Genomic DNA, 57,671 nt, shown 5'->3' on the forward strand with positions numbered 1-57,671 from the left:
TCTACTCCAATACTACTTGTTTCACTGGTCACTGTAGCCTGAATACGTTTCTGATTCGCACCATAACCCAACTGACAAAGCGAATATTTATTAAGACGAATCCAAGGAATACCGCGCGCTTCGGCTTCTTCAACAATAGAACCTGTACTTGGCCCTAAACGATCGGCTTCACGCAATTCTCTCATCTCCTGAATATCATCAGTCAAGTCGTAATCCTCTCCAGCAATTAAAGCTTCACAAATTCTAACGGCAGCTTTTGCAGCAAAGCGTCCAACGGATTCTTCCATATATGAAAACACCACACTATACACCCCTTTTTCTCCGTAACCACGTGTACGTCCAAAACCAGTATCCATTCCCGCAAGGGTTTGAATCTCTAAGGCAATATGCTCTATAATATGCCCCATCCAAGTCCCTTCATCAACACGCATAAAAAAACCACCTGCACAACCTTCGGAACAACGATGCGAATACATACTCGGAAACATGGCTTTTAAGCGCTCCGGAAAGCCTTCAATCTTGTTAGAGGGTAATTCTTCCATCTCTTCAAGATCGAGGACCATTACAATTAATTTATGTCGCCTTACTGACCAGTAATTAGGTCCTCTCATCGCATTAATTTCGCGTATTTTCATGTTAGTTGGTTTGTTTTAGTTATTGAAAGATTCTAAATATAGTATTTTTCACTAAAAAAATTGGCTTATTTTTGCGCAATATTCTTAGATGAAAATTATGCAGAAGATTAAAGGAACCTTAATACCAATTGGCGGAAACGAAGATAAAGGCATTGAGGAAAGTGAAATTTACACTTTAGAATTTATTGATGATGGTATTTTGTTCCATGTGGTAGAAGCCGCTGGTGGTGTTGAGGCTAACATTGTAGTAATTCCCACAGCATCAAGTATTCCGGTTGAAGTTGGTGAAAATTACTTAACTGCATTTTCTACTTTAGGTTGTAAACATGTTGAAGTCTTAGACATTCGTTCTAAAGAAGATGCTGAAACCGAACACGCTATTGAGCTAATCAAAAATGCGGATTGCGTGATGCTTTCTGGTGGTGACCAATCTAAAATTACAGACAAAATTGGAGGCACAACGATTCATTCCATTTTAATGGAACGTTATAAAAACGACGAAGGTTTTGTTATCGCAGGTACCAGTGCTGGCGCTATGGTGATGGCTAATGAAATGATTGCAGGCGGAAGCGCTTCGGAATCCTTTATTAAAGGTGCCGTAAATATGTATAAAGGTTTAGGATTAATTCCTGAATTGATTATAGACACCCATTTTGTTCGTCGTGGTCGTTTTGGAAGACAATCTGAAGCCGTTGCTAAATTCCCTAATTTAATTGGATTTGGACTCGCTGAAGATACAGGTATGATTATTAAAAACGGAAATGATTGTACCGTAATTGGATCAGGAATGGTCATTGTTTTTGACGGAAGTACATTAACACATAACAACGAAACAATATTAGAAGAAGGCACACCAATGACTATTGCTAATCTTACGATTCATGTCCTTTCTAATGGTGATGAATACAATATTAAAACTCGAAAAGTGAAGGTGTTACCTATTGAAGCTCCTTTTATCTAAATTCCTGCGAAGGCAGGAATCTCATTACTTTTTACTGGATTTTTCTGTTTTAGATAAACCTTGACACAGCGATGCCTAGAGTTTTCGCGGTAATGCTCAGAGAAAAAACAGACAACTCTTTTACATGTTTTCAACGATTTCTTCTAAAACTAATACATTACTCATCTTTGCAACTTACCACCTTTGTGCGAAAATTACACTGAAACTCATACAGGTTGCACAGAGAGAAAAATCTAAACAAGAAACAATTTATCGACTTCTCATTACCCATAAATAGATACTTCATCAATCCCATTCGAAGATTTCTGACCACGATACATCCCTTCGGTATTAAAAGGCATCGCTATATTTCCTTTTGCATCTACTGCAATTAATCCACCATCGCCTCCAATCTCTAAGATTCTTTTATTGATGACTTCTTCTGAAGCTTCTTTTACAGACATGCCTTTGTGCTCCATTAAACACGCCACATCGTATGCCACAACACCTCTAATAAAAAACTCACCACTACCTGTACAACTAATCGCACAAGTTTTATTGTTGGCGTAATTTCCTGCTCCAATCATTGGTGAATCTCCTACGCGTCCCCATTTTTTATTGGTCATACCACCTGTTGATGTTGCTGCTGCAATGTTTCCATCTTTATCGCAAGCAACCGCTCCAACAGTTCCGAATTTTGAATCTTTCTTCTTAGCATGATCTAACTGAAAACGGTCAGTATCCTTGATTTCTAACCATTGGTTGTGTCTAAACTCATCATAAAAATAAGACGCACCTTCCAACTTATAATCGCGTTCTTTAGCAAATTGCATCGCTCCATCACCTGCTAAAAACACATGTTCGCTTTTTTCCATGACATCACGAGCCAAAGACACCGGATTTTTAATTCCTGTAATTAAACTCACCGCTCCTGCATTCAAGGTTTTACCATCCATAATACTCGCATCCATTTCATGAGATTCGGTGGCTGTAAATACCGAGCCTTTACCAGCATTAAACAAAGGAGAATCTTCTAAAACTTTTACCGACGCTTCAACAGCATCTAAGGCTGTTCCTCCATTTTCGAGTAAATAATATCCAGCATCAAGCGCATCCTTCAATGCGGCTTTATATTGTGCTTCTAATTCTGGTGTCATCATGCCTTTGACTAAAGTTCCGGCACCTCCGTGAATGGCTATTGAGAATGTTTTCATGCGTATCATTTAAGTTTGGAAAATTACGAATTGCTTTTTAAATAAACGCTTTAGTTTTTGTAATTTGCAGGCTATTGGTTTACTTAAGCCAAACCATTATATTCCACTGTCATTTCGAGCGCAGTCGAGAACTTAAAACCTAGTGTTTTAATGAGCTTTCGGCAACATTCAAAGTGACATTAATTTTCAAATTGAAAAACATGTCAGATCAAAAACGCCTTTTCCTCGTTGATGCCTACGCCCTTATTTTTCGTGGCTACTACGCTTTTATAAAAAACCCAAGAATTAATTCTAAAGGAGAAGATACCTCAGCCATTATGGGCTTTATGAATTCCCTTTTAGATGTCATTAAACGCGAACGACCAGATCATTTAGCCGTTTGTTTTGATAAAGGAGGTAGTGCAGATCGTGTAGAACTATTCGAAGCTTACAAAGCCAACAGAGACGAAACTCCCGAAGGCATCAAAACCGCTGTGCCATATATTATGGAAATTCTTAAAGCCATGCATATTCCAATCATGGTCAAAGAAGGTTTTGAAGCGGATGATGTCATTGGAACACTGGCTAAAAAAGCTGAAAAAGAAGGCTATAAAACCTTTATGGTGACTCCAGATAAGGATTTTGCACAACTCGTTTCTGAAAACATTTTTATGTACCGCCCAGTTTTTGGAGGTGGTTACGAAACTTGGGGCATCCCAGAAGTACAAAAGAAATTTGAAGTTACCGATCCTTTACAAGTCATTGACTTTTTAGGAATGATGGGAGATGCTTCCGATAATATTCCTGGACTACCTGGTGTTGGTGAAAAAACAGCCAAGAAATTCTTAAAAGCCTATGGCAGCATGGAAAACCTGTTTGCGAATACGCACGAGCTTAAAGGTAAAATGAAAGAAAAGATTGAAGCCAATCAAGAACTCGGCTTATTATCAAAACAATTGGCTACCATTATGCTCGATGTGCCTGTGGAGTTTAATGAAAAAGATTTTGAAATGTCAGAACCTGATATTCCTAAGGTCACCGAAATTTTTCAAGAATTAGAATTTAGACGTCTCATTGATAATTTTAATAAAACTTTTGCTCCCAAAACAGAAGACACAACAAATTCAAGTTCGAGTTCAACTTCAACTTCAAATTCGAGTTTAACTTCGAGTTCAAGTTCAACTTCTGGCGCGGGCGAAGGTCAGTTTTCATTATTTGGCGCTTCACCATCCAATGAAACAGATACTGAAACAAGTTCAGCATCTTTGAGAAAAACATCAGCAACCTATTCGCACTTCTACCAAAGTGTCGCATCTGGAATGGCCACCAAATTGTTTGTTAAGAACTTAATGAGTCAAACGTCGGTGTGTTTTGATACCGAAACTACAGGCTTAAATGCATTAACCGCAGAATTAGTCGGGATTGCATTTTCGTGGGAAGTGGGCAAAGGCTTTTATCTGCCTTTTCCAGAAGAAAGAACGGAAGCCCAAGAACTTATTGAAATACTAAGACCCTTTTTTGAAAGCGAAACCATCGAAAAAATCGGTCAGAATTTAAAATACGACATCAAAGTATTAGCCAAATATAACATTACCGTTAAAGGCAAACTCTTCGATACCATGTTAGCGCATTATTTAATCAATGCCGATATGCGCCATAATATGGACGTCTTAGCAGAAACCTATTTAAACTATACACCAATTTCTATTACAGACCTTATTGGTAAAAAAGGAAAGAATCAATTGTCTATGCGCGATGTGCCTTTAGAAAAATTAACCGAATATGCCGTAGAAGATGCAGATATTACCTTACAGTTAAAAGAACATTTCACCACGGAATTAGGTGAAGCTAATACCCAAAAATTATTCGATGAGATTGAAATTCCGCTACTACGTGTCTTAGCAGCTATGGAATTAGAAGGAATTAACCTCGATAAAGACTTTCTAGATTCCTTATCCGAAGACCTGAATAACGACATCGCAACACTCGAACAAGAAATTTATGCCGCTGCTGGCGAAGAATTCAACATTGCCTCACCGAAGCAGCTAGGGATTGTGTTGTTCGAAAAAATGAAATTGGTCGATAAACCTAAGAAAACCAAAACAGGGCAATATGCGACTGGCGAAGATATCTTATCCTATTTAGCAAAAGACCACGATATCATTCAGAAAATATTAGATTTTAGAGGCCTTTCAAAATTAAAGAGCACCTATGTCGATGCCTTACCTTTACAAGTAGAATCCTCTACAGGTCGTGTGCATACCGATTATATGCAGACCGTTGCAGCAACTGGGCGTTTAAGTAGTAACAATCCGAATTTACAGAATATTCCAATTCGTACCGAACGTGGTCGTCAAGTTAGAAAAGCCTTTATTCCAAGAAATGAAGAGTACATCTTACTCGCTGCCGATTATTCGCAAATAGAATTACGAATTATTGCCGCTTTAAGTGAAGAAGAAACCATGATTGAAGCCTTTAAGAATGGAGAAGATATTCATGCTTCAACCGCATCCAAAGTCTTTAATGTCCCATTGGCTGAAGTCACCAGAGAACAACGTAGCAATGCTAAAACGGTTAATTTCGGAATCATCTATGGTGTGTCTGCCTTCGGCTTAAGTAACCAAACCGATTTATCGCGTGGTGAGGCCAAAGAACTCATTGACACCTATTACGAAACCTATCCAAAACTAAAAGTCTACATGAGCAAGCAAGTCGATTTGGCTAGAGATCACGGCTACGTATCAACTGTTTTGGGTCGTCGTCGTTATTTAAAAGACATCAACTCACGTAACGCTGTGGTGAGAGGTGCTGCAGAACGAAATGCCGTAAACGCACCCATACAAGGAAGTGCTGCTGATATCATTAAAATCGCGATGATTAATATTTATAACAAGCTTGAAGCTGGCAATTATAAATCGAAGATGCTCTTACAAGTGCATGATGAATTGGTCTTTGACATCTACAAACCAGAATTAGAAGAATTAACCACCTTAATTAAAACCGAAATGGAAGGGGCTTTTAAATTGGATGTGCCTTTAGATGTTGAGGTGGATACTGGTGTTAATTGGTTGGAGGCGCATTAGTAATTTTGAATTTATCAAAAATGAACGAATACAAAACGATACAAACAGAATACCTAAGAGCATCAAGAACTATTGAAACAGTCTTAGTTTCAAATAATCACTTAAGTGACCTTTTCTTTATTTATAATTATGAAGGAATTTCATTTAGGGTGTTTAAAACTCATCTCGATTTGATAAACTTTTTTTTTAATAAATCAGAAAGTGATTATCATTTTGACACAGAGGATGCAGTTGATGATTTCTTAGCTGAAGTTAAATTAGCTGTATAGAATATGAAAACAATTCCTGTTACTTGTGCCATTATTCAATTTGGCAATAAAGTTTTAGCTGTTCAACGAAGTCAAACAATGAAACTTCCTTTGAAGTGGGAATTTGCTGGAGGTAAAATAGAAGCAGGAGAATCAGAAATTGAGTGTGTTAAAAGAGAAATATTTGAGGAATTGAATATTCATATTGAAGTCAAAGAAAGGTTGACTCCTGTTATTCATCAATATCCAGATTTCAAAATTGAATTAATCCCTTTTACTGCTAAATATGTTTCAGGAGAGTTGAAGCTTAAAGAACATTCTGATTTTGTTTTAGCAAATAAACAAGAATTGATTAATTTAGATTGGGCTGAAGCTGATTTATCAATTTTAAATGAATATTTAAAAGTTTAAAATAATTCTTCAATTCCTATTTCCTTCAAATAACTGTAAGTTCCTTCATAAAATTTATTCGGTCTTGTATGGTCTATATCTGAACCTTTGGGAATAAAAATAATCATACCTTGTCTTGCTCTAGTTAACAAAACTCGATAAGTATTTTTTAAATAGTTTCTACTTACTTCCTGATTTATATTTTGCCATTTACTTCCTTTAAAGTTCTGATATTTCCATTCGTTATCATTTAAATAAAAATTTGCTCCCCAAAGTAAACAGGTTCTATCTATTTCTAAACCCTGAATATCAAACTCAGTTGCGATATCTTCCATAAAGTATGAAGACCTAATATCTTCACTTGAGTTTAAAAACCAATAAGGTGCGGATATCTCATTCTTCACATCATAACCTAATGCTTTCAACCTTCTAGCACCTGAAGAGGCAATTAGACCTGTTCTTTCTGTTCCTTTACTTTCGTTTCTTAACCAGTTTTTTGCTACTTCTATATCTCTAGTTAAAAATATTGGAAATGATTTCTTAATCTCCGAATATAACTTTTTAGTATTATCTAAATTCAATTCTAATAGCTCATGCACAAAAGCAGATACCTGTTCTGACCTAAACGAGCGTACTGAAACTGATAAATGTAAATCTGTTTCAGAAATTCCATTTTCAATTAGCCATTTTCTTTGAGTTACACTTTTAATATAATTAGAACTATTAACTATTGTATTTGAAAAATGAATATCCCAATCTTTATAGTTCACTTCAAATGCATTAATCCACTCTTCTAAACCTGCTTCACCTGTATTTATCTCTTGTCCTCCTCCAACTAAACAAACTATTGTACACCAATCTTCATGACGATTCATTACATCAATTAAAAATTCTGGTTCAGACATAGCAAAATTTTCTATGCCTTTTTTTCTTTTCATAAAAGAGCTAACCTGTTTTTTAGTCCATGCTCTTTGAGCTTCATCAAAAACAACCACTTTTTCTGTTGGTTTAACATTATATTTTAAATATTCATCTCTAAAATGATGAATGTTTTGAATAAATGTACTCGTTCTTCTTTTTGCATTTTCCTTTGTTACTTTTTCTCCATTTTCTAAAGATGTTAAAACAAAATCTCTTGCTAAAGCCTCTCTTAATACCTCTACCAACGGACCATTTCCTGAAAGAAAAACAGCATGTTCATCTTCATCTGCAAGCATTCTTTCATTTGCAATACTTAAACCCGCTAAAGTTTTTCCAGCACCAGGCACTCCTGTTATAAAACAAATTGATTTTTTGTGGTTTCGTTTAGAATTTTCAATAACTCCATTTATATAATTAGAAGTTTTATTAAGATTTATTTTACCTGAATCATGTCTAGATATTTCTTCAACTTTATGTCCTTTATACAAAGCTTGCGCAGCCTCAACGATTGTCGGAGTAGGTTTATAAATTGAATTTTGCCATTCATTTATATTGATTCTCTCTTTAGAGTGCAAAAGAAATTTTTCCATACTATCTTTTATACCTAATTTATTACATTTTGCAACTTGCCGATGCTCTAAGACCTCATTTATACTTATAGAACTATCATCAGCATTAGTAGCTACCAATAACGGTATCAATTTCACAAAATGACTTCCCTCGTGAAAATTTTGCAAATCTAAACAATAGTCAATTACTTGTAATTCAGCATGTTTTCCATAAGTATCATCACCAACCTTGAATTCAACAACAAAAACACAATCCTCAACAATAATAATATTATCTACTCGCTTTCCCATTCTTGGAATTTGAAATTCAAAATAAATTGAACCATCTATTCCTTTCAATTCTTCTTTAAGAATTTCAATTTGCTTTATCCAAGCGTTCCTTTGTAATTCTTCTAAAGAACGATTTGTATGATTTAAACTTAATTGACCTAATATCGAATTTGAATCTTCTGTTAAAAAACCTAAGATTGTGTTATTATAGTAAGCTCTCTTCATTTAACTATCTGTCTTAAATTTATAATCTTGATAGCTAAGTTTTGTATTCTGATTTTTGAAGTCTAATAAATCAGAAATATCCATTTCAAAAGCTTTTGAAAACACAGCAATATTAGTAAGAGATATATTCCTCTCACCTCTTTCTATCATTCCAATATAGGTGCGATGAAATCCCGTTTTAAAAGAAAGCTGTTCTTGACTCAAATTTTGTTGAGTTCTTAAATTTCGAATTCGTGTACCAAATTCTTTTAATAGAAACTTGTTTACCATACACCGAATCTATACTTATTGTATGCAGTAATCAACATACAATATGTATCATTTTATTATATTTGATGTAAATAAATTACTCAGAATGAAAAGATCTAGAAAAACTTTATTTGCCATTTACAAGCATGGAAAACATTTAGGAAATGAAAGAGGAAAAGATGAAAACGATGCCATTAAAAAATATTTAATAGCAGCATTATTTAATGAATTATCAACTGATTTAGAGTTTGTATCCCTTTATCGGGCGACAATTGCATTAAAAAACATTCATTATTAACTTACCTATATTATAGAAAGTATTATCACTACTATAATGACTGTTATCTTTTCTAATATAAATATGAATTTCCTTCCACACCCCTAAAGTCCCCTCAAGGGGACATTTGATAAAGGAAAATAGGATATTCATAGGGTTTATCGATTGGGTATTGCTAAAATAAATTTAATTCTTTATACTTATGTTTGTTGGTCTAGATTGTCCCCTTGAGGATTATTGAAATGAAAATATATTTTCATTGAAGATACCGAGCGTAGCTCATTAGGGGTGTTTTCCTAATAATTCCCCAACCTTCTCTTCAATAACCAACAACACACTAAACATATTCTTTTTAACCTCTTCATTAGAAAACCTTAAAAAGGTAACGCCATAAGCCTCTAACTCACTTTGTCGTTTGGTATCATATTGAAAACTGTACTCATGACTATCACCATCAATTTCAATCACCAATCGTAATTCATGACAATAAAAATCCGCTATATAACTTAACATCGGCACCTGCCTATGAAATTGCACACCATAAGCACGCTGTTTTATATGTTGCCAAAGTAAGACTTCAGGCAAAGTACTATGTTTTCTTAGTTGTCTGGCGAGTTGCTTTAGTTCTGGATTGTATGGAATGATTTTGTTTTTCATTTTACTAATTTATCACTCATCTTTTTACACCCCTAAAGTCCCCTCTAGGGGACAATCTAGACCAAGAAACTTTTGTGTAAAAATTAGTTTTTATTGATCCCATTCATAATATACAATTTTATGAATAACATGTTTTCCTTAAACAAATTTCCCTTTGAGGATTATTAAGGTGAAAGAATTCTTTTATCAAAAATACCGAGCGTAACTCTTTAAGGGTGTTATCCAACCAATCCCTAACATTCTCTTCAAGATTAAACAACACACCAATTTATCAAAAACATCAAACAAAAAAAAAGCCCCAATTATAAAATAATCAAGGCCATTTAAATAAGATTTACGTAACGCTACTTCTTCAAAAGCTTTTCTGTATGCGTTTTACCATCATTGGTAACCACGTTTAAGATATAAACTCCAGAAACAAGACGACTAACATCTAATACATCTACAGAAGTACGTTCCATTAATTGCTGTCCATTTAAATTATAAACAGACACCTGTGCAATATCTTCGCTCTGAATACCTGTAATTTGTAATTCATCAGCAACCGGATTTGGATAAATACGCAATGCTGAGGCATCCGTAACATCATCAACACTTAAGGTACCGCTTTCATAACTAAAATTATCGTAATAAGCATCACCACCATAATTGTTATGCAGCATATTAAAACCTAAAATAGCAACAGACGTAAAATTGCTACGTGTATGTATTAATACATCATTTAAATAATACTTTAATTCTGTGGCAGTCACTTCAATTTTAATGTTTAACCAAGTGTTTGGAGTCCATTCGGCACCTTCAATATAAAACGCGCTGTAATAAATATTATCAATGGTATAAATCTTCCCTTGATTTTCCATAGCAATACCTGCTATTGGAACAAAGTCGTCATTAGTATCAATACCAAATAAAGTCACTTCAAAATCGGCTCCGAAATCTTCTGTAACCATAACATCATAGGAGAATGTAAAATCCTCAAATGATTTTGGAGTGTCAAAGTTTTTTGCAGCACCAAAAATTGGAGCAAATTGAGCACCAAAACTTGGCTCATAGGAATTTTTAAAGGCATAAACACCGTCTGAAGCTTCCTCATCAGATACGATTTGATTCTGAAGAAAAGCGCCATCGCCACTTTCTGTAACTTCCCATCCATTTTGATTATTTAGTGTTCCTAAAGTGTAAGATTCACTGGTTTCAAAGGAAATTGTTTCCTGACTAAAGACTCCTCCTGTAAGTAATAACATGAAGGCAATTGTGTAGTTTTTTATCATTTTTTTTTATTGTTTAGAGGTATAAAATTAATCTAAATACAATGGAAAAACCAAAACAATTAACACTTCAAAAAGGTCCGAAATCAGTAGTTAATTGAGGTTCTGACACCTATCATAATTACGTATTTAACAACGTCATTAACCTACCCCATCAAAATACAGTTTCCTCTCCTCATAAAAGTTAATCTAATTCGTATCAAAAAAGAATTTACCCGTACTTACTTCGGGTTATTCTCGGGTATATGCCAACATATCCTAAGCCAAAAGGCCTAGAACAAATATTATAAAAACATCAATTAGATTAAAGCAAACACCCTAGAACTAACGGCGCTTCTTCTTGTTACGTTTCTTGCCCTTAAACCGCACCTTATCCTCTGGCTTTCGCTGATTAAAAGGCACCGCATCATTAAAGGTGTTTTTTGCCTCTCCTTTAGGTTTGTTTTTACGCCACTTTTCAGTTTTCTCAGGCAGTAAAACACTTAATAAATCTTCACGACCTAATTTATTTAAGGTCTTTTTAATCCACGCTTTATTTTCATCCTTATACCAGAAGAAAAAACGGTGTTGTTCGTCTTTCTCTTTTCTAGTAATAGGAGTGTTCACTTTTTTAAGGGTGTACGGATGGTAACCACTATAATAAATAACAGTCGCAACCGTCATTGGTGTTGGTGTAAACCCTTGTACTTGCTCTAACTGAAAGCCCATATCTTTAGTTTCAGCCGCCAAATTAGCCATATCCTCTACCTCACAAGCCGGATGATTCGATATAAAATAAGGAATCAACTGAAGCTTTAAGCCTTTCTTAATATTAATCTTATCAAAACGTTCTTTAAACTTATGGAAGTATTTAAACGACGGCTTACGCATCAATTTCAATACAGGATCACTGGTATGTTCTGGTGCTACCTTTAGTCGACCAGAAACATGTTTCGTCATTACCTCTTCCGTATAAGCATCTAACTCTTTAGGGTCGGCATTTTTATTAAATTCGGGCACCAACATATCATGTCTAATCCCCGAACCAATAAAAGATTTCTTCACCTTTGGATGCTTATCTACCGCTTGGTATAATTCCGTTAAAGGTTTATGAGACGTATCTAAATTGCTACAAATTACAGGCGAAATACAACTCGGTGCCACACACTTGTCGCAAATAGATTGCACTTTCCCTTTCATCTGATACATATTAGCACTTGGTCCACCAATATCACTTAAATACCCTTTAAAATCGGGCATATTAGCCACAGTATCGACTTCTTTTAAAATAGATTCCTGACTACGAGAGGCAATAAATTTTCCTTGGTGCGCCGAAATGGTACAAAAGCTACAACCACCAAAACACCCACGGTGAATGTTGATAGAAAACTTAATCATTTCAAACGCAGGAATTGGTCCACGCTTATTATATTTTGGATGTGGTAATCGGGTATAAGGTAAATCAAAAGAGGCATCAATTTCAGCTTCTGTCATCGTAGGATACGGCGGATTAATCATCAAGGTCTTATTCCCTATTTTCTGAAAAATACGGCGTGCTGCTAGCTTATTCGACTCTTGCTCTATCGTTTTAAAGTTAGAAGCAAATTTCTTTTTATCACGCAAACAAACCTCATGCGACTGTATTTCAACATCTTCCCAATTGCTATTCTTAGGAATCTTAGCATCAGCATCTAATAAAACGGCTGTTTGTTTTACTGTCGTAATACTACTAAACGGCACCCCTTTTTGCAACAAACGCACCACTTCACGCAAAGGCTGTTCACCCATACCGTAAACCAACATATCGGCTTTAGAGGTTTCTAAAATACTTGGCATTAATTTATCACTCCAATAATCGTAATGCGTAACTCGTCGTAGTGACGCTTCAATCCCTCCTATTAAAACCGGAGTATCGGGCCATTTCTCTTTTAGAATATTAGTATATACAGTAGTCGCATAATCCGGACGAAACCCTATATCTCCATTAGGAGTATACGCATCCTTATCACGACGTTTTTTATTCGCGTTATAATTGCTAATCATAGGGTCCATACAGCCACCTGTAACCCCAAAAAACAACTTTGGCTGTCCTAATTTTACAAAATCCTGAAGATTATCATTCACATTAGGCTGTGGTACTATAGCCACACGCAACCCAAAACTTTCTAACATACGTCCTATAACCGCAGGACCAAATGTTGGATGATCTACATAAGCATCTCCGCTAAACAGAATAACATCGAGTGCTTCCCATCCGCGAATCTTCACCTCTTTGTTTGTGGTAGGTAACCAATCTGAAAGTTGTAATTCGTTCTTCACGTTGCAAAAGTAGTTAAAATATTGCCGCTTAGGCAGTACAAAAAGTTAAGTTAGTTGGTGATTCGTGATTCGTGATTCGTGATTCGTGATTCGTGATTCGTGATTAAATTAATAAATTCCATTTTAGATTAATTAAAAACAATTAAATTCTAACATTATATCAACAATATCACAACTAATTAAGCAAAAAACAAACTCACAGACCTTTAGGTTAACTGGTTATTTCTACAAGTTAAGGGCTTTTATACTTTCAATCTTATTACGTTCTAAATACGCATCAATCGTTTCAAAATGTTCAATCACACGTTGGTCTTTAAACTCAAACACTTTTTTAGATAAACCTTGTAGAAAATCACGATCGTGAGACACCAATATTAAAGTCCCATCAAAATTCTGAAGCGCTTCTTTCAATACATCTTTCGACTTTAAATCTAAGTGATTGGTAGGCTCATCGAGAATCAATAAGTTCACCGGTTCTAGCAATAGTTTAACCATGGCTAATCTGGTTTTTTCACCACCAGAAAGTACACTTACTTTTTTATCAATATCGTCTCCTCTAAACATAAAACCACCCAAAATACTTTTAATTTGAGTTCTTACATCTCCTTGAGCGACTTCATCAACGGTTTGAAAAATGGTTAAACTTTCATCCAACAAAGCCGCTTGGTTCTGCGCAAAATAACCAACCTTCACATTATGACCTAAACTACAAGTCCCTTCGACATCAATCTCACCTAAAATCGCTTTTATCATGGTAGACTTCCCTTCTCCATTTCGACCTACAAAACAAACCTTCTCACCTCTAGCAATAGACATATTAGCGTTATGAAACACCACATGATCATCATAAGATTTAGAAACATCTTTAACCGTCACTGGATAATCACCAGAACGTTGTGTTGCAGGAAAACGCAATTTTAAAGCCGATGTATCAATTTCATCAATTTCAATAATATCTAATTTTTCAAGCATACGCTCACGAGACGTCACCTGATTCGTTTTAGAATACGTGCCTTTAAAACGTTCTATAAATTGCATATTATCAGCAATAAATTTCTGTTGTTCTTGATACGCTTTTACCTGATGCAAACGTCTATCTTCACGTAATTGTAAGTAGTGGGTATAATTCGCTTTATAATCATAAATACGTCCCATTGTCACTTCAATAGTTCTATTGGTAATATTATCAACAAAAGCACGATCGTGAGAAATAACCACAACAGCATCGGCTTTATTCAATAAAAAATCTTCTAACCAAATTACCGATTCTATATCAATATGGTTAGTAGGCTCATCCAATAAAATTAAATCTGGTTTTTGTAATAAAATTTTAGCCAGCTCAATTCGCATACGGAAACCACCAGAAAACTCACTAGTAAGTCTTGTAAAATCTTCCTGTTTAAATCCTAAACCCTTTAAGGCTTTCTCCACTTCAGCATCATAATTCACGTCTTCTAAAGCGTAATACTTCTCCCCTAAATCAGAAACACGCTCAATGATTTTCATGTACTCATCAGATTCGTAATCCGTTCTAGTTTCTAACTGTTTGTTAAGCGCTTCCATTTCATCACGCATTTCATACACGTGCTTAAAGGCTTTAGACGCTTCCTCAAAAACGGTCGTATTATCTTCCGTCAATAAATGTTGCGGTAAATAAGCAATAACAGCATCTTTAGGACATCTTACATTACCACGTGTTGCACTTTGTACACCTGCAATAATTTTCATCATGGTCGATTTTCCTGCACCATTTTTACCCATTAAAGCAATCTTATCATTGGCATTAATAGTAAACGACACATCACTAAACAGGGTGTGACCACTAAATTCTACGGCTAAATTATCTACTGAAATCATAATCAAAATTTTGAAGCTGCAAAACTACTAAATGGTAAGGCATTATTTTTAATTGTGCATAAAATTATATAACGTTTTATTTCAGTCAATTCTATTCCTATTTCAGTCAAGCCTTGCAACACTTTTAAATTAATTTTAGAATCAATTTATAAGTAACCTTTAATTCCATAATTATAATTATTACAAAAGTATTAGGCTTAACAAGTACATTAACAAGAAGCAAAAAAGCCAAAATCGCTATTTTAGATTTAGAAATGGTAGTATTAGCTTATGCCCTCTATCAACAAAACCAAGAAAAGAAAAATAAGCGACTTAAATCTTAGTGGTATAAGATTTTGAAGTAATTTTGCAGTCGTATTTTAAGATTATGAGTATTATTTCAAAAGACATATCAAAAGCGGTTCAACTTTTAACGGCTGAAGAACTTGTTGCTATTCCAACAGAAACAGTCTATGGATTAGCAGGAAATATTTACAGCGAAAAAGCAATAAAAGCTATTTTTGAAACCAAGAAGCGACCATTTTTTAATCCACTTATCGTTCATATATCATCCATTGACCAACTCACTAGCATTGTAGAATACATCCCTAAAAAAGCACAATTATTAGCAGAAGCGTTTTGGCCAGGACCAATGACTTTAGTCTTAAAAAAGAAAAACACCATACCCGATTTAATTACAGGAGGCAAAGCTACGGTTGCCGTTAGAGTACCCAATCACCCAACGATATTAAAATTATTAAATCAATTAGACTTCCCATTAGCCGCACCATCTGCCAATCCATTTAGTAGCATTAGTCCAACCACAGCCAAACACGTGGAAACCTATTTTAAAGACCAAATCCCCATGGTTTTAGACGGAGGACCTTGTACTAGTGGTATTGAATCTACCATAATAGGTTTTGAAAATGACGAACCTATTATATACCGTTTGGGATCAACAGCCATTGAAGCTATTGAAGCCGTGGTTGGCAAGGTTGAAATTAAAAACACAAAAGAAGTGAGTCCGGATGCTCCTGGCATGTTAGCCCGCCATTATGCCCCAAAAACCACAACAATATTAACGAATAATATGATAGACGCTGTAAAACTTGAAGCCGACAAACGTATCGGTGTTCTTGCTTTTAAAGCTAAAATTGAAAATCCTAATATCGTATCTCAAATTATATTATCTGAAACCGGAAACATGTTAGAAGCCGCATCAAAACTTTACGATGCTCTACATCAATTAGACAAACAAAACCTCGATATTATTATAGCCGAAGAATTCCCAGATTATGGTTTAGGAAAATCCATAAACGACAGGCTAACTAGAGCTACAAAACACTAAACTGAAAACCCCTTTTTTAAACCTACTGATTTTCAGGACAAAAATAAGTTCATCAAGGTTTGGTAAATCAATAGTTTATCGTAAATTTGCAAACTCTTTTTTAAAGAGGAATGTTTAATCTATTGTGTCATTTAAGGCACAATTATAAATCAAATTAGTGTGGATACATTAAGCTACAAAACAGTTTCAGCTAACAAAGCTACCGTTAATAAGGAGTGGGTTTTAGTTGATGCTGAAGGACAAACTTTAGGTCGCTTAGCTTCGAGAGTAGCAATACTTTTAAGAGGTAAGCACAAACCTAATTTTACGCCACACGTTGATTGCGGTGACAACGTAATTGTTGTTAATGCAGAAAAAATCAACTTAACTGGTAACAAATGGACGGAAAAAAGTTACATCCGTCACACAGGTTATCCAGGTGGACAAAAAAGCCTGACAGCTACTGAAATGTTTGAGAAAGACCCAACCAGATTAGTAGAAAAGTCAGTGAAAGGAATGTTGCCTAAAAACAAATTAGGAGCAGCTCTTTTTAGAAATTTAACTGTTGTTTCAGGTACTGAGCACGCTCACGCAGCTCAAAAACCTAAAGCAATGAAATTAAACGAAATTAACTAAATGGAAGTAATTCACAAAATTGGCCGTAGAAAGACGGCTGTTGCTCGTGTGTACGTTGCCGAAGGTAGTGGCAAAATCACAGTGAACAAAAAAGACATGGCGGATTATTTTACTACTGCGACATTGCAGTATAAAGTAAACCAACCTTTAGCCTTGACTAACAATGATGGCAACTTTGATATTACTGTTAACGTATATGGAGGTGGTATCACCGGCCAGGCAGAAGCAATACGTTTAGGCCTTTCTCGTGCAATGTGCGAGTTAGATCCTGAAAACAGATTAGTATTAAAGCCAGAAGGTCTATTAACTAGAGATCCAAGAATGGTAGAAAGAAAGAAATTCGGACAGAAAAAAGCTCGAAAGAAATTCCAATTCTCGAAACGTTAATATCCAAACAACACTTAATTCAGAACTTGTATTTTCAGGTTCTGAATTATTTTATTTTATTGAAATTAAAATTCACTTGAAGTTATTCAGGTAATTTAAATAGCGCTCAAAAGACATTTGAGACAAAGTTTAGCATCTAAATGAAGCCAACAGTAAATAGTGAAAACTATAAGCCAAATGGAACATTGCTAATTTAACAGAACGTAAACTATTACAAAATGGAAAAAGTAGAAGTAAAAGAATTACTTGAAGCAGGTGTACACTTCGGTCACCTTACACGTAAATGGAACCCAAACATGGCTCCTTACATTTATATGGAACGTAACGGTATCCATATTATCAACCTTTACAAAACAGCAGCAAAAATTGAAGAAACTTCTGAAGCCTTAGCTAAAATAGCAGCATCAGGAAAGAAAATCTTATTCGTTGCTACTAAAAAACAAGCTAAAGACATCGTTGCTGAAAAAGCAGGTGCAGTAAACCAACCTTACATTACTGAGCGTTGGCCTGGTGGAATGTTAACTAACTTCGTTACAATCAGAAAAGCCGTTAAAAAAATGGCAGCTATTGATAGAATGAAGAAAGATGGTACATTCAACTCTTTATCTAAAAAAGAGCGTTTACAAGTAGATCGTTTACGTGCAAAATTAGAAAAGAATTTAGGTTCTATTTCTGACATGACTCGTTTACCAGGTGCTATATTTGTTGTAGATATTATGCGTGAGCATATTGCAATTAAAGAAGCTCAAAAATTGAACATTCCAATTTTTGCAATGGTAGATACAAACTCGAGATCCACGTGAAGTTGATTATTTAATCCCTTCAAATGATGATGCTTCTAAATCTATAGACAAAATTTTATCTATCGTAACTTCTGCTATAGCAGACGGTTTAAACGAAAGAAAAGCTGAACGTTCAGAGAAAGAAGGTAAAGCTCAAAAAGGAGAAGCAAAAGCTAAGCCTGCTCAAAAAGCAGATAAAGCTGTTGCATCTGAAGAAGAAGAATAAATAACATTTATACAATACTAAAAGTCATTTGGTTCTTTTCATTTTGAAAATTAATTAAATGACTTTTTAAATTTAAAAACTATGGAAAATACTGTAAAAATTACAGCAGCAGAAGTCAACAAGCTAAGACAAGCAACTGGTGCTGGGATGATGGATTGTAAAAAAGCTTTAGTTGAAGCTGGTGGTGATTTTGATAAAGCCATTGAAGTTTTACGTAAAAAAGGACAAAAAGTTGCAGAAAAAAGAGCCGATAGAGACTCTTCTGAAGGTGCTGCAATCGCAAAAATTAATGCAGACAACACTTCTGGTGTTGCTATTGTATTAGGTTGTGAAACTGATTTTGTTGGTAAAAACGAAAACTTCGTAGCATTAGCTAATGATTTAGCTGATATCGCATTAAACCATGACACAAAAGAAGCATTTTTAGCTGCTGATTTTGGTGGTATGACTGTTGCAGAAAAATTAGTAGAACAAACTGGAGTTATCGGTGAGAAATTAGACATCACTGCTTTCGAAAAATTAGAAGCTCCTTATGTTGGACAATATGTACACATCAACAAAATTGCTGCTTTAGTAGGTTTATCAGCTAAAGTTGATAACGTTGAAACTTTAGTTAAAGATGTTGCAATGCAAGTCGCTTCTATGGGAGCATCAACATTATCTTATAAAGATTTTGATCCAGCTTTTATTGCCTCTGAAACTGAAGCGCGTATCGCTGTTATTGAAAAAGATAATATTGAATTAGGACGTTTAGGTAAGACTTTAAAGAATGTACCAAGTTACATCTCTATGGCACAATTAACTCCTGAAGTTCTTGCTGAAGCTGAAGAAGCTGCTAAAGCAGAATTAAAAGCTGAAGGTAAACCAGAACAAATCTGGGATAGAATTTTACCAGGTAAAATGGAACGTTTCATTTCTGACAATACAACTTTAGATCAAGAACAATGTTTGTTAGATCAAAAGTTTATTAAAGACGAAAAGCAAACTGTTGCTGATTACGTTAAAACTTATGGTGACGTTTCTGTTACTGGTTTCAAACGTGCTACAGTAGGATAATAAAGAGGCTTTTATAGCAACTTCTTAATCATAAAAAACCACTATTATTTATTTAATAGTGGTTTTTTCCATTTCTACTAATAGTCTTTACTAAGGTTTTACCCTTGTACCTCTTGTTTTAATAAAATATGTTTTTGCTTTTTTTTTCACTTTTACAGATGCTAATAATTACGTAGCTTTGCTCAACTTTTAAATCAGCTCTTGAAATGAGCCCTGAAAATCCTAATTTTAAAATAGATTTGACTCGGCCTATTTCAAACAGACTCTAAAACAGCAACACAACCAATCTAATGAAATATAAAAGAATACTACTAAAACTATCTGGAGAAGCCTTAATGGGGAACCGACAATATGGGATTGATCCAGAACGCCTTTCAGAATATGCGAAGGACATTAAAGAAATTACAGAATTAGGTGTAGAAGTTGCTATAGTTATTGGTGGTGGAAACATTTTTAGAGGTGTTGCAGGTGCCATGCAGGGTATGGATCGTGTTCAAGGAGATCATATGGGAATGCTAGCTACTGTAATTAATGGTTTAGCCTTACAAAATGCATTAGAAGATGCCCATGTAAAGACCCGTTTACAAACAGCGATTAAAATTAATGAAGTTGCCGAGCCCTTTATAAGACGAAAAGCAATGAGCCACCTTAATAAAGGTCGTGTTGTAATTTTTGGTGGTGGAACTGGAAATCCTTATTTCACAACAGATTCTGCAGCTGTATTACGTGCCATAGAAATTGAAGCTGATGTTATTTTAAAAGGAACTCGTGTTGACGGAATTTATTCAGCCGATCCAGAAAAAGACAGCAAAGCAGTTAAATTTGATCAGATATCATTTAAAGATGTTTTACTCAAAGGTTTAAAAGTTATGGATACAACGGCATTCACTTTAAGTCAAGAAAATGAATTGCCAATTATTGTTTTTGATATGAACAAGAAAGGAAACTTACTAAAAGTAGTTTCTGGAGAAAATATAGGAACGGAGGTAAATGTTTAAACTTTGGCTTAAACTTTGATATCCCTCATTTAAAAAGTTAATACTATGAACGAAGACATTAAATTTATAATTGACTCTGCTAAAGAATCTATGGATTCTGCCATACGGCATTTAGAAAAACAGTTTGTAAATATTAGAGCTGGTAAGGCTAGTCCTGCAATGCTAGGTAGCGTTATGGTTAATTATTACGGCTCACAAACACCATTAAGCCAAGTTGCCAATGTAAATACCCCAGACGGTAGAACAATTACTGTTCAACCATGGGAAAAATCGATGCTTCAAGAAATAGAACGCAGTATTATGATTGCTAATCTCGGTTTTAACCCAATGAACAATGGTGATACCATTATTATTAATGTCCCACCATTAACGGAAGAACGCAGACGCGATTTAGCAAAGCAAGCGAAAGCAGAAGCTGAAGATGCCAAAATTGGTATTAGAAGTGCTCGAAAGGAAGCTAATCATGATATTAAAGATTCAGATGTCTCTGAAGATTTACAAAAAAATGCTGAAGCAGATATACAAAAACTAACTGATATCTACGTTAAGAAAATAGACGACATCTTAGAAATTAAGGAAAAAGAGATTATGACAGTGTAATCTCGACACTCAAAAATATAACATCCCAATACATTTGGGATGTTTTTTTTAAAATCACAATTTAAATATTCAAAATGCGAAAGCATCTGTTTGTCGTTTTACTTTTAACGCTTGCATCTTACAGCTATGCACAGCAACCACTTGTAAAAAAAACAGATTCTATAAGAACCGCACAAGATTCCATTAAGAAAACCGAATTCTTAAAACATATTGGTAATGGATTTCTGCCCTTCAATTATTTCAATTTAGATTTAAAATACCTTATCAAATTTAATCAATACGAAGGTATACGAAGTGGATTAGGCGGAATTACAAATGATCACTTTTCAGAACGCTACCGGGTTAATGGTTACTTAGTTTATGGTTTTAAAGATCAAGCGCTTAAATATAAAGTTGGTGGTGGCTTTAGAGTTAACAAAGCTTCAAACACGTGGATCAATCTAGCATATATTGACGACCTACAAGAAACAGGAAGTTCAAAATTTCTTACTGATAAACGCTTTTTTACGTTTTTTGAACCGCGATTATTAAACATTGATTTATTCCATAGACACATAACAAAATCAGTTTCAATACAACATAAATTATCCAATCATTTACTAACCGAAACGCAATTAGCCACTTCTAAAATAGACCCAACATACTATTATAATTTTTTAATAAATAACAAAACCTACTCTACTTACGATTTGAGTACGGCTAAAATCAGTTTACAATGGAGTCCGTTTAGTACCTTCTCTAACATCAATGATAAATTAATAGAAACTAAGGACGGTTATCCAAAATTTACCCTTCAAGCCACTCAAGCATTTAAATCCGTCTTAGGAAGTGATTTCAATTTTTCAAAACTAGATTTTAGAACCATTCAAAAATTTCAACATAAAGGGGATGCCACAACGAGTATTACATTAGTAGCAGGTATTGCTGGTGGAGACACGCCATTAACCCATCTTTATCATGCCTACCCTAATAATATTACAAAAGAAACCATTTTACAACGGTTTTCTGTAGCAGGCTTAAATAGTTTTGAAACGATGTATTTTAATGAGTTTTTTAGTGATAAATTCTCAACTCTTCAGATAAAGCATGCTTTTAAATCCTTTAAAATTACAAATCGCTTTAAGCCCCAATTAGTTTTAATCTCTCGGTATGCCGTAGGAAACATGCACAGCATTAGTAGACACCAAGGCTTGCAGTTTGGCACTCTTGATAAACTCTATTCCGAATCTGGTTTTGAAATCAATAAATTACTCTTCGGTTTTGGACTTAGTTTTGCCTATAGATATGGTGGATATCACTTACCTAAATTAGAAGATAACATCGCCTTTAAGTTCACCTTTAATATTTCATTATAGAACAAATTATATTACTGTTAATTACCCCACAAATCCTTAGGTTTTTTCTACCTTTGCCGCTCATTTTTGTTACTAAATAAGGTTAAAAATGAAGGAATGATTATTTCAAAAAATTAATATCCATTTTCAATTAATACCTTACGAGCTCGCTCTAAGGAAGTTACTAAAGCATGTTTAAACTTTTTACCACAGGTTTTTGGGAAGTTATTGCGAGACTTATTCTACGTAATAAAATTTTTATACTCATTGCGATTATTTTGGCAACTGTATTTTTCAGCACTCAATGGAAACACATGCGTTTTTCATCTACTGAAGCAAACCTACTGCCAGACGATCATGAAGTCAACCTTATCTATAATAACTTTTTAGAGATTTTTGGAGAAGAAGGTAATCTAGTTGTTCTCGGTGTTAAGGATTCAACCCTGTTTACGGTTAAACAACTCAATGCGTGGAACAAACTTGCAGATTCTTTTAAAGGATATGATGAAGTCGATGCCGTTTTATCTATAAAAGATCTCAAAAAATTAGTTAAAAATAATAAAGATGTAAAATTTGATTTAGAACCTTTTATTAAGGATTCTATCTCGAGTATGGCAGAAATTAATGCGTTAGAAACTGAGCTTTTTGAGCAATACCCTTTTTACGACAATTTCTTATTTAATGCAGAAACGAAAACTGTTAGAACAGCACTTTATTTAAAAAAAGATATCATTAATACTCCGGCTCGTAAAGCATTTATTCTAGATGTATTACAAGAAAAGGTCGATGCATTTGAAGCCCAAACAGGACTTGATGTTAGAGTCTCAGGGATGCCATATATTAGAACTTTAAGTTCTCAGAGTATTATAGATGAAATTCCTATATTTATTGGAGGTGCATTATTTGTTACGTCATTAATCTTTTTCTTATTCTTTAGGTCCTTTAGGGCCACGTTTATTTCGTTAATCGTAGTTTGTATTGGTGTGATGTGGACCTTTGGAATTTTAGGTTTACTCGGTTATGAAATTACAGTACTGACCGCTTTAATTCCACCTTTAATCATTGTCATTGGTATTCCAAATTGTATTTTCTTAATCAATAAATTTCAACACGAAGTAAAGTCTCATGGTAATAAAGTGAAGTCGTTACAACGAGTTGTCACCAAAGTTGGTAATGCCACATTAATGACTAATGTAACTACCGCATCTGGTTTTGCTACATTTATTCTTACCGAAAGTACATTACTTAAAGAATTTGGTATTGTTGCCTCATTGAGCATCCTTGCTATTTTTACATTGTGTTTGCTCATTATTCCAATAACCTATACGTTCTTACCTTATCCTAAACAACGCCACTTAGAACATTTAAATAAGCGTTGGATTGGTGCCTTTGTCAATTGGATGGTTTCTATGGTGAAGAATAAAAAAATCTCTATATATATTACTACTCTTATCCTAATTGTGGCTAGTATAATTGGTATTCATCAAATTAATATTTCTGGAAGTCTTATAGAAGACATGCCTCAAGACACCGATTTTTTTAATGATATTCGCTTTTTTGAATCTGAATTTAATGGTATTATGCCATTAGAAATTATGATAGATACCAAACGTAAAAAAGGAGTTATGAAATTAGCGACTTTAAAACGAATGGATGAACTTGAAGAATTAATTACTGATATCCCAGAATTATCTCGACCAATATCTGTCGTAAGCTTAGTAAAATATAGTAAACAAGCTTATTACAACGGTAATCCTAAATATTACCAATTACCAACAAGTCAAGAAAATAGTTTTATTTTATCGTATGCTAAAAACTCAACATCCAATGTTGACATGCTTAATAATTTTGTAGATAGCACAGGACAATACGCACGTATCACTACCTTTATGAAAGATATTGGTACCGATAAAATGGAGCGTATTCAAGAAGATCTTCAAAATGAAATCGATAAATTATTTCCTAAAGAACGTTATAATGTTATCATAACAGGAAAAGCATTAGTTTTTCAAAAAGGAACCAAATATTTGGTCAAAAACTTAGTGATATCACTGACCCTAGCTATTGTACTTATCGCCTTATTTATGGCCTATTTGTTTCGTTCATTTAAAATGATTATTGTATCACTAATCCCTAATCTATTACCACTATTAATTACCGCGGGAATAATGGGCTATTTAGGTGTACCGATTAAACCTTCAACTATTTTAGTGTTTAGTATAGCCTTTGGTATTTCCGTAGATGATACTATTCACTTTTTGGCCAAATACAGGCAAGAATTGCAAGCCAATAATTGGAAAATTAGAAAGTCCGTCTATGCCGCTTTACGAGAAGCCGGAGTTAGTATGATATATACTTCAATTGTATTATTCTTTGGATTCTCTGTATTTACAATTTCGAGTTTTGGTGGCACAGTCGCTTTAGGAGCCTTAGTATCTATAACGTTATTATTTGCTATGCTGTCTAACTTACTGTTATTACCTTCGTTATTATTATCTTTAGAACGAAATATTGCAAATAAAACCGTATTGAGAGAACCTTCAATAAATATTATTCCGTCTGAAGATGATGATGAGGCAGAAGACAATAAAGAAAATAAAGAATAACAACATATTTTAGCATTCAAAATTATTAAAAAAATGACTTCAAAAACTGTAGCAGAATTATTATCACAAGATGTCACCTTACAAGATGTTACCATAAAAGGTTGGGTTAGAACCTTTAGAGCAAACCGATTTATTGCTTTAAATGATGGTTCTACCATAAATAATATTCAATGTGTTGTTGATTTTAAAAATTTTGACGAAGCCCTTTTAAAGCGTGTTACTACAGGTGCTGCGATTCATGTCACAGGAGAATTAGTAGAAAGCCAAGGAAAAGGCCAATCGGTTGAAATTGTTGTAAAAACCTTAGAGATTTTAGGTGATTCAGATCCTGAAACCTACCCTATTCAACCTAAAAAGCATTCGTTTGAATTTTTAAGAGAAAATGCTCATTTACGTACAAGAACCAATACGTTTAGTGCTGTAATGCGTTTAAGATCCTCGCTGTCTTTTGCTGTTCATAAGTACTTTAACGAAAATGGTTTTAACTATATGCACACTCCAATTATTACAGGAAGTGATGCTGAAGGTGCAGGCGAAATGTTTAAAGTAACCAACTTAGACGTAAAAAATCCACCGTTAAATGACGATGGGTCTATAAATTATAAAGAAGATTTCTTCGGAAAAGAAACCAATTTAACAGTTTCTGGTCAGCTTGAAGCAGAAACTTACGCCATGGCTTTAGGTAAAGTGTATACGTTTGGGCCAACATTTAGAGCTGAAAATTCTAATACTTCGCGTCACTTAGCAGAATTCTGGATGATTGAACCAGAAGTTGCATTTATGGATTTAGCTGGTAATATGGACTTAGCTGAAGACTTTATGAAATCAGTACTAAGCTATGTTCTTGAACATAACAAAGAAGATTTAGAATTTTTAGATAAACGTTTATTAGACGAAGAAAAAACAAAACCACAAGCCGAACGTAGTGAGATGAGCCTAATTGAAAAAATTAAGTTTGTCGTAGATAACAATTTTAAGCGTGTTAGCTATACAGAGGCTATCGATATCTTAAAAAATTCTAAGCCAAATAAAAAGAAGAAATTCAACTATATCATCGAAGAATGGGGAGCAGATTTACAATCTGAGCACGAGCGCTTCTTAGTAGAAAAGCATTTTAAATGTCCTGTAATACTATTTGATTACCCAGCAAACATTAAAGCATTTTACATGCGTTTAAATGAAGATGGTAAAACTGTAAGAGCTATGGATATTCTATTCCCAGGTATTGGTGAAATGGTTGGAGGATCGCAACGTGAAGAGCGCTTAGATGTCTTAAAAGAAAAGATGAAGGCTTTAGATATTTCCGAAGAAGAATTATGGTGGTATTTAGATCTTCGTAAATACGGAACAGCCGTTCACTCTGGCTTTGGATTAGGTTTTGAGCGCTTAGTTATGTTTGCCACAGGTATGGGGAATATCAGAGATGTGATTCCTTATCCTAGAACACCTCAAAATGCAGAGTTTTAATCACTATATTTAAGCCTGTCTGATTTTAAAATCAGATAGGTTTTTTTATTATTTTTATAATCAACTAAAAATCTATGTCTTTAAAGCAGTTTTTACAATTTAAACTCTCTCAAAAGTTGTCTCCACAGCAGATTCAGCTTATGAAATTGATTCAATTACCTACACAAGCCTTTGAACAACGTTTAAAGCAAGAATTAGAGGAGAATCCTGCATTAGATACTGGAAAAGAATCTGAAACATCTGATGATAATTTAGATGAGTTTGACAATTCAGACGATAATTTTGATGACAACGAGACTATTGAAGCTGAGGATATCAATATAGACGAATATCTAAGTGACGATGAGATTCCTGAATATCGTACCCAAGCCAATAATTACAGTGCAGATGATGAAGATAAAACCATGCCGTATGCGGCAGGAACCTCATTTACACAACATTTAATAAATCAGTTAAATACGTTTAGACTAACCGAACAAGAAGAGGAAATTGCTTATTTCCTCGTTGGTAGTGTTGATGAAAGTGGTTATATCCGTCGTTCTTTGGCTGATATTACTGACGACTTAGCCTTTACTCAAAATGTTTATACAACTGAAGAAGAGGTTGAAAAAGTGTTGCATATTGTGCATCAATTGGATCCTGCAGGTGTTGGTGCCCGTAATCTTCAAGAATGTTTAAGCATTCAATTGCACAGAAAGGAACAACATCCTGATGTTGAATTAGCTACAACGATTATAGATAAAGGCTTTGAACAGTTTACAAAAAAGCATTATAAAAAATTAATGCAAAAGTTCAACATTGATGAAGAACAATTAAAAGACGCCATTGAAGAAATTGAAAGATTAAATCCTAAACCAGGTGGATCTTACGCTGGTAACAATAAAATTGTAGAGCATATTGTACCTGATTTTGCTATTAAAATAGTCGATGGAGAATTAGAGTTGACTCTTAATGGTAGAAATGCACCAGAATTACATGTATCACGAGAATACAACAACATGCTAAAAGGCTATAAAGAGACTAAAGAAAAGTCTAAATCTCAAAAGGATGCAATAATGTTTATTAAACAAAAGTTAGATGCTGCTAAATGGTTTATTGAAGCAGTAAGGCAACGTCAGCAAACATTATTTGTAACCATGAGCTCTATAATGCATTACCAAAAAGAGTATTTCTTAACTGGTGATGAGCGTAATTTACGCCCTATGATTTTAAAGGATATTGCAGACGAAATTGAAATGGATGTTTCAACCATATCTCGTGTTGCAAATAGTAAGTATGTTGATACACCTTATGGTACCAAATTAATTAAGGAATTCTTTTCGGAATCTATGACTAACGATCAAGGTGAAGAAGTTTCAACTCGAGAAATTAAAAAAATTCTAGAAACCGTTATAGAAGAAGAAAGCAAAAAGAAACCGTTAACTGATGAAGCGCTTTCTAAAATTTTAAAAGAAAAAGGTTATCCCATCGCTAGACGTACTGTTGCAAAATACAGAGAGCAATTAGACATTCCGGTTGCACGTTTAAGAAAGGAACTTTAAGTTGTTACACGTTGACATCAATACTCATTTGCTAAACGCTGAAATGTTAGTCTACCGTTTTGAAACACCTCAAATCGTTTTAAATAGCTAGACACACGTTCTTCATATAGTATTTTAAAAATTGAATTCCATATCAGTGCTGCTTCATCTAGTCTAGCTTCTTTTATAGCCGCATTAAGAAGTGCTACAAGCGCAATTACTGATTTTACGACGTCCATATCCTGACGTTATAATTCACTCGGTATAACTGCTTTTCTATGATTATTAGGATAGGGCTCAATTTCTCAACAAAAGAAATCCAGGATTTTCGATTTTAACTCACTTTGTGTTAAATGCTTTAAAAGCTAGTGCTTGTAAATTGAATGTCATTTATCCCTACCTTTTTTGAATTTAAAAGGTATAACACGACTATTACATTAGCACATGATATCTTTTTAAAGATAAAACTTTACATTTGCTATACTGATGAAAGAATTTATTTTAAAAGGTATATCGTTTGTTTTTCACCCATTAATTATGCCATTATTGGGTGTGCTATTTTATTTTTCTAAAACACCACGTTTTATACCTCAACCTATCATATATGCCAAAATCTTTTCGATTTGTATTCTAACAATCGTCCTCCCTATTCTTTTATTCTTTCTATTAAAAACGATCAACAAAGTCAATTCTATTTACCTAAAAAGTACAAAGGAGCGCCTAATTCCGCTCTTTATAAACAGCATTATAATTGCATTAATCCTCATACGCGTATTAAGATCGGACGAAATTATAGAGTTGTATTACTTCTTTTTAGGCATACTTATCTCTACACTAACTTGTTTTATTTTAGCCATCTTTAAAATAAAGGCTAGTATCCATATGATTGGATCTTGTGGTTTTTTTATGTTTGCAATAGCCTTAAGTATGCACTATCACATTAATATTAACGGCACAATAGCTCTAATGGCGATTATTATAGGCGCAATTGCTACCTCTCGTTTACATTTAAAAGCACATACCTCTCAAGAACTCCTCGTAGGCATGTTTATTGGATTATTACCCCAAATAATCCTTCTTAACTATTGGTTATAAAATATAAAACATCAAACCAATTTTTAAGGACTTCATATCCATACTTTCCCCTTCAAATTGAATATTATTGTCGAAAATAGAATTTAAACCATAATACACATGAAAATTCCATGTACCATAACCAGCACTAAGCGTTAAGCCGTATTGCACTTTATTAAAACTATCTATATTCGACAATTTTTCATCAGTAACATCACTCTTAAAGTTAGTGGTATTATACACTAAATACCCAATTTTAAATCCGGTATAAATACGCCAAAAATTATAATCTATGGCATTAGAAGTCCGCCATCTAAGCTCAAAAGGCACCTCAACGAGATAGGTTGTAAACTTATTTTTTGAAACGTTATAATCATTTTCATCAATTTCAGTGAAGGTAATCGTATTGTCAACATCTTCAATCAATATATTTTTTTGATTGTATGAGTTTGTAGAAAGCCCAAGACCAAGACCAATAGCTACATTTCGTTTCGTATTAATTGGCATATCCCTAATAAAACCAAAATGGAAACCAGAGGAAAAACCAGTTTGAGAAATCCCAGAAGGCTTTTCATTAAGAAGATTATAAGTTATAGAGGCATAAAATTGGTCCTCTCTATAAGTATTATAAAGTTCAGACGTATCTGTATTATCCGTTTGCGAAAACCCCAAAAAACCAATGGATACAAGTAAAATAAAACTATAAATTTTCATATGTATAAAACTACAAAATCTTTGATAGCTATTAAATAAAAAAGCGTCCTGAGATTGCTCCCAGAACGCTTTTATTATAAAATTAAGATGTAATTATAACTTTTCAGTTTTTGTATTCGCTATATACATTACTTTTAATGCATTAGCCTTACGTAATTCTTGCTTAATATCTGATACTAAACCGGCATTGGTTCTTTTATCAACTTTAAGACCTACAACTACTTTACTTTGAAGTTCTTCATTCATTTCACTAATACCTTGATATACCGAAGACTGAACATCTTCTACTGTAATAAAAGCATCATTGTATTGAATTCTTGGTTCTTCACCAAATTGTTTATATTGAGCACTCGGTTTACCAGCATAGATAAAAATAGTTCTATCCTTTTTAAGTTTTTCTACTTGATCTGCGCTTGGTAATTGGTTTTCAATCATTAAAGAACTATCTCTCATAACCGTTGCAACCATAAAAAAGAAAAGCAACATAAATACAATATCTGGTAGCGATGCCGTCGAAATCGCTGGCAATCCACCCTTATCTTTTTTTCTAAACTTAGACATATTTGTTACTTTTTATTTTTTATCAGGTTCTGCTTCAGACAATTTCATTGGGAATAATTTCTTAATGGTCTCTATACGCTCATTAAGCACTTCATCCTTACTAAATTGGTTCTTCTCTTTCTCTTCAAGCATAGCGGTAAAGACTTTTTCAGCATTTGGATAATACTTTCTATATAGTCGTTCTGCTTCGCGCTCTCTTAAGAAATTATAGGCTGCAACCAACTCATTTTGTACATCCATGTACTTCTCATAAGTTGTTTCTCTATCGTGCTTCATTGAGATAATTGCTTTATCAGGATGATCAGAGGAATCCTCTAAACGCTTTCCTTTACAATAATCACAAGACTCACCTTCTGGGTTCGTTCCACCACCATTATCTAAAAAGTCGATAGCCGCTTGTCTTAATTGACTAATTGGAATCTCCTCTTCTTCAACTAAGAGTTGATTATTACGGTTAATATTAACAGTAAAAAGATTCTTTTGTTTAATAACAGGGGGTTCAACTTCAGTCTCATCAATAGGTGGCAAACTTCTTAAAAGTCCTTTGTCTTTTTCAATCGTTGTTGTTACTAAGAAAAAGATAAGTAATAAGAAGGCAATGTCAGCCATTGATCCTGCATTCACTTCGGGTGCTGCTCTTTTTGCCATGTTATATTATTTACTGATTACTTTTTTAACTCCTGAGAAAATCATTGTTATTGCAGCAACAGCTAATAGTATATAAAATGCTACTAAACCGGCTCCTACCATATGTGATTCTCCTTCTGTAGCCATACTATCACCGTTCTTATAAGCGGTTAGATCACCACCAGAAACTACATAAGCAATAATTAATACAGCTGCAAATGCACCAACACCAATTAATGTACTTTTTAAGGACGCTGTGTTTGTAAATAGATTTTGTAAAACAAAAACAAGTACAAATAGCACAACTAATCCTAATATAATGTAAGCGGTCCAAGCCATAGGCTCAAATAAACCTGCTTTTTCACCACTTTCCATAGCTTCATCACCGGCAGCAATAATTCTCACAAGAGAAATGATACCAAACAAACTAAGCAGTGCGGCTATAATTTTAAATATTTTGTGCATAATTAATTTTTATTTTTTGTGTCTTACTAATAAATCCATCAATGTAATTGACGCATCTTCCATATCATTTACAATACTATCTATTTTAGCAATGATATAATTATAAAAGATTTGAAGTATAATCGCTACAATAAGTCCAAATACTGTTGTTAAAAGTGCGACTTTAATACCACCTGCCACTAAAGAAGGTTGCATATCACCAGCAGCTTCAATTTTATCGAAGGCTTGAATCATACCAATTACCGTTCCCATGAAACCAAGCATTGGTGCCAAAGCGATAAATAATGAAATCCAAGACACATTCTTTTCTAATTGTCCCATTTGTACACCACCGTAAGCTACAACCGCTTTTTCAGCAGCATCGATATCCTCATCAGCTCTATCTAAACCTTGATAGAATATAGAGGCAACAGGTCCTTTTGTATTTCTACAAACTTCTTTAGCCGCTTCAATACCACCAGAATTTAGGGCATCTTCTACATTTTGAGTTAATTTTTTAGTGTTTGTAGTCGAAAGATTTAAAAAGATAATTCTCTCAATAGCAATCGCTAATCCAAGAATTAAACATAGTAGTACAATCCCCATAAAGCCTGGACCACCTTCGATAAAACGCTTTTTTAATTCTTGATGGAAACTCAAATCTTCGGAAGCTGGTTCTTCTGCTTGAGTTACACTTGTTACAGTTGCTGTTGCACTTGCAAAGGCTGTTGTTGCATTGGCATTAACAGTTCCGATAGCCATTAAACATGTTATGGCAAGGATAGAAAATAATCTTTTCATTGTTCTGAATCTTAATTTTATTAGTTAAAGTGTTAAAGATAAAAAAAAATATGCAATTCTAACATAAAATATCAGCAGAGAGGAAGGGATTCGAACCCTCGATACCCTTTTGAGGTATACACACTTTCCAGGCGTGCGCCTTCGACCACTCGGCCACCTCTCTCTAAATTTATTTCAAATTACAATGTGCCAAATAACGAAAAAAACTTCAAACACTAAAATTTATAGTGTTATTTTCTGTTATTTTTAGGACATTTCACCTCTTAAAGACGTTTCAAAAATAGTTTTGAATTCTTTTCCTTCAATTTGCTCTCCTAAAAGGTACATTAATTTAGCAATTGCGGCTTCTGTAGTCATATCTTTTCCAGAAATAACTCCAATTAATTTTAACTGAGAACTGGTTTCATATTGTCCCATATTTACGCTTCCTCCTGCACATTGCGTCACATTAACGATATGCAGTCCTCTTGCGATTGCGTCTTTTATTAACTGTAAAAACCAAGCTTCGTTCGTTGCATTTCCAGAACCATAAGTCTCTAGAATAAGGCCTTTAATTAATTTACTTGTTAAAATGGCTTCACACATTGGTCTAGAAATCCCTGGAAACAATTTAAGTATACCAACATGCGTATCCATAGCCGTTCGTAAAATCAATTTTGCCTTTGGAATTGGTTTCCATAAGTGTGCGTAATTGACATTTAAATGCACTCCAGACTCCGCTAAATACGGATAATTGAGCGATTCAAAGGCTTCAAAGTGCTCAGCATTAATTTTTGTAGTTCTATTGCCTCTATATAATTTATATTCAAAATAAAGTCCGACCTCTCTTATAACCGGCACACCATCAATTTGCAACGATGCCATTTGTATCGATGTAATTAAATTTTCTTTAGCATCAGTTCGTAAATCACCTATTGGCAATTGCGAGCCCGTAAATATGACGGGTTTTGCTAAATTCTCTAGCATAAAACTCAATGCTGACGCTGAATAACTCATTGTATCACTACCATGTAAAACTACAAAACCATCATAATCTAAGTAGTTATTCCCTATTATGGTTGCTATGTCACCCCAATATTTGGGATTCATGTTTGATGAATCTATAGGTTCTTCAAAAGAAATCGTTTCAATGGTGCAATCTAATAAGCGTAATTCTGGGATTTTAACAAGTAAACTATCAAAATCAAATGCTTTTAGTGCTCCACTTTCAACATCTTTAACCATACCAATAGTACCTCCGGTATATATTAATAAAATATGTGGTTGCTTTGTCATTTAAATTCCGAATATAGCTTTTGAGTTATCTGTTGTAATAGTCGCAATTTCATCATGGCTTTTGCCATAAAGTTCCGACAATTTTTCTAACACCTTACAAACATAAGCACTTTCATTTCGTTTGCCTCTAAAGGGTTTTGGTGCTAAGTAAGGAGAATCCGTTTCTAAAACAATATGCTTCAAATCTATCTGATTTATAAACTGATCTATTTTACCATTCTTAAAGGTAACGACTCCTCCTATTCCTAATTTCATGTTGTAGGAAATCGCTTTGTGTGCTTGTTCTAAAGTCCCAGTAAAGCAATGAAAAATACCATATAAATCATCTGACTTCTCTTCTTCCAACACCTGAAAAATTTCATCAAAAGCCTCTCTACAATGAATAACTATAGGTAATTGATATTGTTTTGCCAAATGTATTTGATGCTTAAAAGCTTCAATTTGAATTGCTAAAGTAGATGTATCCCAATATAAATCAATCCCTATTTCTCCAACAGCATAAAATTTTCGTTTTGCCAATTGTGCTTCAACATGTGCTAATTCGTCTTTATAATTTTCTTTTACAGAGGTAGGATGTAAGCCCATCATTAAATACATATACTCTGGAAACTCTTTTTCAAGTTGAAACATGGATTCCGTATAAGATGAATCTATTGCTGGAATAAAAAATCTTGTAACCTTAGCGTCTATTGCTCGCTGTATCATTTCCGCTCTATCGTTATCAAAAGCGTCACTGTACAGATGGGTATGTGTGTCGGTAATAATCATTTTGTAAAAGTAAAAAAGTCATCTTGGATTTGATGACTTTCATTTTAGAATTTATTAAAACTTAAACACGATGCTCTTATAGCAACGGAAATAAAACAAACTCGTTAATTTAACTTATTCAATAATTTTTGAGCAGTCTTATAATCTTCAGCATCTTCGGGTATCGTTTGAAGAATTTCTATACAACCCGCAGTCTTTTCTTGTTTCAAATAACTTAAAGCTAATAGCCATTTTGCTTTATTTTTATATGCTGAATGCCCTTTTGATAGTTTATTGAGAAGATGATCAGCTTCTTCAAACTGATTGGTTTCAATCAAAGCCATACTCTTATACAATTGAACTTCTAAATTAGCGAAATCCGTTTCTAAAATGGCATTAAACGCATTGATGGCGTCGTTATAGTTCTTTGTATTAAAGCTTTGTTCTGCTTTACTAAGGTTAGCATCATCAGCACTTCTAACCGTTAAACTAATGGGGTCAAAATTATTAAAATCTTCATATGAAGGCTCTCCAAACTGGTTGAAAATAAAAAAGCCTAATAAAATAACAACAGACGCAGCTATAGCATACTTATAAAAATTGGGTTGGCGGATTGTGTTATCTGTATTTTCAAGGTCGTCTAATGTATTGAAATGCATATTTGAAATAACATCTAAATTGGCTTTGAAATCGGATGTTTCTTGCTCGTTTGCGATTTCATGTTTTAAATGAGAAGACATGTCTTTATAAACCTCAAAGGTTTTATTAAACAAAGCATCTGACTCTAAGCGTTTGTTAAAGGCTAATAGATCCTCATTTGATAAATTTCCTGCGAGATAATCTTCAAACTGTATATAATCTTGTTCTTCCATAACTTTAATAATTCAGTTGGTTAAATTTTGGCGAGGCCTGCACTAATTTGGTCAATTGTCCGATACATAACGACTTTTTCTTTCGAGCATAAGCGTAAGTTATGTTTAGGCTTTTAGCAACTTCTTCCATTGAATTAATTTTAAAAGTCGCTTTAAGCAAATCTTTACAAGCATCACCTAATTGCTGAAACATCTCATTAAATAGAGCCTGTTTGTTTTCAAAAATCGAAGTTTCAAAAGACAATACTTGTGCGTCATCATCCTTAGATAACACTTCTTCATTGATTGTTACCTCTTTTCTACCACTTTTCTTTAATTGATTTAACCACTTGCGTTTACAGAGCAAGAAAAAATAAGCATCAAAGGGACATGTTAATTGCAGGTGCTTTTGCTTCGCTTGATTATATATTGTGATGATGGTTTCTTGTATAACATCCTGAGCATCATAAGCATCTCCACTATTCTGCTTAATATAATTAATCACTTTGGGCGCAAATTTATCATAGATAGTTTGAATAATAAAGGTATTGTTTGCCGCTAATCCATCAATATACTTTTGGTCTTCGTGTGTTTTTTTATTGCTCATGAACCCTTTATTTTCAACGAATTTAAAAAAAACTTTGAAACATTGAGGTAACAAATTTCAAAAGCTTTTGATGTATTGGCAGATGGGTAGAGAACCCATTGACTAATCACTAATCTTTTTATTATGAAAAATTCTATTCAAAAAATCATTATGCTATTGCTATTGTCCTGTTATGGCGTTGCACATGCACAAGGAGAATTAACTCCAGGAGTACAAACGAGCGCTTTAACCGCATCAATAAGTAGTTGAATTCTACCTCCGACAAAAACAAAGCATTTTATGCTTCTGCTTATTGGGTAAGTGGTGCCGATTGTGGTAATTATTTAAAAATCTATAATGGTACGACTTTTGCCGCTACATCTCCGCAAATCCTTATTTCTAGTTATCACGGATTTACTAGAGTTAGATTAGATCACAATAATAATGTTTATGTCTTATATGTAGACCGCACGGCTCCTGGTAGTACAACATTTAGAACCTATTTAAAAAAGTACAATACTACTGGTACGTTAATTGGATCTCGAATTGAAGTAACTAATAACACCAATGCAACAGATATTGAAGTTGCTCCTAACGGAGATGTCCTTATTGGATGTGTTGAAGGCAATCTCGCTAAGGTTAAGATTTTTAGAAATATGGTCTACAAAGGGTTTTTACCCATAAGTAATGTTCCTACAATTACTAACACTAGCCCATTTTCTATACAAATGGATATGAAAGACTCTAAATTTGTAGTAGGCTATTCTATGGGGAGCATTACCTCTTCACAACTACACCTTAAACGTTTTACCTATAATCCAAATTTTAACGCATTAATTCACGTTAATTTATCGTCTTTATATTCTCACTATTCAGAAACTGGTAGTCGATTTGAATATACCAATAATCAAATAGCATTACGATCGAATTGGGAAGTGTTTTACAACACTAACACCTCTACATCATATCCATTTACAGAATTTAGAGTTAAACATTTACATGCTGGAGGTAGTAATATTTTTCAATATTCAAATGGTTTTGTCGATGTAGATATAAATAACCGATTACTAATTAGTAAAAACCACGGAAGTATTAATTATCCGGATTATAAGGTAGAGCTCTTTGACACAAGTAATAGTTTAATACATGAATTTGCTATCAGTAATAAAATTAAAAATCATTTAGAAAGTATCGCAATATATGACTGTGAATTTGTGATTACAGGAATTGATAGAAAACTAGGAGCTAATCCATTACTCCACACTTACCAAAGCTACCATCAATTATTTAATTGCCAAGACTGTAGACCTAATATGGGAGCAACTGCAGTAGCCAAATTTAGATACCCCAATACCGTCAATCAATACCCATCAAAATATGGACCTTTAGATGTTACTGAATTATGTTTAGTAGACAATTTGTTAGTGGATGGATCACTGAGCAGTTGTGAAGATCGCTATTTTGTAGAATTAAGTGAGTTTAACCCTGTAAGTTGGAGCAACACATTAGTATTACACTCAGCATGGGTAACACCTTTAACGCAAGCACCTAACAACATTAATATTGTCGATTTCTTACCGTCAGGTTATCATCTAAGACCGGGTAAAATTTATAAATTCAAATTAGCTGTAGGTTTACCATGGGATTCTACAGAAATCTTTTTTGAAGTCTCTTGTTGTAAACGGGATATCGTTGTAATTGCTAATCCTTCAGAGGTTAAGGAAGCCTACAAATACAGCTTAACTTTTGGAGATGATCAGACCGCGATTAAAGACGACGAGATTATGAACTTTTCAACATTCCCTAATCCTGCAAAAGAAAAATTGACTCTAGATTTTAGCAACTTTAATCCAAATACAACAAAAGTTGTAAGTATAAAAAACACACAAGGCGTAGAGGTTTTTTCTAAAAACACAACCTTAAAAACAGAAACCCTTTCTGTAAAACAATGGCCCACTGGCATATATATTACGACAGTTAGCGTTGATGGAAAAACATATCAAAAGAAAATAATTAAAAAATAAGTATCTCAAATAAACTACTAATAAACAAGCTACTTAAACATCAAAGTAGCTTGTTATTAAAAATTTTGTAAAAAAGAGGGGTAACAAAAACAGGATGCAGTTTATATAACAACAGATAACGATAAATTTATATATTATGAAAACAATTAAAAACATTAACATCAGGACAAGTACTAAACGTATTTTAACTAAAAAATTATTCAGCCTTTTTGCCCTATTTTTATCAACCTCAATGCTTATTACCAGTTGCAATCCTAATGATGATTCTGATGATGCATCTCAAAATCTAGAAACACCTACAGCTCAAGATTTTAGTGACATTAGAACCCTTGCATTAGACAATCACACACAAATATTTAATTTCAATGCAGACGATGGTTATATTTCTTTAACCTCAGAAAACGGTGTTCAAATAAACATTAATGCTAACTGTCTTACAGACAATGGAAATCCGGTTTCTGGAAACGTAACCTTAGAGTTTGTGGAAATTTTTGACAAAGGCAGCATGTTAACCACCAATAAACCTACTATGGGAACATTACCTAATGGAGATAAAGCTTTAATAATTACAGGTGGAGAATTCTTTGTAGAAGCTACTCAAAATGGTAATATATTAGACACAAACTGTGGCTTTCAACTCATTATTCCTACAAGTTTAACAGGAGGTGCAGACTCAGACATGACACTTTGGACTGGTGCCATAGATGCAGATGGTAACTTAGTTTGGGATGAGGTTAACGATCCTGATGGAAATGGTGGTCTATTTTTAGAAGGTGACAACTATTACGGAATTATTGACGGATTTGGTTGGACAAATGTAGACAAATTTCATAATGACCCAAGACCTAAAACAACGATTCAGGTACAGCCACCAGCTGGTTTCAATTACCAAAATAGTGCCGTGTATTTATCTTACGACGGAGAATTACCTGCACTAGCACAATTAGACACTTATAATGATGCTTTAAACATTTTTAGTGAACACTACGGGCAAATTCCAATCGGTTTAGAATGTCATGTAATTTTTGTGACGGAATCTGATGGAATTTGGAGATACGCTATTAAACCCGTAACAATAGTTGCCAATGATATTATAACGTTTTATTTAGGGGAGACTACAGTAGGAACGGAAGCTTCATTAACAGCTTTGATAAATGATTTACCATAAATCAAGATGACCTACTTAGTTAGTAAAAGTCAGAAATTAATTTTTCTGACTTTTTATGCTATCTATAAATGAGCTTTCTCTATTTATTTTTAAAATTGAAACAGTATTAGTTTTTAATTCTTAATTTTAATCACCATAAATCCAATGCTATAAAACGAGCAAGTTCACAATGTTATCTTCCATAGGAAGCACTAATAGCAAACAGCATGTGACCATTGAAAAACAACACATATAAACACATGAAACCAACCACCTTATTTTATATCGCTTTTAGCTTTTCAATTTTCAGTTTTGCACAGCAAGACATTGCAACAGATACAATACGTAGAGTTGCTCATATTGAACACAAAATATTGGGAGATCAAATTGAGTTTAAAGCAAACGCACCACAACTGAATCAAATTGCAGGCGCACCTAAAGCTTTCTATACTAATTTTTGGGAATTTGGAGATGGGACGTTCAGCAAAGAAAAAGAACCTAAAAAAACGTATAAAAAAAACGGCGACTATACCGTTAGATTATGGGCAACTAATAATTACGACACAGGTAAACCACCTTTAACACGACCTAAAAAAATAACCGTTAATAACTCCAATGCCGATTATAAAGACGAGGCTTCAATGGAAGGCCCCTTAAATCTTCAACGCAATAGAGAACCAATGCCAAATGAAGATATTGTTATTGTGTTTAGTTACAAAAACACAAAATCGTACACAACCAATGGGAAGTTTTTTTTATTCTACAACGAAACAAAATACAAAGCAGATAATTTCAACCTTATTGAAACTAGACCTTATCACAATGAAAAAGAAATAAATGATGCTATTGTATATGCATCACAATTTGATTCGGATGTCTATTATGCTTCAGCAACAGACGAATTAAGGCCTTTAGACCTAAAACCTCAAGATTCCACAGTTCGTAGAAATTTACCAAGAACATTAGAGGAAGCTAAGTTTGCTTATAGAAACTCAAGCCAATTACGTTTTGATAATATGCAACCTAATGAAGAGCGCCACGTATTTTTCAGCCTAAAAACCACAAAAGAAATGCTAAAAGACACTTCAGCCATAATCTCAGTTAGAGGTGTTTATGTCCCAGATAATAATTATGACAACCATCATGTAAAAGATATGGAAATGGAAATTGTAACATCTCATGATCCAAATAAAATGTCATCAAATGCTACTTTTCTTAATTATAGATTAGTAAGATATAAACGTCCAAAATTTAAAATTAGGTTTCAGAACAATGGAGAAGGACCAGCATCAACGATCCGTCTAGAAACCGATATTCCAGAAATGTTTGATAAATCTACGATTGAAATTTTAGACATGTACCCAAAGGTTAAAATTTGTCCTAAATACCCCGTAGCCTATAGTTGCCTTGACACCACATATACTGCAAAGCAAGCCATCTTCACTTTTAAAAACATCTATTTACCCGGAAGTGAGCAGAAAAATGTAAAAGTGTACGATTCTACCAAAGGCTTTGTACAATACCGTGTGAAATTTTCTGACGACTTTCATAAACAAAAAACAAAATCTAGAACGGCCATTATCTTTGATAAAAACGAACCGATAATTACCAACTATTCTACCACGCGCTTTTTACCAGGAATATCGATTGGTGCTAAAGCAGGTTATAATTCATTTGCCGATCTTAAAAATTCTGAAAGTTACTTTATAGGTGCTACGGTTTCACCATACAAATCCTATCGTTGGTATTGGCAAGTTGAACTCTTAAACAGTTTTCATAAGTTTGAAAGCAACACTGAAATTAAAGAAGAAATTGTGGATGATGGAACGATTGGCATTCCATATACCGAACGGACTACCACCAACAGAAGTTACACTAATATAGATTGGGAAATCCCAGTATTAGTTCGGTATAACCTCAATAATTATATCGGATTAGGCGCAGGAATCATTGGTACTGTTTCGGTAAATGAAAAACAAGATCAATCCGTTTTAATTGAACAGTTTGAAGGACAAGGTGCCGATTTATTTCTTTTTGATAGTCGTAACAGCAATACAGAGGTCACAGAATCTTTTACCAATTTTAGAAAAGGTTTCTTAGTAGAAGCCACTGCTGGTTTTGCTCGTATTGGTCCAAGTCTTGGCGCACGTTATGTATTTAATTTAGAAGACGATTATAATTATTTACAGCTTTACGCCATTTGGAAATTCTAATGTAATACCGTGATAAAAAAAGGGCTTGTTATATTTTTTGTGTTTGTTTTCGGGACTTGCTTTGCTCAAGATTTGGAAGAAGCAATTTATGTCGCTACAGAAACTTTTAACCAGAACCAAACGAATGAAGGTTTAATTGCATTAGACCAACAAATCACTTTATTTGAAGCACAATTATCTACCCAAGATCAATATTATGCTTTTATTAATCTGTTAGTTAATAAAGCCTATTACTTTGATAAAACAAATCGACAGAAAGAAGCGATTAACGTTTATGAAAAAGTCCATCAACTTTATAATGACCATAATATTACTTCTTATGACATTGTAGAATATTGTCTTATTCCATTGGGCATTCTTTATCATAAAACGAATGCCTACATAAAAGCAGAGCAGCTTACGACTTATTATCTTCAACTAGCAAAAAAACAAAATAACACATCACAACAGGTTTCTGGTTTTATTAACTTAGCAAAGCTATACCAATCTTTAAACAAACACCAACAAGTTATTGACATCGCTAATAAAGCCCTTCAAATTGATGGCATCAAGGCATATCAGAAAACGAATCTCAATTATATTAAAAAAAGAAGTGAACTATTTTTAAAAACCAACCAAAAACGTTCGTTATTAGAAAACGATCTTATTACACCAAGAGTACGAAATAGTAATGTTGAAGATCTTCAGCTCTATTATGAAACCGCTCTAAAAAATAAAGACTATGAGTTAGCTTATTCGTATTTGAGTCGATTAAAGCCTATAAAGATTACTGATCTTACTTCAGCGAGAAGTAGAGCACAATTCACTTTTCAAGAAGCACAGTTACATTTTAAACTAAACGATAACAACAAAGCCATAGAAAAATTAAAATATTGTTTAACGACGTTATTACCTCATTTTAATAACGTAGAATTGCCAAAAACAACCGATTTATATCCTGAAAACACCTTTATTGATATTTTTGATTTATGGGCTGAATTACAAACGGATCCTGAACGAGCTTTACATTATTACGATTTAAGTTTTTATGTTTCTAATAGACTTGCAGAAGAAAACACCAGTCAAGAAAGTTATATTATTAACGCAAGTGTCAATAAAGATCGAAGTGAAAAATGTATCGCCTTACTATATAACATGTTTCAGTCAAAAGGCAATAGCACTTATGTAAATCGGGCTTTTAATTATGCCGAATTCAACAAAGCCTTAGCTTTAAAATGGTATGTTAATAAACGTACACGCTTAGAAAAACATCCTAACGATAGTCTACTCATTAAAGAACAACACTTATTAAAACAGCAACAAAAGCTTACCAATCGCTTACTGAATAGCCCTATAATTAAAGGGAGATTATCAGAACAAGACAGTCTACAATTGCAACTCATCACCACAACGACTGAACTAAAACAATTACAAAATGTAATTGCTAAAATCTACACTCCGAATACCAGGCCTTTAGATATTGAGCATCTAAAATCAAAATTAGAAACAGACACAGCTTGTTTAGTAGAATATTTTTATGGTAAAACAGGCTTATATCAATTTGTATTTACGCCTCATCATACAACCCTTCAACGTATTGACTTATCAGAATCTAACAAACAAAGCATCTCAAATTATATTAACTATTTTGAAAATCCTTCAGTCATAAATAATAACATTACGAAGTTTACCAATGATGCCTTTCAACTCTATAAATTATTAAAATTAAATGCAATCAGCACCTACAAGAATAGCGTTATTGTTGCTGATGGCTTATTAAATTTTATACCCTTTGAAAGTTTACTAACACAAAAAACAACAACATTAAATTATTCAGAAATGCCCTTTATGGTTAAAAGTCATCGCTTAGCTTACCATACAAGTGCTTCATTTTATAGTGAAACAAAAAACTATCAATTCAGAAATTCTGCATTAGGGGTTTTTCCTGTCTTTGATAATAGTGATTTAAAACTCACCTATTCCTTAGATGAAGCAGAACGCATTGACCGTGCAATTAAAACCGAGTTTTTAATGTACAATGCTGCAACCAAACACGATGTGCTAGACCAGATCAATACTTATAGTATTTTACATCTTTCTACACATGCCAATAGTGGTGATTTTAAAACACCAGCCAATATCGATTTCATAGACTCAAAGCTTTATTTACCAGAACTTTACAATTTAGACCTCAGCAATGACTTGGTGGTTTTAAGCGCCTGCGAAACCGGAGTTGGTATGCTTCAAAAAGGAGAAGGTAGTATGAGCTTGACCCGTGGTTTTCAATATGCAGGAGTTTCTAATTTAGTGGTGTCACTATGGAAAATTAATGATTTATCAACCTCACAACTCATGTCAAGTTTTTATAGCGACCTTAAAACAACTAAATCTGCCTTTTCTGCTAATCACAATGCTAAGTTAGCTTATTTGAGCTCTCCTGATATTTCAAATGTAAAAAAGTCACCTTATTATTGGAGCGCATTTGTCTATTTTGGGGACTTAACCAAACCCAAAGCACCTCTTACCTCTAATATCATCACCTATTTTATATTAGGCTTGATAATTGCAGGTTTAGCTTGGATACTAATTTTTAAAAGAAACATATGGAGACGTTAAGAGACTTCCTTACAAATAAAGGTTATGCTAAAGTGAAATTGAAATTCACTAAAACCAATCATTTTGAAATAAAAGCCAGTATTAACGGTGTTAAAGGACGCTTTATCTTAGATACAGGAGCATCAAATAGCTGTGTTGGTTTTGAAGCAATTGAGCGTTTTAACCTTAAAGTAAAAGATTCTGAAATTAAAGCGGTTGGAGCAGGTGCGTCTGACATGCTGACACAGATTTCAACTTCAAATGCTATAAAAGTTGGAAAATGGAAGAAAAATCGTGTTGCTTTAATTTTATTCAACTTATCTCATGTAAATAATGGCTTAATTAATCACAATGCCGATCCTGTTGACGGTATTCTTGGTGCAGATGTATTAAAGAAAGGAAAAGCCGTAATAGACTACGAGAAAAAATATTTATACTTAAAATTATAATTCCATCTTAGGTATTAATTTGGAATGAGAAATTTTATATACCCAAGTTTCTTACTACCTTTAGAGCTTAAAGTTATATTGAATTAATAGCGAAAAATGAACCCTACAATCATTATTGCAGACGACCATCCTTTACTCTTAAAGGGTTTACATGATTTTTTAATAGAAAAAAAATATAATGTACTTGCTAGTGCTAAAAATGGAAAGGAAGCACTAACGCTTATTAAAGCACACACTCCAGACATCGCCATCTTAGATATAAGAATGCCGTTTTTTACCGGATTACAGATTGCAGAAAAATGTAAAGCTGATAAACTTGCCACAAAAATTATACTTATCACTTTTGAAAAAGACGAAAAAATATATTATGATGCCAAAGCACTAGGTATTTTTGGTTATGTTTTAAAAGAGTTTGCATTAGCCGAAATTGAAAACTGTATTACCTCTGTAATAAAAGACACTCCTTATTTCAGTCCTGAATTACTAAAGTTTTTAGAACTGCATGAGTTACCAGAAAATTTTGAACTACTAACTGACCACGAAAAGGGAATTGTAAAGTATATATCACAAAACAAAACTGGAGTAGAAATTGCTGAATTACTTTTAATATCTCCTAGAACAGTAGAAAAACACAAAAGTAATATCATCAAAAAATTAAAATTAGAAAGTAAACAGAATAGTCTATTGATATGGGCTAAAGAAAATTCTGATCTATTTGACAATTAATTTTAAAATAATTCGCAAACTACGTAAAGTTACGTATAGTATGGTATTGTTTTTTTTATGACCTTTACCCCGTGTTACAAATGTAGGGGTTGTAGCATAAAATTTGTTATTAGTTAATTCTAAAAAAATTAGGATTGATTAATTCTTAGGGATTATTATAGCCTCGAACTTCGGTTCGAGGCTTTTTTTATGGAAAAAAATTAAAAAATACGTAAAGTCACGTATAGTATTGTATTACAATTATTTGCAACTTTACACCAGCTATTAATTTATACCTCAAATAAAAATCTTATAGGCACCGAATCTATTTATTTGGAGCTTATAAAAAACAATTAAGTATATGGAAACAATGAAAAATGAATCAAGTACAAAGGGAGACAAAGTCTTTATTATCTTATTAATCATCAGTTCTATAATCGTAATATCAGCAAATGTTGCTGTCAATTTTTTCAGTTAATTTTAGTTAGTTAATCGCTCTTGTTAGTTAAGAGTAAAAAAAAGCGCAATTCAAATTGAATTGCGCTTTTTTCATTTAATACTATGTCTATGTATTACAAGACTTATAACTCTAAAGCCTTCTTAACATTGTTATCCATTAATAATTCTTCTGGATTTTCTAAGGCCTCTTTAACAGCCACTAAGAACCCAACAGATTCTTTTCCGTCAATAATTCTATGGTCGTAAGATAAAGCCACATACATCATAGGATGAATTTCAACGTTACCATTTACAGCGATAGGACGTTGAATAATATTATGCATTCCTAAAATTCCACTTTGAGGAGGATTAATAATTGGTGTTGATAACATACTACCAAATACTCCACCATTAGTTATAGTAAACGTTCCACCGGTCATTTCATCAACAGTAATTTGACCATCTCTAGCTCTAAGTGCTAAACGCTTAACTTCAGATTCAATACCTCTAAATGATAAATTCTCAGCATTTCTAATTACGGGTACCATTAGTCCTTTAGGTCCTGAAACCGCAATACTAATATCTACAAAATCATAAGTCAACATTTCTTTACCATCAATCATAGAGTTCACAGCAGGATACATTTTTAATGCTCTAACTACCGCTAAAGAAAAGAAGCTCATAAATCCAAGACTAACACCATGCTTAGCCTTAAAGTCTTCTTTATACTGCTTACGTAATTCAAATATTGGCGTCATATTAACCTCATTAAATGTGGTTAACATTGCTGTCGTATTTTTAGCTTCAACTAAACGTTCAGCAACTTTACGACGAAGCATCGACATTTTACTATGCGTTGTTCCTCTATTTGCTCCTGTTGGTGTTCCCATTGATGGTACTGCTTTTACAGCATCATCTTGCGTAATTCTACCATCTTTTCCAGTTCCTGAAATAGTGCTAGCATCTATTCCTTTTTCAGCTAATACTTTCTTTGCTGCTGGACTTGCTGTACCTGTTGCATATGTTTTAGCTTCTGTAGCAACGGGCTTAACCGCTTCTTTTACTGGTGCTTCTTCTGTCTTCTCAACTTTTGCAGGTGCTTCTCCTCCTTCTGGTTTTGTTGCACTTGTATCGATTAAACAAACAATAGCACCAACCGCAACAGCATCACCTTCCTCTGCTTTAAGAGTAATAGTTCCACTAGCTTCTGCTGGCAACTCTAAAGTTGCCTTATCACTATCTACCTCAGCAATAGCTTGATCTTTTTCTACATAATCTCCATCTTGCACTAACCATTCTGCAATTTCCACCTCAGTAATTGATTCGCCTGGTGAAGGCACTTTCATTTCTAAAATCATATTGTTTTATTTATAACCTATGGTCTTACGTTGTTTTTGTTTGCCGATATCATTCTTTTGATACCTTAATTTTATTATCTCTGATTGTTTTTAGTTTTATCAAAAACAAAATCAATAACTTCTTTATGTCTTTTCTTAGAACGCACTGAACTTCCTGCTGCTGGTGCACCATAAGGCCTTCTACTTGCTGACCTAAATTGTCTAGCTTCGTCAAAATGCATTAATAAGTGACTGTAAGCTCCCATGTTTCTTGGTTCTTCTTGAGCCCAAACCACATCATCTGCATTTTTATATTTCTGAAGTATAGCTCTCATATCTTGAGCTGGCAAAGGAAATAATTGTTCTATTCTAACTAAAGCCACATCATCTCTTCCTAGCTTTTCTTGTTCCTCTAACAAATCATAATAAAACTTACCTGTAACAAAAACTAGTGTTTTTACCTTATCCACATTAGCATTAGCATCATCAATTAACATTTGGAAACTACCGTTTGCAAATTCATCTACAGTAGAAACGACTTTAGGATGACGCAAGAGACTTTTTGGTGTAAAGACAATTAAAGGTTTTCTATAATCTGCTTTTATTTGTCTACGTAATAAATGGAACATGTTTGCAGGTGTTGTACAATCCGCAACAAACATATTATCTTTTGCACAAAGTTGTAAATAACGCTCCATGCGACCAGAAGAATGTTCTGCTCCCTGACCTTCATAACCATGAGGCAATAACATTACCAATCCATTCTGTAGCTTCCATTTATCTTCTGCTGCAGAAATATATTGGTCTAACATGATTTGTGCTCCATTACTGAAATCACCAAACTGCGCTTCCCAAATCGTTAATGTTTCTGGACTTGCCATAGCATAACCATAATCAAAACCAACCACACCGTACTCTGACAACAGGGAATTATAGATATAGAACTTTCCTTGTTGATCGCTTAATTTATTGTGTAAGATAATTTCTTCCTCACTATTCTCTACTTTTACAACAGCATGTCGATGTGAAAATGTTCCACGCTCTACATCTTGTCCAGAAATACGTACATCATGCCCTTCTAATAAAATAGATCCATAGGCTAAATGCTCTGCCATTGCCCAGTCTAATCGATTCTCGTCAAACATGGTTTGTCTCGACTCTATTAAACGTTGAATTTTTCTTATGAATTTTTTATCTTCAGGTAAATTGGATATAACTTTTGTAATTTTCTCAAGTCCTTCTTTAGAAAACGTTGTATCCACAGGCTGCATCATCCTATCCTCTTGTGCTGTGGTAAAATTACACCACTCATTTTGCATAAATGGGGTAATCTCTGTTTTCTGTACTTTACGAGAATCCTCAAGCTTTTCTTCGAGCTTATCTTTGTATTCTTTTTCTATTTTAGCAACAAAGTCAGTATTAATAACTCCTTCAGCTAATAAGCGTTCTGCATAAATATCTCTTGGATTTTTATGTTTTGCAATCGCTTTATATAATAAGGGCTGTGTAAACTTAGGTTCATCACCTTCGTTATGTCCATATTTTCTATAGCCCAACATATCAATAAATACATCGCGCTTAAATTTCATTCTAAAATGTAATGCAAATAATGTAGCATGTACTACAGCTTCAACATCGTCTGCATTAACGTGTAATACTGGTGAAAGTGTTACTTTACCAACATCGGTACAATACGTACTAGAACGCGCATCTAAATAATTAGTAGTAAACCCTATTTGGTTATTAACTACGATATGTATGGTTCCGTTGGTTTTGTATCCATCGAGTTGCGCCATTTGAATCAACTCATATACTAAACCTTGACCTGCAATTGCAGCATCACCATGAACAATAATGGGTAATACTTGAGATGGGTTATCAGGATATTTGTCGTCTTGCTTCGCTCTAACAATTCCTTCTACAACAGCTCCAACCGTTTCTAAATGCGAAGGGTTTGGTGCTATATTTAGATTAATTTTTTTACCAGCATCACTAACACGATCGCTAGTCCATCCTAAATGGTACTTTACATCACCATCAAAGACTTCTTGTTCATAATCTTTACCATCAAACTCGCTAAAAATATCTTTTGCAGATTTACCGAAAATATTTGTTAATGTACTCAAACGGCCACGATGCGCCATTCCCATTACAAATTCTTTTACATCATATCCAGAAGCATTTTCAATTAAAGCATCTAAAGCTGGTATTAATGCTTCACCTCCTTCTAAGGAGAATCGTTTTTGACCTACATATTTGGTATGTAAAAAGTTTTCAAACGAAACTGCTTCATTTAGTTTTCTTAAGATTGTTTTCTTCTGATCTGGAGAGAACTGTGGATGATTATCATTAACATTAAGCTTCTGCTGAATCCATTTAATTTCTTCAGGTTTTCTGATGTACATATACTCTACACCAATAGATTCACAATACACTTTTTCTAAGTGATCAATGATAACTTGTAATGTCACAGAGCCTAAACCTAAAACTTCTCCAGCTGAAAAGACAGTCTGTAAATCGTTTTTAGACAATCCGAAATTTTCAATTTCTAAAGTAGGAGCATACTTACGTCTTGCTCGTACAGGATTGGTTTTAGTAAATAAGTGACCTCTGCTTCTATAGCCATCAATGAGCTTTAGAGCCTGAAATTCTTTTTGAAGCTGTTCCGGTATTTGCGTAGAAACACCTTCTACAATTTCACCATCTAATCCGTAATTTTCAGATCCGAAGTCGTAACCTTGAAAAAAGGCGCGCCAACTTGGCTCTACAGAATCTGGGTTTTTGAGGTATTGGTCGTATAAATCAGCAAAATATGCTGTATGTGCCGCGTTGAGAAAGGAATATTTATCCATTTTACTTTTTGAGACGTTGTCGTTTCAACAAAATTTATTCAAAAATACAACTTTTACTAAATATAGTTAAGGATTTATTATATTTATAACATATTGAACGGAACAAATTTTACAATGACAAATCTGAAGCATTTTTACAACCTCAAAATAACGTTATCTAGTTTTTTAATCGTTTTTTTTACATTATTTTCATTTGCTCAAGAAGCACCTATAAAACAGAATGATTTTTGGAGTCATATTGACTATGGAGGTGGTATAGGCTTAAACTTTGGAGATGGCTTTTTTAGTGGATCTTTAGCTCCAAATGCATTATATAGGTTTAACCCCTATGTAGCGACGGGTGTTGGACTCAATTTTTCTTATAGTTCTCAAAAAGACCTATTTAAATCTACGGTCTTGGGAGGGAGTATTATAGGATTATTTAATCCCTATAGAGAAATTCAGATTTCTACAGAATTTGAACAACTACATGTCAACCGAAAATTTGACGATAGGTTTATAACAAATCTTGAAGAAGACTATTGGTATCCAGCCATATTTATAGGAGCTGGTTATACCAACAATAATGTAACTATTGGTATTAGATATGATGTACTCTATGATAAAGACAAAAGTATTTATTCCGAAGCTTGGATGCCGTTTGTAAGATTTAGGTTTTAAACGAAAACACTCATGCTTTCCCATAAATTAGACCCCATAACTTAAAACAACTTCATCCTTAGTTTTACCTCAATGGCGTCTTAGAATATTTTATAACAGTCAAGTTCAACGATGCTATAAAACTCTGATTTAGATCTATTCTCAATTTAACCCCCAATTTAAAACCCATCTAAACCCCTAAAAATCAAACCTATTTGATGTGTTCTTGATTTATTTTCTCAAATAGGACAAATAAGTCTTAAATATGACATAAGTCATGTTTTTATTGTAGCATGCACTCTAAATTTGCTAAACTTAAATCTAGAACGATGAGAACATATTTAAAACTATTATCAATGATTGCTATTGCAACTGTACTAAGTTGTGGTGGTAATGACAAAAAGAAAGAAGAAACAGGTTACGGTAAAAAAGCACCAGCCAAAGTAGAAAAGAAAGTTGCAGCTTCGCAACGTATAGAACTTACTAATAAAGGTGTTGGACCAATAACCACTGTAACCTTGGGTGCAGAAATTGACCAAGACATGGCCGCACACGGTAAGGAGGTTTACGCCAAAATGTGTACCGCCTGCCATAAAGCCGATAAAAAATTTATTGGTCCTGCACCTACAAGAATTTTAAAAAGAAGAACTCCAGAATGGGTTATGAACATGATTCTAAATCCAGAACAAATGGTTCAAGAAGACCCATTGGCTAAGGATTTACTAATGGAATTCAATGGAGCTCCAATGGCTAACCAACATCTTACTGAAGAAGAAGCCAGAGCTGTCTTAGAATATTTTAGAACCTTAAAATAACAAACCATGAAACCAATTAAACATGTGTTTCTTGTTTTTATAATCGCAATACTTTTCTGTTCCTGTAAAGACACGAGCAAAGACGCTTCAGCCTCGTCTTCAGACGTAACCACCGAAACACAATCCTCTGAACGAACTGGCCAAGCCTTTATTGAGGACGACGGAAGCACAACCGTGCTAAGTATCGCTATGACTTCTAAAGACCACACGACGTTAGTTGCTGCTGTGCAAGCTGCTCAGTTAGAAAATGCTTTAGTAAACGCAGGACCATTAATGGTTTTTGCACCAACAAATGAAGCCTTTGCAGCTTTACCAGAAGGTACTGTTGAAAATTTATTGAAACCTGAAAACAAAGATGCTTTGGCTAATATTTTAAAGTATCATGTAACTCCTGGCAACTATTCTAAAGACTTTTTAAAGAAATTTAAAAAACTAGGTCAGGCTAATAATGATTATGTAAAGGTAGAAGTTGTAGACGGAGAACCTATGATTGGAGGTGCAAAAATATTAGCAAGTATTAAAGCTGGCAACGGTATTGTACATGTTATAGACAAGGTTTTATTGCCTCCAACTGAATAATACAAACGCTAATTAAAACGATAAACAATGAAAAAAATACTAAAATCAACACTTGCAATTGTAGCGGTTTTTGCCGTTTTTACAAGCTGCAACAATGCCGATAAGTCTAGTAATTCTGGTGCCTTATCTAGCAACAATGCAGAAAAAGTTTATGTAACACCTGGAGAACACGATTCCCATTACGCCTTCATTTCTGGTGGCTATAGTGGTAACCTTACCGTTTATGGTTTACCATCTGGACGAATGTTTAAAGAAATCCCTGTATTCTCTCAATTTCCAACAAATGGTTATGGCTATTCTGAAGAAACGAAACCTATGCTAGAAACCTCTTATGGTTTTGTACCTTGGGACGATTCGCATCACCCAGACATTTCTCAAACCAAAGGAAAACTAGATGGTCGCTGGGTCTTTATTAATGGTAACAACACCCCTCGTATTGCCAGAATTAGTTTAACCACTTTTGAAACTGAAGAAATTATTGAAGTACCTAACAGTGCTGGTAACCACAGTTCTTCTTTTATAACCGAAAATACGGAGTATGTTGTAGCAGGAACTCGTTTTTCTGTGCCAATTCCTCAAAAAGATATGTCTATAAAAGACTATAAAGGCAACTTTAAAGGGGCTTTATCGTTTATCTCTGTAGATCCAGAACATGGACATATGGATATTAAGTTCCAAGTATTAATGCCAGGTTTTAACTACGATTTATCGCATCCTGGACGTGGAAAATCCCATGGTTGGTTCTTCTTCACCACTTATAATACAGAAGAAGCCAATTCACTATTAGAGGTGAATGCGTCTCAAAATGATAAAGATTTTATTGCAGCCATCAACTGGAAAAAAATTGAAGCGTATGTAAATAATGGTGGTGGTACAATGATGCCAGCTGAGTATGCACATAATTTATATAATGATGACACACATACTGCAACCTCTACAATGAAAAAGGAAGTACGTGTCGTAAACCCTTCAGAAGTTCCTGGAGCCGTTTATTTAATTCCAACGCCTAAATCACCTCATGGATGTGATGTAGATCCTTCTGGAGAGTACATTGTGGGTAATGGTAAATTGTCTGCTAATTTAACTGTACACTCATTTACAAAAATGTTAGATGCCATTAAGAACGAAAAATTTGCTGGTGAAGCTTATGGTATTCCAATCTTAAATTTCGAAGATGTTTTAGCAGGCTCAGTGGAACAACCAGGATTAGGCCCTTTACATACTGAATTTGATGGACAAGGCAATGCTTACACCACTTTCTTTATTTCTTCTGAAGTTGTAAAATGGAAATTAGGCACCTGGGAAGTTATTGACAGAAAACCAACCTATTACTCTGTAGGTCACTTAACCATACCTGGCGGAAACTCAGCAGAACCTTTTGGAAAGTACATGTTTGCCATGAACAAAATAACAAAAGACCGTTATTTACCAACAGGTCCAGAAATGGAGCACTCTGCACAACTTTACGATATCTCTGGAGACAAAATGGAACTGCTTCTAGATTTCCCTACACATGGAGAACCGCATTATGCCGCAGCTATTCCAGCAGAGATTGTTAAAAATAATTCTCGTAAAATCTTTAAATTATCAGAAAACCAACACCCTAACAAAGCTTTGAGTGATGCCGATACCAAAGTAATTAGAGATGGTAAAAACGTTCATGTATATATGACTATGATACGTAGTCACTTTTCACCAGATAATATTGAAGGTGTAAAAGTTGGAGACAAGGTCTTCTTTCATATCACTAACCTAGAACAAGATTTTGATGTACCACATGGTTTTGCTATGATAGGTGCTAGAAATGCCGAATTACTAATCGCACCAGGACAAACAAAAACATTAACATGGGAACCTCAAAAAGTAGGTGTTTGGCCATTCTATTGTACCGATTTCTGTTCTGCATTACACCAAGAAATGCAAGGCTATGTTCGTGTGTCGCCTGCTAATTCCGACATTGAATTGTCTTGGTCTCTAGGAGAATAGTCAATTACTTTTAAAAATTTAGGGAAATTTTGTTTTAGTGTTTATTTTCCTAATATAAGGCGAGAGTTGACATGTCGCTCTCGCCTTTCTTTTTTAAATCACTAAAAACGGAATGATTAAATTAGATAATACTGAATATTATGAAAAAGGCTGGAATTATAATGATTATAGGTTCATTACTCTTATTAGGGCTTTTTAAATTTCCTCTTTGGAACATTATGCTAGGTGCACCTCAATATCCTGATCCATTAGGAATGAATATCTATATTCAAGGTATTAAAGGTGTTGAAGAATTTGATCTACAAAACATTGATGGTTTAAACCATTATATTGGCATGAAAACAATCCCAAAAGCAGAAGAAATGTGGGAGTTTTCAGTTTTTCCTAAAGTTATTCTAGGCATGGCCATTTTAGGAGTTGCTATTGGCCTATTAGGCTATTTTGAAAAGCTAAATTATAAATACTTTTTAGGTTGGTTTTTATTAATGTCCATACTTGGTATTTTGGGTATGTACGACTTTAACAATTGGTTAGTAGATTATGGTGGAAATTTAGATCCACACGCTATTATTAAAGTAACCAATCCAGATGGTACACCAATGTCTTACAAACCACCATTAATTGGTTATAAAAAGTTACTAAATTTTGATGTCGATTCATGGCCTCACATAGGAGGATATCTTATGTTTATTGGCATGGCACTAACCCTTATTGCTTTTTGGATAGGCAGAAAAGCAAGTTTAAAAACACCATAATAGTCATCTAAAAAAACACTACACTCATGCAAACACTAAAATACTATTCAAGCCTTGTATTACTACTTCTGTTTTTAAGTTGTAATGTTGGTCCAGAACCCATAAATTACGGAAGCGACAGTTGTCAATTTTGCACCATGACTATTGTAGATAAAGTTCATGCCGCAGAAATCGTAACTCAAAAAGGTAAAGTCTATAAGTTTGATGCTACAGAATGTATGATTAACTTTATAAAGGATTTTGACGCTACTGAAATTCAATTGTACTTATCTAATAACTATACAGAACCTGAAGCATTAATTGATGCTACAAAAGCCACCTTTTTAATTAGCGAACAGATTCCTAGTCCGATGGGAGCTTTTCTTTCTGCCTTTAAAAACAAATCCGATGCTGAAAAAACTCAAGCAGATAAAGGAGGTCAATTATACACTTGGGAAACCTTACTAGCAAAATTTAAAGCCTAGTAACATGAAACATATTTTAGCTTTATTAGCCGTCATTTTAATGACTCCATTTACTTATGCTCAAACCGTTGAAGTTTGCAAAACCTGCCCTATTTCAACATTAAGCGATGGTATTGCGCAGGCAAAGGATTTTGATACCATTGTCGTTAAAAAAGGCACCTATAAGGAACATAATGTTATCGTTGATAAACCCTTGACCATCATTGGTGAAAATTATCCAATTATTGATGGTGAATTGAAAGGAGAAATCATTACGATTATTTCAGATAATGTTACTGTCGATGGTTTATTCATCATTAATGTTGGTAATAGTTATACTGCAGATTACGCAGCCATCCGTGTTAAAAACAGTAAAAATTTCTTGATTCAAAATTTGGTTTTAGAAAAGTTATTCTTCGGCATTTATATCGAAAAATCAAGTGATGGTAAAGTCTTTCACAATAAAATAATTGGTGAAGCTGTAGAGGAATATAATTCCGGAAACGGCATTCAACTTTGGTACAGTAAAAACGTACTGATTGAACATAATTTTGTGCAGCATGTTAGAGACGGTATTTATTTAGAGTTTTCTAATTTTTGCACCATAAAGAACAACGTCAGTGCATTAAACGTGCGTTACGGCTTACACTTTATGTTCTCTAATGACGATTTATACGAAGACAATACCTTTGAAAACAATGGGGCTGGTGTTGCTGTGATGTTTTCAAGACGTATAAAAATGTTTAATAATAGTTTTAAAGAAAATTGGGGAACCGCCTCTTATGGCTTATTGCTGAAGGAAATTAACGATGCCGAAATTAAAGGCAACACCTTTGAAGACAACACCATTGGTATTAATGTAGAAGGGTCTAACCGTATTAATTATACGCACAATACCTTTGAAAATAATGGCTGGGCGATTAAAGTTAAAGGCGCCTGCTATACCAACATTTTTACAGAAAACAACTTTTTGTATAATTCCTTTGATATTGCCTACAATAGCAAAGTCAATGATAATGAATTCGACAAAAATTACTGGAGTAGCTACACAGGTTACGACTTAGATAAAAATGGTATTGGAGATATCCCTTACCGCCCCGTAAAACTATTTTCATACATCGTAAATCGTACGCCAGAAACCATCATTTTACTACGCAGTATGTTTATAGATATCATTGATTTCTCTGAAAAAGTATCACCTGTTTTTACACCAGATGATTTACTGGACAACAACCCTCAAATAAAAAAACTAACATGGTAACGATTGAAAATCTACATAAAAAATTTGGAAAGAATCAAGTCCTTAGTGGTGTTGATTTATCAATAAGCGAAGGTGGAATTTTTGCTGTACTTGGTCCAAATGGTTCTGGTAAAACTACCTTAATAAAATCGATTTTAGGTATGGTAATTCCTGATAAAGGCCATATCACTGTGCTTGGCGAAAACATTAAAAAGAATTCAGACTACCGACATAAAATCGACTATTTACCGCAAATCGCTAACTTTCCGAGTAACCTTCGGGTTAAAGAATTAATCAAAATGATTAAGGATTTACGCAAACCCACCAATGAAGACGAACGCTTAATTGATCTTTTTAAATTGGAACCCTTTTTAGACAAAAAATTGGGAAACCTTTCCGGAGGAACCAAACAAAAAGTAAATCTCGTTTTAACCTTTATGTTCGATAGTCCAATTGTGATTTTAGACGAACCAACTTCCGGTTTAGATCCAATTTCACTCATTAGATTAAAAGATTTAATTAAAGCCGAAAAAGCTAAAGGAAAAACCATTCTCATCACCTCACACATTATGAGTTTTGTTGAAGAAATTTCAGACGAAATTGTATTTATCCTTGAAGGCAAAATTTATTTTAAAGGTAGTATTCAAAAATTAAAAACCAAGACCAATCAGCCCGATTTTGAACATGCAATTGCGTCTATATTAACCGATAACCATGCTTAAAATATTAAAATATAGTTTTTACGACCTTATGCGTAGTCGCTGGAGTTACGTGTATTTTGCCTTCTATTTATTATTAGGTGTTGTCTTATTGTTTTTGAATAATGACTTATCAAAAGCCGTTATTACCTTAATGAACGTCATCATCGTTTTAGTACCATTAATAGGCACTATTTTTGGTGTGATGTATTATTATAATTCACAGGAATTTACAGAGTTACTTTTAGCCCAACCTATTAAACGGTCGTCCATATTCTTAGGACAATATTTAGGTGTTGCCTTATCACTATCTATGAGTTTAATCTTAGGATTAGGCATTCCTTTTGTATTCTATGGCTTGTTTGAAAGCAGTGCCATCTGGGATTTTTCACTACTACTAATCACAGGTACATTTTTAACTTTAATTTTTACAGCATTAGCGTTTAATATTGCCTTATCTAATGAGAATAAAATTAAAGGCTTTGGTTATGCCATCTTACTTTGGTTGTTCTTGGCGGTTATTTATGATGGCCTCTTTTTAATGACCTTAATTTTCTTTGAAGATTATCCACTAGATAAAGTATCGCTTATTGGCACTATGCTGAATCCTATAGATTTATCGCGAACGCTTATTCTTTTAAAATTAGATATTTCAGCCTTATTAGGATATACAGGTGCGGTCTTCAAACAATTTTTCGGAACAAGTTTTGGTTTAATCGTATCTTTTGTAATGCTAACCGTTTGGGTTGTAATGCCTGTGTTACGCATTGTATTCAAATCAAAGAAAAAAGATTTTTAGACTAACGACTTTTTTATCTGCGCAAATTTGCGAAATCTGAGGGAAAGATTTTTACATTAGTTATTTTTTTCCGCAGATAAGGCAGATTTGCGCAGATTTTTTTACTCGTATGAAAGAATCATTCAAACAAATTATAAGATTATGAAAACAAAAATATCAATACTCATATTGCTTTTAGCGATAACTTTCAGTTGTAAAAACGAAACATCTAAAACTGAACCACAAGCCATTCAACTTGAAGGTTTAACACTCAACAACAACGAAAAGTGGATTGCCAATGAAGAAACCCATATTGGTATG

At 33.9% G+C, this 57,671-nt stretch carries 52 protein-coding genes, 1 tRNA gene and 2 pseudogenes (2 of these 55 running past the window's edge); 34 read left to right on the forward strand and 21 right to left on the reverse strand.

The window, feature by feature from the left end; all coding sequences use genetic code 11:
* A pseudogene (gene cphA, locus ACXGSQ_RS01295) lies at window positions 1-635 on the reverse strand (cyanophycin synthetase) (it extends 2,009 nt beyond the left edge of the window).
* A 97-nt stretch (window positions 636-732) separates the two neighbouring features.
* Between cphA and ACXGSQ_RS01300 the strand changes: the two are divergent.
* Entirely contained in the window at window positions 733-1,596 is an 864-nt protein-coding gene (locus tag ACXGSQ_RS01300) for a cyanophycinase (RefSeq protein WP_458627848.1), read from the forward strand.
* A gap of 263 nt (window positions 1,597-1,859) precedes the next feature.
* Here ACXGSQ_RS01300 and ACXGSQ_RS01305 read toward each other — a convergent pair whose 3' ends face one another.
* On the reverse strand, window positions 1,860-2,789 hold the full coding sequence (locus tag ACXGSQ_RS01305) for an isoaspartyl peptidase/L-asparaginase family protein (RefSeq protein WP_458627849.1): 930 nt from the start codon (window positions 2,787-2,789) through the stop codon (window positions 1,860-1,862).
* A gap of 200 nt (window positions 2,790-2,989) precedes the next feature.
* Here ACXGSQ_RS01305 and polA point away from each other — a divergent pair, with 200 nt between their 5' ends.
* Genes polA through ACXGSQ_RS01320 form a run of 3 tightly spaced genes read left to right on the forward strand, consistent with a single transcriptional unit; the run spans window position 2,990 to window position 6,510 of the window.
* The gene (gene polA / locus ACXGSQ_RS01310) at window positions 2,990-5,851 is read left to right on the forward strand and encodes a DNA polymerase I (RefSeq protein ID WP_458627850.1); all 2,862 of its coding nucleotides are present in this window, start codon (window positions 2,990-2,992) and stop codon (window positions 5,849-5,851) included.
* Window positions 5,852-5,871: 20 nt separating this feature from the next.
* Window positions 5,872-6,120 carry a hypothetical protein gene (locus ACXGSQ_RS01315; protein WP_458627851.1) on the forward strand — a complete coding sequence of 83 codons (249 nt, stop codon included), beginning with the start codon at window positions 5,872-5,874 and terminating at the stop codon, window positions 6,118-6,120.
* Window positions 6,121-6,123: 3 nt separating this feature from the next.
* Entirely contained in the window at window positions 6,124-6,510 is a 387-nt protein-coding gene (locus tag ACXGSQ_RS01320; RefSeq protein ID WP_458627852.1) for a (deoxy)nucleoside triphosphate pyrophosphohydrolase, read from the forward strand.
* Here the strand turns inward: ACXGSQ_RS01320 and ACXGSQ_RS01325 are convergent.
* Together ACXGSQ_RS01325 and ACXGSQ_RS01330 are read right to left on the reverse strand one after the other, a co-directional pair.
* Window positions 6,507-8,474, reverse strand: a complete 1,968-nt coding sequence (locus ACXGSQ_RS01325) for a DUF2075 domain-containing protein (protein ID WP_458627853.1) — start codon at window positions 8,472-8,474, stop codon at window positions 6,507-6,509. The two genes, ACXGSQ_RS01320 and ACXGSQ_RS01325, sit on opposite strands and share 4 nt — an antisense overlap.
* Window positions 8,475-8,744, reverse strand: a complete 270-nt coding sequence (locus tag ACXGSQ_RS01330; protein ID WP_458627854.1) for a helix-turn-helix domain-containing protein — start codon at window positions 8,742-8,744, stop codon at window positions 8,475-8,477. It lies immediately after the preceding gene.
* Window positions 8,745-8,829: 85 nt separating this feature from the next.
* Between ACXGSQ_RS01330 and ACXGSQ_RS01335 the strand changes: the two genes are divergently transcribed.
* Window positions 8,830-9,021: a hypothetical protein gene (locus ACXGSQ_RS01335; protein ID WP_458627855.1), complete on the forward strand. Its 192-nt coding sequence runs from the start codon at window positions 8,830-8,832 to the stop codon at window positions 9,019-9,021.
* 261 nt (window positions 9,022-9,282) lie between these two features.
* Here ACXGSQ_RS01335 and ACXGSQ_RS01340 read toward each other — a convergent pair whose 3' ends face one another.
* The 4 genes from ACXGSQ_RS01340 to ACXGSQ_RS01355 form a co-directional block, all read right to left on the reverse strand.
* Entirely contained in the window at window positions 9,283-9,657 is a 375-nt protein-coding gene (locus ACXGSQ_RS01340; protein ID WP_458627856.1) for an endonuclease domain-containing protein, read from the reverse strand.
* Window positions 9,658-10,001: 344 nt separating this feature from the next.
* Entirely contained in the window at window positions 10,002-10,928 is a 927-nt protein-coding gene (locus ACXGSQ_RS01345; RefSeq protein WP_458627857.1) for a T9SS type A sorting domain-containing protein, read from the reverse strand.
* A gap of 321 nt (window positions 10,929-11,249) precedes the next feature.
* Window positions 11,250-13,223, reverse strand: a complete 1,974-nt coding sequence (locus ACXGSQ_RS01350; RefSeq protein WP_458627858.1) for a YgiQ family radical SAM protein — start codon at window positions 13,221-13,223, stop codon at window positions 11,250-11,252.
* Between the two features lie 225 nt (window positions 13,224-13,448).
* Window positions 13,449-15,080, reverse strand: coding sequence for an ABC-F family ATP-binding cassette domain-containing protein (locus ACXGSQ_RS01355; RefSeq protein WP_458627859.1), 1,632 nt, complete (start codon window positions 15,078-15,080; stop codon window positions 13,449-13,451).
* Window positions 15,081-15,447: 367 nt separating this feature from the next.
* Between ACXGSQ_RS01355 and ACXGSQ_RS01360 the strand changes: the two genes are divergently transcribed.
* The 11 genes and pseudogenes from ACXGSQ_RS01360 to rpoN all read left to right on the forward strand — a co-directional run bounded on the left by ACXGSQ_RS01360 (window position 15,448) and on the right by rpoN (window position 28,019).
* Window positions 15,448-16,407 (forward strand): L-threonylcarbamoyladenylate synthase, encoded by a 960-nt coding sequence (locus tag ACXGSQ_RS01360; RefSeq protein ID WP_458627860.1) that lies wholly within the window; start codon window positions 15,448-15,450, stop codon window positions 16,405-16,407.
* Window positions 16,408-16,566: 159 nt separating this feature from the next.
* Window positions 16,567-17,022: a 50S ribosomal protein L13 gene (rplM, locus tag ACXGSQ_RS01365; RefSeq protein WP_458627861.1), complete on the forward strand. Its 456-nt coding sequence runs from the start codon at window positions 16,567-16,569 to the stop codon at window positions 17,020-17,022.
* Window positions 17,023-17,409, forward strand: a complete 387-nt coding sequence (gene rpsI / locus ACXGSQ_RS01370) for a 30S ribosomal protein S9 (protein ID WP_110474729.1) — start codon at window positions 17,023-17,025, stop codon at window positions 17,407-17,409.
* A gap of 218 nt (window positions 17,410-17,627) precedes the next feature.
* Window positions 17,628-18,417: pseudogene (gene rpsB, locus ACXGSQ_RS01375) on the forward strand (30S ribosomal protein S2).
* A gap of 81 nt (window positions 18,418-18,498) precedes the next feature.
* On the forward strand, window positions 18,499-19,473 hold the full coding sequence (tsf, locus tag ACXGSQ_RS01380) for a translation elongation factor Ts (RefSeq protein ID WP_458627862.1): 975 nt from the start codon (window positions 18,499-18,501) through the stop codon (window positions 19,471-19,473).
* A gap of 290 nt (window positions 19,474-19,763) precedes the next feature.
* Window positions 19,764-20,471 carry a UMP kinase gene (gene pyrH / locus ACXGSQ_RS01385; RefSeq protein WP_458627863.1) on the forward strand — a complete coding sequence of 236 codons (708 nt, stop codon included), beginning with the start codon at window positions 19,764-19,766 and terminating at the stop codon, window positions 20,469-20,471.
* Window positions 20,472-20,516: 45 nt separating this feature from the next.
* Complete coding sequence (gene frr, locus ACXGSQ_RS01390) at window positions 20,517-21,071, forward strand: ribosome recycling factor (protein ID WP_458627864.1); 555 nt, start codon at window positions 20,517-20,519, stop codon at window positions 21,069-21,071.
* Window positions 21,072-21,145: 74 nt separating this feature from the next.
* Window positions 21,146-22,426, forward strand: coding sequence for a DUF5686 family protein (locus ACXGSQ_RS01395; RefSeq protein ID WP_458627865.1), 1,281 nt, complete (start codon window positions 21,146-21,148; stop codon window positions 22,424-22,426).
* A 170-nt stretch (window positions 22,427-22,596) separates the two neighbouring features.
* Window positions 22,597-25,011 carry an efflux RND transporter permease subunit gene (locus tag ACXGSQ_RS01400; RefSeq protein WP_458627866.1) on the forward strand — a complete coding sequence of 805 codons (2,415 nt, stop codon included), beginning with the start codon at window positions 22,597-22,599 and terminating at the stop codon, window positions 25,009-25,011.
* Window positions 25,012-25,044: 33 nt separating this feature from the next.
* Window positions 25,045-26,478, forward strand: a complete 1,434-nt coding sequence (gene asnS / locus ACXGSQ_RS01405) for an asparagine--tRNA ligase (protein ID WP_458627867.1) — start codon at window positions 25,045-25,047, stop codon at window positions 26,476-26,478.
* A gap of 74 nt (window positions 26,479-26,552) precedes the next feature.
* On the forward strand, window positions 26,553-28,019 hold the full coding sequence (gene rpoN / locus ACXGSQ_RS01410; RefSeq protein WP_458627868.1) for an RNA polymerase factor sigma-54: 1,467 nt from the start codon (window positions 26,553-26,555) through the stop codon (window positions 28,017-28,019).
* A gap of 17 nt (window positions 28,020-28,036) precedes the next feature.
* On the opposite strand, the gene ACXGSQ_RS01415 is transcribed toward rpoN, so the two are convergent.
* A complete protein-coding gene (locus tag ACXGSQ_RS01415) occupies window positions 28,037-28,237 on the reverse strand; it encodes a hypothetical protein (protein WP_458627869.1) in 201 nt (66 codons plus the stop codon).
* 247 nt (window positions 28,238-28,484) lie between these two features.
* On the opposite strand from ACXGSQ_RS01415, the gene ACXGSQ_RS01420 reads away from it, so the two are divergent.
* A complete protein-coding gene (locus tag ACXGSQ_RS01420; protein WP_458627870.1) occupies window positions 28,485-29,093 on the forward strand; it encodes a hypothetical protein in 609 nt (202 codons plus the stop codon).
* Here the strand turns inward: ACXGSQ_RS01420 and ACXGSQ_RS01425 are convergent.
* The 10 genes from ACXGSQ_RS01425 to ACXGSQ_RS01470 form a co-directional block, all read right to left on the reverse strand.
* Complete coding sequence (locus ACXGSQ_RS01425; protein ID WP_458627871.1) at window positions 29,088-29,786, reverse strand: porin family protein; 699 nt, start codon at window positions 29,784-29,786, stop codon at window positions 29,088-29,090. The two genes, ACXGSQ_RS01420 and ACXGSQ_RS01425, sit on opposite strands and share 6 nt — an antisense overlap.
* A gap of 93 nt (window positions 29,787-29,879) precedes the next feature.
* A complete protein-coding gene (locus ACXGSQ_RS01430; protein ID WP_458627872.1) occupies window positions 29,880-30,347 on the reverse strand; it encodes an ExbD/TolR family protein in 468 nt (155 codons plus the stop codon).
* 12 nt (window positions 30,348-30,359) lie between these two features.
* Window positions 30,360-30,995 (reverse strand): ExbD/TolR family protein, encoded by a 636-nt coding sequence (locus ACXGSQ_RS01435; RefSeq protein WP_458627873.1) that lies wholly within the window; start codon window positions 30,993-30,995, stop codon window positions 30,360-30,362.
* A gap of 6 nt (window positions 30,996-31,001) precedes the next feature.
* The gene (locus tag ACXGSQ_RS01440) at window positions 31,002-31,439 is read right to left on the reverse strand and encodes a hypothetical protein (protein ID WP_458627874.1); all 438 of its coding nucleotides are present in this window, start codon (window positions 31,437-31,439) and stop codon (window positions 31,002-31,004) included.
* A 9-nt stretch (window positions 31,440-31,448) separates the two neighbouring features.
* Entirely contained in the window at window positions 31,449-32,219 is a 771-nt protein-coding gene (locus tag ACXGSQ_RS01445; RefSeq protein ID WP_458627875.1) for a MotA/TolQ/ExbB proton channel family protein, read from the reverse strand.
* A gap of 75 nt (window positions 32,220-32,294) precedes the next feature.
* Window positions 32,295-32,382 (reverse strand) — tRNA-Ser (locus ACXGSQ_RS01450).
* Between the two features lie 83 nt (window positions 32,383-32,465).
* A complete protein-coding gene (locus ACXGSQ_RS01455; protein WP_458627876.1) occupies window positions 32,466-33,494 on the reverse strand; it encodes an asparaginase in 1,029 nt (342 codons plus the stop codon).
* Window positions 33,495-34,262 carry a TatD family hydrolase gene (locus ACXGSQ_RS01460; protein ID WP_458627877.1) on the reverse strand — a complete coding sequence of 256 codons (768 nt, stop codon included), beginning with the start codon at window positions 34,260-34,262 and terminating at the stop codon, window positions 33,495-33,497.
* 104 nt (window positions 34,263-34,366) lie between these two features.
* The gene (locus tag ACXGSQ_RS01465; RefSeq protein ID WP_458627878.1) at window positions 34,367-35,113 is read right to left on the reverse strand and encodes a tetratricopeptide repeat protein; all 747 of its coding nucleotides are present in this window, start codon (window positions 35,111-35,113) and stop codon (window positions 34,367-34,369) included.
* 4 nt (window positions 35,114-35,117) lie between these two features.
* Window positions 35,118-35,699 carry an RNA polymerase sigma factor gene (locus ACXGSQ_RS01470; protein WP_458627879.1) on the reverse strand — a complete coding sequence of 194 codons (582 nt, stop codon included), beginning with the start codon at window positions 35,697-35,699 and terminating at the stop codon, window positions 35,118-35,120.
* Window positions 35,700-35,822: 123 nt separating this feature from the next.
* Here ACXGSQ_RS01470 and ACXGSQ_RS01475 point away from each other — a divergent pair, with 123 nt between their 5' ends.
* The 7 genes from ACXGSQ_RS01475 to ACXGSQ_RS01505 all read left to right on the forward strand — a co-directional run bounded on the left by ACXGSQ_RS01475 (window position 35,823) and on the right by ACXGSQ_RS01505 (window position 44,811).
* Window positions 35,823-35,948 carry a hypothetical protein gene (locus tag ACXGSQ_RS01475; protein ID WP_458627880.1) on the forward strand — a complete coding sequence of 42 codons (126 nt, stop codon included), beginning with the start codon at window positions 35,823-35,825 and terminating at the stop codon, window positions 35,946-35,948.
* Window positions 35,945-37,702 carry a T9SS type A sorting domain-containing protein gene (locus ACXGSQ_RS01480; protein ID WP_458627881.1) on the forward strand — a complete coding sequence of 586 codons (1,758 nt, stop codon included), beginning with the start codon at window positions 35,945-35,947 and terminating at the stop codon, window positions 37,700-37,702. The genes ACXGSQ_RS01475 and ACXGSQ_RS01480 overlap by 4 nt, the downstream gene beginning before the upstream one ends.
* Window positions 37,703-37,838: 136 nt before the next feature.
* Window positions 37,839-38,870 (forward strand): hypothetical protein, encoded by a 1,032-nt coding sequence (locus ACXGSQ_RS01485; RefSeq protein WP_458627882.1) that lies wholly within the window; start codon window positions 37,839-37,841, stop codon window positions 38,868-38,870.
* Between the two features lie 239 nt (window positions 38,871-39,109).
* Window positions 39,110-41,062: a DUF7849 domain-containing protein gene (locus tag ACXGSQ_RS01490; RefSeq protein WP_458627883.1), complete on the forward strand. Its 1,953-nt coding sequence runs from the start codon at window positions 39,110-39,112 to the stop codon at window positions 41,060-41,062.
* 72 nt (window positions 41,063-41,134) lie between these two features.
* Window positions 41,135-43,657 (forward strand): CHAT domain-containing protein, encoded by a 2,523-nt coding sequence (locus ACXGSQ_RS01495; RefSeq protein ID WP_458627884.1) that lies wholly within the window; start codon window positions 41,135-41,137, stop codon window positions 43,655-43,657.
* On the forward strand, window positions 43,645-44,085 hold the full coding sequence (locus tag ACXGSQ_RS01500; RefSeq protein WP_458627885.1) for a retropepsin-like aspartic protease family protein: 441 nt from the start codon (window positions 43,645-43,647) through the stop codon (window positions 44,083-44,085). Before ACXGSQ_RS01495 ends, ACXGSQ_RS01500 begins: the two co-directional genes overlap by 13 nt.
* Window positions 44,086-44,181: 96 nt before the next feature.
* The gene (locus ACXGSQ_RS01505) at window positions 44,182-44,811 is read left to right on the forward strand and encodes a response regulator (RefSeq protein WP_458627886.1); all 630 of its coding nucleotides are present in this window, start codon (window positions 44,182-44,184) and stop codon (window positions 44,809-44,811) included.
* Window positions 44,812-45,371: 560 nt separating this feature from the next.
* On the opposite strand, the gene odhB is transcribed toward ACXGSQ_RS01505, so the two are convergent.
* Window positions 45,372-46,586, reverse strand: coding sequence for a 2-oxoglutarate dehydrogenase complex dihydrolipoyllysine-residue succinyltransferase (gene odhB / locus ACXGSQ_RS01510; RefSeq protein ID WP_458627887.1), 1,215 nt, complete (start codon window positions 46,584-46,586; stop codon window positions 45,372-45,374).
* Window positions 46,587-46,660: 74 nt separating this feature from the next.
* Window positions 46,661-49,417 (reverse strand): 2-oxoglutarate dehydrogenase E1 component, encoded by a 2,757-nt coding sequence (locus ACXGSQ_RS01515; protein ID WP_458627888.1) that lies wholly within the window; start codon window positions 49,415-49,417, stop codon window positions 46,661-46,663.
* Window positions 49,418-49,531: 114 nt separating this feature from the next.
* Here ACXGSQ_RS01515 and ACXGSQ_RS01520 point away from each other — a divergent pair, with 114 nt between their 5' ends.
* From ACXGSQ_RS01520 to ACXGSQ_RS01565, 10 genes are all read left to right on the forward strand, one after another.
* Window positions 49,532-50,077 (forward strand): alpha-ketoglutarate decarboxylase, encoded by a 546-nt coding sequence (locus ACXGSQ_RS01520; protein WP_458627889.1) that lies wholly within the window; start codon window positions 49,532-49,534, stop codon window positions 50,075-50,077.
* 308 nt (window positions 50,078-50,385) lie between these two features.
* Window positions 50,386-50,871, forward strand: coding sequence for a c-type cytochrome (locus tag ACXGSQ_RS01525; protein ID WP_458627890.1), 486 nt, complete (start codon window positions 50,386-50,388; stop codon window positions 50,869-50,871).
* 6 nt (window positions 50,872-50,877) lie between these two features.
* Window positions 50,878-51,450, forward strand: coding sequence for a fasciclin domain-containing protein (locus ACXGSQ_RS01530; protein ID WP_458627891.1), 573 nt, complete (start codon window positions 50,878-50,880; stop codon window positions 51,448-51,450).
* A 27-nt stretch (window positions 51,451-51,477) separates the two neighbouring features.
* On the forward strand, window positions 51,478-53,436 hold the full coding sequence (gene nosZ / locus ACXGSQ_RS01535) for a Sec-dependent nitrous-oxide reductase (RefSeq protein ID WP_458627892.1): 1,959 nt from the start codon (window positions 51,478-51,480) through the stop codon (window positions 53,434-53,436).
* A gap of 140 nt (window positions 53,437-53,576) precedes the next feature.
* Entirely contained in the window at window positions 53,577-54,191 is a 615-nt protein-coding gene (locus ACXGSQ_RS01540; protein ID WP_458627893.1) for a hypothetical protein, read from the forward strand.
* Window positions 54,192-54,217: 26 nt separating this feature from the next.
* Window positions 54,218-54,655, forward strand: a complete 438-nt coding sequence (locus tag ACXGSQ_RS01545) for a nitrous oxide reductase accessory protein NosL (protein ID WP_458627894.1) — start codon at window positions 54,218-54,220, stop codon at window positions 54,653-54,655.
* 4 nt (window positions 54,656-54,659) lie between these two features.
* A complete protein-coding gene (locus ACXGSQ_RS01550; RefSeq protein WP_458627895.1) occupies window positions 54,660-55,895 on the forward strand; it encodes a nitrous oxide reductase family maturation protein NosD in 1,236 nt (411 codons plus the stop codon).
* The gene (locus ACXGSQ_RS01555) at window positions 55,889-56,596 is read left to right on the forward strand and encodes an ABC transporter ATP-binding protein (protein ID WP_458627896.1); all 708 of its coding nucleotides are present in this window, start codon (window positions 55,889-55,891) and stop codon (window positions 56,594-56,596) included. The genes ACXGSQ_RS01550 and ACXGSQ_RS01555 overlap by 7 nt, the downstream gene beginning before the upstream one ends.
* Window positions 56,589-57,371, forward strand: a complete 783-nt coding sequence (locus ACXGSQ_RS01560; RefSeq protein ID WP_458627897.1) for an ABC transporter permease — start codon at window positions 56,589-56,591, stop codon at window positions 57,369-57,371. Before ACXGSQ_RS01555 ends, ACXGSQ_RS01560 begins: the two co-directional genes overlap by 8 nt.
* A gap of 141 nt (window positions 57,372-57,512) precedes the next feature.
* Window positions 57,513-57,671 carry the 5' end (the start) of a hypothetical protein gene (locus tag ACXGSQ_RS01565; protein ID WP_458627898.1) on the forward strand. It continues 261 nt past the right edge of the window, so the window shows 159 of its 420 coding nt (coding positions 1-159); the start codon lies at window positions 57,513-57,515; its stop codon lies beyond the right edge, outside the window.

This window comes from Winogradskyella sp. PC D3.3 (assembly GCF_054366245.1).

Coding starts and splice junctions, on each gene's coding strand:
- ACXGSQ_RS01440 (WP_458627874.1), bottom strand. CDS start 31,439: ATGCACAAAATATTTAAAATTATAGCCGCACTGCTTAGTTTGTTTGGT.
- pyrH (WP_458627863.1), top strand. CDS start 19,764: ATGAAATATAAAAGAATACTACTAAAACTATCTGGAGAAGCCTTAATG.
- ACXGSQ_RS01460 (WP_458627877.1), bottom strand. CDS start 34,262: ATGATTATTACCGACACACATACCCATCTGTACAGTGACGCTTTTGAT.
- ACXGSQ_RS01300 (WP_458627848.1), top strand. CDS start 733: ATGCAGAAGATTAAAGGAACCTTAATACCAATTGGCGGAAACGAAGAT.
- ACXGSQ_RS01555 (WP_458627896.1), top strand. CDS start 55,889: ATGGTAACGATTGAAAATCTACATAAAAAATTTGGAAAGAATCAAGTC.
- ACXGSQ_RS01500 (WP_458627885.1), top strand. CDS start 43,645: ATGGAGACGTTAAGAGACTTCCTTACAAATAAAGGTTATGCTAAAGTG.
- ACXGSQ_RS01540 (WP_458627893.1), top strand. CDS start 53,577: ATGAAAAAGGCTGGAATTATAATGATTATAGGTTCATTACTCTTATTA.
- ACXGSQ_RS01340 (WP_458627856.1), bottom strand. CDS start 9,657: ATGAAAAACAAAATCATTCCATACAATCCAGAACTAAAGCAACTCGCC.
- ACXGSQ_RS01355 (WP_458627859.1), bottom strand. CDS start 15,080: ATGATTTCAGTAGATAATTTAGCCGTAGAATTTAGTGGTCACACCCTG.
- ACXGSQ_RS01395 (WP_458627865.1), top strand. CDS start 21,146: ATGCGAAAGCATCTGTTTGTCGTTTTACTTTTAACGCTTGCATCTTAC.
- ACXGSQ_RS01520 (WP_458627889.1), top strand. CDS start 49,532: ATGACAAATCTGAAGCATTTTTACAACCTCAAAATAACGTTATCTAGT.
- ACXGSQ_RS01360 (WP_458627860.1), top strand. CDS start 15,448: ATGAGTATTATTTCAAAAGACATATCAAAAGCGGTTCAACTTTTAACG.
- ACXGSQ_RS01320 (WP_458627852.1), top strand. CDS start 6,124: ATGAAAACAATTCCTGTTACTTGTGCCATTATTCAATTTGGCAATAAA.
- ACXGSQ_RS01425 (WP_458627871.1), bottom strand. CDS start 29,786: ATGAAAATTTATAGTTTTATTTTACTTGTATCCATTGGTTTTTTGGGG.
- polA (WP_458627850.1), top strand. CDS start 2,990: ATGTCAGATCAAAAACGCCTTTTCCTCGTTGATGCCTACGCCCTTATT.
- ACXGSQ_RS01315 (WP_458627851.1), top strand. CDS start 5,872: ATGAACGAATACAAAACGATACAAACAGAATACCTAAGAGCATCAAGA.
- ACXGSQ_RS01485 (WP_458627882.1), top strand. CDS start 37,839: ATGAAAACAATTAAAAACATTAACATCAGGACAAGTACTAAACGTATT.
- ACXGSQ_RS01445 (WP_458627875.1), bottom strand. CDS start 32,219: ATGAAAAGATTATTTTCTATCCTTGCCATAACATGTTTAATGGCTATC.
- ACXGSQ_RS01545 (WP_458627894.1), top strand. CDS start 54,218: ATGCAAACACTAAAATACTATTCAAGCCTTGTATTACTACTTCTGTTT.
- ACXGSQ_RS01470 (WP_458627879.1), bottom strand. CDS start 35,699: ATGAGCAATAAAAAAACACACGAAGACCAAAAGTATATTGATGGATTA.
- ACXGSQ_RS01475 (WP_458627880.1), top strand. CDS start 35,823: ATGAAAAATTCTATTCAAAAAATCATTATGCTATTGCTATTGTCCTGT.
- ACXGSQ_RS01490 (WP_458627883.1), top strand. CDS start 39,110: ATGAAACCAACCACCTTATTTTATATCGCTTTTAGCTTTTCAATTTTC.
- ACXGSQ_RS01465 (WP_458627878.1), bottom strand. CDS start 35,113: ATGGAAGAACAAGATTATATACAGTTTGAAGATTATCTCGCAGGAAAT.
- ACXGSQ_RS01400 (WP_458627866.1), top strand. CDS start 22,597: ATGTTTAAACTTTTTACCACAGGTTTTTGGGAAGTTATTGCGAGACTT.
- ACXGSQ_RS01330 (WP_458627854.1), bottom strand. CDS start 8,744: ATGGTAAACAAGTTTCTATTAAAAGAATTTGGTACACGAATTCGAAAT.
- odhB (WP_458627887.1), bottom strand. CDS start 46,586: ATGATTTTAGAAATGAAAGTGCCTTCACCAGGCGAATCAATTACTGAG.
- nosZ (WP_458627892.1), top strand. CDS start 51,478: ATGAAAAAAATACTAAAATCAACACTTGCAATTGTAGCGGTTTTTGCC.
- ACXGSQ_RS01335 (WP_458627855.1), top strand. CDS start 8,830: ATGAAAAGATCTAGAAAAACTTTATTTGCCATTTACAAGCATGGAAAA.
- ACXGSQ_RS01430 (WP_458627872.1), bottom strand. CDS start 30,347: ATGTCTAAGTTTAGAAAAAAAGATAAGGGTGGATTGCCAGCGATTTCG.
- ACXGSQ_RS01515 (WP_458627888.1), bottom strand. CDS start 49,417: ATGGATAAATATTCCTTTCTCAACGCGGCACATACAGCATATTTTGCT.
- ACXGSQ_RS01345 (WP_458627857.1), bottom strand. CDS start 10,928: ATGATAAAAAACTACACAATTGCCTTCATGTTATTACTTACAGGAGGA.
- tsf (WP_458627862.1), top strand. CDS start 18,499: ATGGAAAATACTGTAAAAATTACAGCAGCAGAAGTCAACAAGCTAAGA.
- ACXGSQ_RS01325 (WP_458627853.1), bottom strand. CDS start 8,474: ATGAAGAGAGCTTACTATAATAACACAATCTTAGGTTTTTTAACAGAA.
- ACXGSQ_RS01435 (WP_458627873.1), bottom strand. CDS start 30,995: ATGGCAAAAAGAGCAGCACCCGAAGTGAATGCAGGATCAATGGCTGAC.
- ACXGSQ_RS01505 (WP_458627886.1), top strand. CDS start 44,182: ATGAACCCTACAATCATTATTGCAGACGACCATCCTTTACTCTTAAAG.
- ACXGSQ_RS01560 (WP_458627897.1), top strand. CDS start 56,589: ATGCTTAAAATATTAAAATATAGTTTTTACGACCTTATGCGTAGTCGC.
- frr (WP_458627864.1), top strand. CDS start 20,517: ATGAACGAAGACATTAAATTTATAATTGACTCTGCTAAAGAATCTATG.
- ACXGSQ_RS01420 (WP_458627870.1), top strand. CDS start 28,485: ATGAAAGAATTTATTTTAAAAGGTATATCGTTTGTTTTTCACCCATTA.
- ACXGSQ_RS01550 (WP_458627895.1), top strand. CDS start 54,660: ATGAAACATATTTTAGCTTTATTAGCCGTCATTTTAATGACTCCATTT.
- rpoN (WP_458627868.1), top strand. CDS start 26,553: ATGTCTTTAAAGCAGTTTTTACAATTTAAACTCTCTCAAAAGTTGTCT.
- ACXGSQ_RS01525 (WP_458627890.1), top strand. CDS start 50,386: ATGAGAACATATTTAAAACTATTATCAATGATTGCTATTGCAACTGTA.
- ACXGSQ_RS01415 (WP_458627869.1), bottom strand. CDS start 28,237: ATGGACGTCGTAAAATCAGTAATTGCGCTTGTAGCACTTCTTAATGCG.
- ACXGSQ_RS01455 (WP_458627876.1), bottom strand. CDS start 33,494: ATGACAAAGCAACCACATATTTTATTAATATATACCGGAGGTACTATT.
- ACXGSQ_RS01305 (WP_458627849.1), bottom strand. CDS start 2,789: ATGAAAACATTCTCAATAGCCATTCACGGAGGTGCCGGAACTTTAGTC.
- asnS (WP_458627867.1), top strand. CDS start 25,045: ATGACTTCAAAAACTGTAGCAGAATTATTATCACAAGATGTCACCTTA.
- rpsI (WP_110474729.1), top strand. CDS start 17,023: ATGGAAGTAATTCACAAAATTGGCCGTAGAAAGACGGCTGTTGCTCGT.
- ACXGSQ_RS01530 (WP_458627891.1), top strand. CDS start 50,878: ATGAAACCAATTAAACATGTGTTTCTTGTTTTTATAATCGCAATACTT.